Source organism: Streptomyces sp. NPDC005722, assembly GCF_040630935.1.
In the GTDB taxonomy this organism is placed as follows: domain Bacteria; phylum Actinomycetota; class Actinomycetes; order Streptomycetales; family Streptomycetaceae; genus Actinacidiphila.
The window spans coordinates 1-57,671 of record NZ_JBEXYN010000003.1; the positions used below are offsets into that span (position 1 = coordinate 1).

Here is a 57,671-nt window from a genome sequence, read left to right on the forward strand (position 1 = left end):
CCGGCCGCACGCAGGTACGGCACCACATCGTCCCACGCCCACGATCCGAGTCGCGCACCTGCGATGAGTACGAAGTTCGCCATGGCTGCACCGTAGCCGAGCGGCCCGACGACCGCTCCGGAGATACTTTCGATTCGCGCCCTAGGGAGCCAGACTCTCCCGGACGAGACGGAATGCGGCCGCCGGGTCAGCGGCACGAGTGACCGTCCGGCCGACGACGACGTGCGATGCCCCAGCGGTGATCGCCGCACGTGGTGTCCCGGGACGGGCGTGTCCGGCCGCGGATTCACCAGGCAGCGCGACTCCCGGAGTGACGATCAGGGCATCAGGACCCAGGGTGCTGCGCAAGGCCGCAACGTCCTGCGGCGAGGCGATCACGCCGTGACATCCAGCCGTCCGCGCCAGGCGGGCCAACCGGAGCACCTGCTCGTCCACCGTTTCGCCGACACCGATGTCGGTGAGGTCCGCGTCGGTCATGCTGGTGACCACGGTCAGAGCGAGGATGCGCAGCCCGGGGAAGTCGCGGGCGGCATCGACCGCTGCCGACATGATGCTGCTGCCGCCCATGCCGTGCACGGTGACCATGGACACGCCCAATGTCCCCGCAGCGCGAACCGCCCCGGCGACCGAGTTCGGGATCTCGAGGAGTTTGAGGTCCAGGAAGACGCCCTTGCCCTGTGCGACGAGGTCCTTGATGACGTCCGGCCCCGCGGCGGTGAGCAGTTCCAGACCGACCTTGTAGAAACGGCACCCGCCGCCCAGTTGCTCGACGACAGCGTCGGCGGTGACACGGTTGTCGCAGTCCAAGGCGACGATGATCTGGCTGCTCGGATCCATGGGCATATTGTGCCGCCCCCTTCAGCGCGGTCAGACGGGGCTGAATTGTGCATGGGACACGCCGATTACCGCACCTACGACGTGGAGCTGTACGACGACGGACACGAACCCCCGTACTACGTCAACCTACGCAGCGTCGCGCAATCGCTTCGAGGCGTTCGAGTTCCCGTCGCGCTGCTCTCGGGTGGGCGAGATCGAGGGCCATCCCGGCGCGGGCCGAGATGTAGAGGATCTCCTGGTGGGTGGCGGCGTCAAGGCCGGGGACGGTCCGGAGGCGGCGGCCCGTTACTCTCAGGTGGAGCGCGATGCTGTCGAGATCCTCGCGCAGGTCCACTGGAAGCACCTGCCGCAGTTCGTCCTTGGCGTAGTCGCGAGCCTGCTGGTCCGCTGCGCAGGAGTCAGGCCGTACGGGAGCCCAGGGCAGGCCTGCTTCTCGGGCGTCGTCGTACATCTCCGCCACCAAGGCGCGCGCAGACCCGGGCTCGCCCTCGGCGGCTGCCGCGCGGGCCGACTGCAACGTGGAGCGCAGTCGTGCACGAACCTGGGGATCCTCGCCAGTTCGGGCGTTCAGATAGCCGGACCACACGTCGAACGCCTTGCTCAACTCGGCATCCAGCATGATCTTGTACACGTCCGGCACTCCGCCGCCCCTTCGTCGGGTCCGTCCCGGTACGGACGGCAGCGGTCAGGATAAGACAGGCGCTGCGCGGGATGCCTGTGAATTCCCTTGTGCAGCGGGCAGGAGCCCCCGTGTCAACTGAGCTGCTCGGTCACTCTCGGCCCACCCGTGCCCAACACTTACGGGACAGCCCTCTCGGCTGACCTACGAGGCCGCGCCGGGCAACGTGTGGGGCGGGACATGTGACGTTGGCTGTGACCGTTTCAAAGAGAGTCGTTTCGGCGTGACTTCGGGAGTCGTTGTGCGGCGGGCAGGGGCGTGATCAATGTCAGTGACTTTTTGATGTCACTCGGGTGTCGTGAGATCGCCCGATTGGCCGCGATGGAGCGGGAACGTCCGTTGGGGTGCCCGTAAGCAGTGCTGGCCGTGGACCTCCGACTGCGAGAGACTCCCGGGGTGCGTGATCGTTTAGCAGTGAATTCGAGGTTGTGGTTGCGCCGCTGGACAGCCGGCGACGTGCGGTCGGTGTTGACCGCCTTCGCGGACCCCGTGATGAGGCGGCAGGTCAGCGAGCCGATCGAGTCGCTGGACGCTGCTGAAAGATGGGTGGCGGTTCAGTCTGATCAGTGGGCCGGCGGTGCCGCCTTCGCGTTCGCGGTGGTCGATGGCGAGGACACCGTGCTGGGCAACGTTGCGGTGAGCGCCGTGAATCGGAGCCATGCGACGGGCTGGGTGTCGTACTGGACGACGCAGAGCGCGCGAGGCCGGGGCGTCGCATCGGGGGCTTGCCAGGCGCTGGCCCGCTGGGCCTTCGACGATGCAGGAGTTTTCCGGTTGGAGCTGGGGCATCGGGTCAACAACCCGGCTTCATGCCGGGTGGCTCTGGCTGCGGGCTTTGCGTCGGAGGGAATCGAGCGCCAGAAACTGGAGTACGACGGCATGCGTTATGACGTCGAGCGTCACGCCCGTCTGGCCACTGACGAGGAGCCCGCGCTGCCCTGATCAGAGTGCGCTGTGGAAAACGACTCGTTGGAGGCGATGGCGACACTGTCCTTCTCCTCGCGCTCGGTCAGGACCTGAAACAGCGCTCAGCGCCCCTGCGTCAAGCTCCATGTAGCCGAGTTCGTCAAGGATCGACGCGGCCGTAGCGGGCGATGGTCTTGGACAGCTGCTTCTCGTCGGCGGCTTCGACGAGCTCGTTGACGAGCCTGGTGGCCGGCACGTAGCGGACGCGGAAGCCGCGGGGACTTGACGGTGCTGAAATGATCAGTAAGAGGCGGTCTGGCGGCAGCCGCACGCGTGGCGCACGACCGGCGCCCGGATCACCGCAGCGCGGGCGACCGGGTCGTCGAGGGCGCTGCCCGCGTGATCCTCCCCACGACAGTTCCGGACAGGAGCCGGGCACTTCGGGCCGCGTGGCTCCGGAGGGCCGGAAGGCGTGGAGCGGAGACGTAACTTCGATGTCAGCAGTCCCGCCGTCCCGGGCACGGGGCCCGTGGCCGCGGAGCATCCGACTGCAGTCGTCGCCGCCGTCGTCCCTGGAGGAGCAGCGCCCATGAAGACCGTCACGCACTGGATCGGAGGCAGGCCCTTCGGGGACGCCGAGGGAGGCACCGGCAGCTGGGGCGCCGTGACCGACCCGGCGACCGGAGAGGTCACCACCCGGGTCGCGCTGGCCGGAACCGACGAGGTCGACACCGCGGTCGCCGCGGCGAAGGTCGCCTACGTCGGCTGGCGCAGGACCTCGCTCGCGCAGCGTACGGCGATCCTCTTCCGCTACCGCGAACTGCTGGACGCACGCCGGGACGACATCGCCGCGCTGATCACCGCCGAGCAGGGCAAGGTCCACGCGGACGCGCTGGGCGAGGTGGCCCGGGGCCTGGAGATCGTCGAGCTGGCCTGCGGCCTCGGCACGGCCCTCAAGGGCGAGACGTCCACCGAGGTGTCGGGCATGACCGACGTGGCGTCGGTCCGCCAGCCGCTCGGTGTGGTCGTCGGTGTCTCGCCGTTCAACTTCCCCGCGATGATCGGCATGTGGATGTTCCCCATGGCGATCGCCTGCGGCAACACCTTCGTCCACAAGCCCAGCAGCAAGGCCCCTTCCGCCTCCGTGCTCCTCGCGGAACTGGCGGCGGAGGCCGGTGTGCCCGCCGGCGTGCTCAACATCGTGCACGGCGACGAGACCGCGGTGAACGTGCTGCTCGACCACCCCGACGTGGCGGCCGTCTCCTTCGTGGGCTCCACGCCGGTCGCCCGGCACGTGTACCGCAGGGCGGCCGCGAACGGCAAGCGTGTGCAGGCGCTCGGCGGCGCGAAGAACCACATGCTGGTCCTGCCCGACGCCGACCTCGACGCCGCCGCCGAGGCCGCCGTGACCGCTGCCTACGGCTCCGCGGGTCAGCGCTGCATGGCGGTCTCCGTGGTGGTCGCGGTCGGTTCGGCGGGCGACGCGCTGGTGCCCCGGATCGTCGAGCGGGCCGCGAGGGTCAGGATCGGCCCGGGTGACGACCCGGCGTCCGAGATGGGTCCGCTCGTCACCAGGGCGCACCGCGACGAGGTCGCCGGCTACGTCGCGGGCGCGGCCGCCCAGGGGGCCGAAGTGGTGCTCGACGGGCGGGACTTCACCGTCGAGGGCCTGGAGAACGGGCACTGGATGGGCATCTCGCTCCTCGACCACGTGGACACCGGTTCCGACGTCTACCGGAACGAGGTCTTCGGCCCCGTCCTGTGCGTCGTCCGCGCCGGGACGTACGAGGAGGCCCTGCGCATCGTCAACGGTTCCCCGTTCGGCAACGCGAGCTCGATCTTCACCCGTGACGGCGGCGCGGCCCGCCGGTTCCAACTCGAGGTCGAGACCGGCATGGTGGGCGTGAACGTGCCGATGCCGGTGCCGGTGGGCCACCACTCCTTCGGCGGCTGGAAGGACTCGGCCTTCGGCGACCACCGGATGTACGGCGGCGAAGCCGTGCACTTCTACACGCGTGGCAAGGTCATCACGAGTCGCTGGCCGGACCCGGCCTAGACGACAGCGGGTTGAGCCGACGGGCTGAGGGGCGCGGGTGCCCCCTCGGCCCCGGCCTCGTACGTACGGCCCGGGCCCGAACCGGTCACGGGACGAGGTGCCGGCGCAGCCGTTCCCGTGCCGTCCGCTCCGCGTCGGCGAACCGGGCGCAGCCCGCCTCGGTGAGGGTCACCTCGACCTTCCTGCGGTCCCTGTCACGGCGATGGCGTTCGATCAGCCCGGCCGCCTCCAGGCCCTTCAGGACCAGGGCCATCCGGGGTGCGGGTTCTCCGAGGAACGCCGCCAGCCGGACCACCGGTAGCGTGCGGTCCTCGGCTCCGGCGAGGGCGCCGAGCACGAGGTGGTCGTGGAGCGACAGTCGGTGCCGCGCACGCAGTTCGCCGTGCAGGAGTCCCAGGCTGTACAGGACGGGTGGTGGCCGGCGTGCGGCGTCCTCCGGATCGCGGTCCTCGGTCATGTCTCTTCCCTGGGTGGGGCCGGCGGCCGCGGGCGCGCGGCCGTACCCACTTCAGCGGAATCGCCGCCGGGGACGATGGCGGGCCGTCGGCCAGGAACCCCTCGGATCGGGACACCCGGCCGCCCGCGGGCGCCGCGCCCTGATCCGGGGGCGGGGGTTCGCGGACGGCCGGCCGGCCCGCCCGAGGTCCTGATGTGAGGCCGGCGTGGCACGGCGGGCCGTCGGCCCCCGGCCCCTCCCGGACCTACGGTCGTCAACGCGACGCGCACGCACGGGGTTCGGTCCGCGCGCACGGGCGACGGATCCGGGGACGCGGACGGCCCGTGCACCGCGCGCCGGACGCCCCTTGCGCGTCCGCCGACGGCACAGCGGCATCGAGGAGGAGCAGCGGCATGAGCCTGCTGGGACGGATCAAGCAGCCCGCGGACCTGAGGGGTCTGAGCCATCCGGAGCTGGCCCGGCTCGCCGGGGAGATCCGCGAGTTCCTGATCCGGCACGTCGCGGCCACGGGTGGTCATCTGGGGCCCAACCTCGGCGTCGTCGAACTGACCCTGGCGCTGCACCGGGTCTTCGACTCCCCGCGGGACAGGCTGCTGTGGGACGTGGGCCACCAGGCGTACGTCCACAAGATCGTGACCGGGCGGGCCGGGGAGTTCACCGGACTGCGGCAGCGCGGCGGCCTCTCCGGCTACCCCAGCCGGGAGGAGTCCGCGCACGACCACATCGAGCACTCGCACGCCTCGGCGGCCCTGTCGTACGCCGACGGCATGGCCAAGGCGCGACGGCTCGCGGGGGAGGGGGACCGGCACATCGTCGCCGTCGTCGGCGACGGCGCCCTCACCGGAGGCCTGGCCTGGGAGGCCCTGAACAACATCGCGGAGGCACCCGAACGGCCCGTGGTGATCGTCCTCAACGACAACGGCCGTTCGTACGCACCGACCGTGGGCGGACTCGCGCGGCACCTGGCCGCCCTGCGCGGCCACGCCGGCTACGAGCGGCTGGCCGGCTGGGGCAAACAGGCCCTCGACGGCGCCGGGACACCGGGCCGGGCGCTGCACCGCACCCTGCACGCGGCCAAGGAAGGCCTCAAGGAGGGGCTGAGGGCGGGTCTCGGGGAGGGCTCCGCCGATGCGGCCGTCGCGCCGCACTCGCTCTTCCGCGAGCTGGGACTGCACTACATCGGGCCCGTCGACGGCCACGACATCGGCGCCCTGGAGGCAGCCCTGGAGCGGGCCAGGACCCATGGCGCACCCGTCGTCGTCCACTGCACGACCCGCAAGGGGCTCGGATACCCGCCCGCCGAACAGGACGAGGAGGACCATCTGCACGGCGTCGGCACCATCGACCCGCGGACGGGCCGCCCCCTGCGGCCCGCGGGTCTGACCTGGTCGGCGGCGTTCGGCCGGGAACTGGTGGAGCTGGCCGGCACGCACCCGGACGTCGTGGCGATCACCGCGGCCATGCCCGGTTCCGTCGGTCTGAACGAGTTCGCCGCACGCCACCCGGAACGGTTCTTCGACGTCGGGATCGCCGAGCAGCACGCGGTCGCCTCGGCCGCCGGGATGGCCATGGCGGGACTGCACCCGGTGATCGCCCTGTACGGCACCTTCCTCAACCGCGCGCTCGACCAGGTGCTGATGGACCTCGCGCTGCACCGTCTCGGCGCGACCCTCGTCCTCGACCGGTCCGGGGTCACCGGCGACGACGGGCCCAGTCACAACGGGCTGTGGGACCTGGCGATGCTCCAGGCCGTGCCCGGGCTGCGGATCGCCGCTCCCCGCGACGCGCGCACGCTGCGGGAGCGGTTGCGGGAGGCCGTGGCGATCGCGGACGCGCCGACGGTCCTGCGCTACCCGCGGGGCGCGGTCGGTCCGGAGATCCCGGCGGCGGCTCGCGCGGGTGCGGTCGACGTCCTGCGTGAGGCGGGGCCCGGCACCGGCGGCGTGCTGCTGATCGCCGTCGGGACGACGGCGCCGGTCGCCCTGGAGGCGGCGGCGCTCTGCGCCGGGCACGGCATGCGGGTCACCGTGGTGGACCCGCTGTGGGTGAAGCCGCTCCCCGGCGAACTGCCCGCCCTCGCCGCGGGGCACGACCTGGTCGTCACGGTCGAGGACGGCCTGCGGACCGGGGGAGTGGGCACCGCGGTGGTCCAGGCCCTGCAGGAGGCCGGCATCCGCACCCCGGTGCGGGTCCTGGGCGTGGCCGACGGGTTCCCCCGGCAGGCCAGCCGTGCCGAGATCCTCGCGGAGGCGGGTCTGACCGCGCGGGGCGTCGCGGACGCCGTCACCCAGGTACTGGCGCAGGCCGCCGCCTCGGCGTCGCCCGGCGATTCCCGGACCGCCTCCGTGCCCGAAAGGTGATGAAGTGCGCACATCAGTAAAATGCTGCTACCGCGAGAGCGGCCGGAGGGCGTGTCATGTCGAAGATCATCCGCCGCGGAACCGGTGAGCGGACGTCCGGCCCCGATCCCCGGCCGCCCGGACTCCGCGCCACCCTCTCCGCCGCGGTGGCGGACCTCAACCCCGGTGCGCTCGCGTTCGTCATGGGCACCGGCATCGTCTCCACGGCCCTGTACGTAGGCGGCGCCCGCACGGCCTCCGCAGCGCTGCTGTGGGTGGCCCTGGCCGGGTTCGCGGTACTCGTGCCCGCGTACGGCCTGCGGCTGCTGCGGAGACGTGAACGGTTCGTCGCGGACTTCCTCGGGCCGCGCGCCTTCGCCTTCCTCACCCTCGCGATTTCTTCCAACGTCCTGGCGTCGCGCCTCGCGCCGGACGGCCACACGGCAGCCGCCGCGGCCTTCCTGGCGTTCGGGGCACTGGGGTGGGTGGTGCTGGGCTACGGCATTCCGCTCGCGCTCATCACCACCCTGAAGCGGGGCCCCTCGTTCGACCAGGTGAACGGCACCTGGTTCCTGTGGGCGGTGGGCTCGGAGTCGGTGGCACTCGCGGCGGCCTCGCTGGCCCGGGTGACCACAGGAGACGTGCTGCCCGTGCTGGCGGTGGTGTGCTGGGCCGTCGGCCTGATGCAGTACCTGCTGACCTCCGCGATCGTCCTGGCCAGACTGCTGGCCCGGCCCGTCCGGCCGGAAGGCCTCATGACGTCCGTCTGGATCTTCATGGGGGCGGCGGCGATCGTCGTGCTCGTCGCGGTGCGGCTGATCGCCCTCCCCCCGGGCAGCACCATCCTGTCGAGGGAGGTCCTCGTCGGGACGTCCGTCGTCCTGTGGTCGTTCTCCAGCTGGCTCGTCCCGCTCCTGCTGGCCCTCGGCGTATGGCGGCACGCGCTGCGCCGCATTCCGTTGCGCTACGACCTCGGCTGGTGGAACCTCGTCTTCCCGGTCGGCATGTACGCCGTCACCACGCACGAGCTGGGACGCGCGACGGGCACCTCGTGGATGACGAGCACGGGCCGCTGGGAGATCTGGGTCGCCGCGGTGTTCTGGGCCGTCGTGTTCGCCGCGATGGTGGCCTCCCGTTTCCTGCGGCGTCGCCCGGCCGCGGCGTGATCCGCTCCCGGTACGGGACAGGTACGCCCGTGGGGTACGTCGTCGGCCCGGGGCGCCCGCCGTACCGCCGCCGGAGCCCTCACCGCGCAAGGAGGCCGATGAGCAGGAGCGGGCCGTAGACGGCCACGAGGGCGCAGAGGAGCCGTCGCCATTCGAAGGACGTCGTCAGCCGGACGGGGCCGGCCGGGCCGGCCGGGCCTCGGCCCTTGCCCCTGCTCCTGCTATTGCTCCTGCCCGGGCCCTGGTCCGTGCCTCTGTGGGCCCGTAGTGCCGCACCGTGGGCCTGCTGGAGCTTCCGGAGCGCCTTCCGATGGGTCGGGTACCCGGTGAACGCCCCCAGCAGCGAACTGCCGAAGGCGATCGACTCGATCGTGCGTCCGTCGCGCAGGACGACGGTCAGGCCGTCGTGAATCGCCACCTCGCCCACATCGGTCCAGGCAACGGTCGAGGTCACCAGGAAGTTCGTGACGGACAAGCGGTCCGGCCCGCTGCGGATCGCCGAGTCCCACCCGAGAGCCCAGAAGAAGAGGGCCACGCCCCCGAGCAGGACCGCCCCTCCCGGGGCCTCGTGCACCGGACCGATGAACAGGGCGGCCAGGGCGTAGGTCCCCACACCCCCGGCCACGGGCAGCCATACGTACACGGGCCGCCTGATCGCCCTCGTCCGCACCGGGACCACCTCCGCGTACCGATCCTCCGTTCCATCCCGTCACGCACGGCTCCTGCTCTCGCCCTGGGCGGGTCCGGCCCCTGGTGCGACACCGCCGGCCCCTCGCCCCGCGTCAGTCGGCGATCTCGACCCTCCCGTTGGACGCGTCGGCGTGGGCCGGCGCCGTGGTGCCGCGCTGGGTGATGCCCTTGAGCAGTTCGGCGAGGTCGACTCCCGTGGTGGAGCTGAGCAGTTCCATGCCCTGCGCCACGTTGTCCGCCACCGTGCGGGACAGTCGGCTCGCTCCGTCCGTCGAGATCACGGTCATCCTGTCCACGGCGGCGAGCGGCTCGGAGGCCTTCGCGACGACCTGCGGCAGCACCTCGACCAGCATCTGCAGCACGGCGGCGTCGCCGTACCGGGCGAACGCGTCCGCCTTCTTCTGCATGGCCTCGGCCTCGGCCGACCCCTTCGCCGCGATGGCCGCGGCCTGCGCCTCGCCCTCGAGGCGTACGGCCTCGGCCAGCGCCGCCCGGTGCGCCTTCTCGCCCTCACCGGTGAGCCGGGAGCGCTGGGCGTCCGCCTCGGCCTCCTTGACCAGCGCGATCCGTCGGGCCTCGGCCTCCTGCTCGGCCCGGTAGCGCGCGGCGTCGGCCGGCTTGCGGACCATGGTGTCGAGTTCGCGGTCGGTCAGCGCGGCCTGCCGGGCGGCGACCTTCTCCTGCTCCGTGAGGACCTCCTGGTTGCGGGCGGCCTCCGCGAGCGGACCGGCGGCGGCCGCGCGGGCGGCGGCCTCGTCCGTCTCGGCCTTGATCTCGGCCTGCTTGAGCGCGAACGTCCGCTGGGCGACGGCGATCTCCTCCTCGGCCTTGAGCCGGGCCTGCTCCGACGCCTGCCGTGCCAGGGCCTCGGCGATGTCCGCCTCCTGCCGGGCCCGGGCGGCCTCGGGCCGTCCGAGGTCCTCCAGGTAGGAGCCCTCGGTGGTGATGTCCTGGATCTGGAAGGCGTCCAGGACCAGGCCCTGCCCGGACAGGCTGGCCTCCGCCTCCTCGGCCACCTGGCCGGCGAACGCCGCGCGGTCGCGGATGACGTCCTCCACCGACATCCGCCCGACGATGGAGCGCAGCGCGCCCGACAGGACCTCCTGGGTGAAGCCGACGATGCCGTCCTGCTGCATCAGGAACCGCTGGGCGGCCGCGCGGATGGAGTCCTCGGTCCCCCCGACCTTGACGATCGCGACGCCCTCGAGGTGCGCCTTGACCCCGCGCAGCGTGACCGCGCCCCGTACGGCGACGGGGATGTGCCGGCTCGACAGGTCCAGGGTGAACTTCTGCTGGACGAAGGGCACGACGAACACGCCCCCGCCGACCACGACCTTCTGGCCGCTGTTGTCGGTGAAGACGCGTCCGGTCTCCGGGTCGGTGGACTTCTTGCCACGCCGCCCGGTGACGATGAACGCCTCGCTGGGACCGGCGACCTTGTAGCGGGTGACGACGACGAGGGCGAGCAGGACGACGAGGACGACGATGCCCACCGCGGCGGTGAGGACAGGGTTCATGCCGGATTCCCTTGGTCGGAGCAGAACTGACGAGGAAGAAGTCGCGGCGCCGCACGCGCGGTGCCGGGGGCCCGGCCGCGCGCACGCGTACGGGGTGCGGGGGTGCGAGGTGCGAGCCGCCGGGGCGTTCAGGCGCGGGGGTTCAGGCGCGCGGGTTCAGCGGTCGACGGGGCGTACGGCCACCGACGTGGCCGACAACGCCGCCTCCACCCACACCCTCGAGCCCCGAGGCAGCGGGACGGTACTCCTGGCCGCGAGTTTCACGGGCTGACCGGCCAGGTACGCGAGCACCTCGCCGTAGCCGTCCGCGGGGATCGCGGTGACCACCGTGCCGGAACCGCCGACGAGGTCGTCGCCGCGCGGTGCTGCCGAATCCCCGCCGCGCATCAGCGACCGGCCGAACCGCCACGTCAGCCATCCCGCCACACCCCCGGCCGCGACCCCCACGGCGGCGGCGGACGCCGTCCCGAGATCCGTCGTGCCGAGGACGATCGCGCCGGAGAAGCCGAGCATCGACACGAACCCGGCGACCACCGGCAGGGACAGCAGGCCGTCCAGGCCTCCGAGCCCGTCGAGGAGTCCGTCGAGGACACCGTCGAAGACGAGGGCCATCGCCAGCACCACCAGACCGGCGATGCCGAGCCCGAGGAACCACTCCATCCCGCCCCCGCCCCCTGCCCGTTCGCCGATCCGGCCTTCCGAAGACACGGCGATGCTGTCACGGGCCGCGGCAGCCGGTCATTGCCGGATCCCGGCAGTCTTTACGCGTTCTTTACGACCGTCCGGCGCTCTGTCCGCCCCCGGGTTTCACCGTCGCCGGCACTCCTGACAACCCGCTGAAACGGCGATGAACGCGGGCCCGGTCACGATCTGCGCATGACGACGACGGCCCCGCGGGGGCCGGTGAACCGGGAGGGGACCCCCATGGACGGCCTGCGATTGATGCGCCCTCACGTGGCGGCCTTCGTGCGCTTCGCGGGGCTGGGCGGCGGAGTCACCCTGGTGTCCTCGGCGGCCCTGGTCCTGCTCGCGCAGTGGATCCCGTGGATGGCGGCGAACGTGCTGACCACCGTCGCCTCCTCGGTGGCCGCCACGGAGTTGCACGCCCGCGTCACGTTCGGCTGCGGACGGCCCGGTCTGGCCGGCCACGTGAAGGGCGCGGCCACCGTCGCCGCCGGCTGGCTGGTCACCTCGGCCGCGGTCGGCGCGCTGTCCGTGCTCCGCCCCGGCGCCGGGGTCGTCCTGCAGCAGTCGGTGTACCTGTCGGCCACCGCGCTCGTCGGGATCGGCCGCTATCTCGTGCTGCGGCTGTCGGTGTTCGCGGAGCGCGCCCCTCGGACGCGGGGGGCGCGCTCCGTCCGCGCGCGTGCGGCGTACGACGCGGCGGCGTGAACCCCGGCAGCGCCTGGGGCCGGGACGACGTCCCGGCCCCAGGCGCTGCCGACCACTGCCGCTGGTCGCGGTGGGTCAGTGGTGGTCGTGGCCGTGGCCGTTGCCGCCGTCACTGCGACGGCGCTGCAGCGTGAACTTCTCGAACACCGACAGCTCACCGGTGGGCGTGATGATGTTGTAGTAGGTGACGTGGATGCGGGTCATGTCACCGGCGTGACGGCCCGGGTCGACGGAGAACTCGGCGAAGCCGTACGGGTGCTCGGCGTCACGGACGCCGATCCAGACCGCCGTCTCCTTCTCCTTGACGGAGTTGTACTTGCCGACGTGCTCCATCTGGACGTACGCCGAGTGGTGCCCGTGGCCGTCGGCGTCGTCGGTGGTGAAGGTGTTGTTGGTGATGCCGGACACACCGCCGCCGCCGAGGACCATGTGCGTCGTGCCGTGCTCGCTCTCGATCACGTCGAGCGCGGCCTGACTCGGGTTGGGCGTGAGGGTGACGCTGCCGGGGACGACGCCGCGCACCGCCAACGAGCGCTCGTAGTCGTGCTCGTGGCCGCAGACCACCAGGTCGACGCCGTACCGGTCGAACAGCGGGCCGTACGCCGCGCGCAGCGCGACGTCGGCGCCGTTCGCGCCGGTCGCCGAGCTGATCATCACCTGGTGCATGCAGACGACGATCCAGTCGATGTCCTTCGAACCCCGTGCGGCCTTGAGCTCCTTCTCCAGCCAGGCGAGCTGCCGGCCGCCGGAGTAGCCCTTGATGTAGATGTCGCCGCCCTCCTGCAGCGCGATGTCGTCGTTCTGCAGGACGATCACCTTCACCGCGCCGACCGTGAAGGAGTACCAGAGGTTGTCGAGCTCGGGCTGGTTCTCGGTCGAGGGCAGCTCGAAGTAGGTCTGGTACGCGTCGAGACCGAGCTTGCCGTTGGCCAGCTCGATCTCGTGGTTGCCCGCGGCCGGCATCCACGGACGGAACCGCGCCGAGCGGCTGTTGTTGGCGAGGAAGTCCTTCCAGACGCGGAGGCGGTCCGGCCCGGTGTTGGCGTAGCAGAGGTCGCCGTTGAGGAGGTTGAACAGCGGGCCGACCTTCTCGATGCCGGTGACGATGTCGGCGGCGGCGGGCGTGGCGTTGGGCTCGAAGTCGCGGCCCGAGGCGTCCGCCGGGTTCGCACCGGTCTTCCACGTCACGCTGGGCGCACCCTGGTCACCGAAGCTGGTGAAGGTGAACGGCGCCCTGCCCGACGGGGCCGTGTGGAAGGTGCCGGCGTCGGGGGTGGCACCGTCGTGCTGGGCCGCGTACAGGTAGTCGGTGTCGGCCCTGAGCTTGCCGAGCAGCGCGTGATGGGCCCAGACGGTCCGCCCGGAGGTGCCGTCCACGTAGGTCTTCGTCTTCGCGTGCACGGTGGAGCCGAAGCCGCCGCTCAGCGTGCCGTAGACGACCCGCGGGTTCTTGACGGCCGCGTCGGTGATCCACGACACGACCATCTGGCTGCGCGGGTCGGCGCCGAAGGTCAGGTGCAGGCCCTGGACGGGGGTGGTGGGCGAGCCGGTGGTGAGACCGGTGACCTCCGAGTGCGCCGGGGCCGCCTCGGCGGTTCCGGCGCCGAGGACCAGCGGCCCGGCGGCGGCGCCGGACACGGTCGCGCCGAACAGGCCGAGTGCGTTGCGGCGAGAGATGCGGGTTTGCTTGCGTTCTTCCGGCATTCCGGGGGCCTTTCGCGTCGTCGGTTGCAGTCGCACACCGACCGGACTGCAGCGCTCCGAACCTGACAGCGGGCTGCGGCAGGTCAGCGGTGCGCGCACTCACGGACGCTAGGAAGCACGGTCGACCGGAGCGGTGAGACGGGTGTGAACGACAGATGGCGGTCACCGCAACGGACTCCCATTCCGGACGACATGACCCTTTCTTGACCAATTCTTGGAAAGATCGGGGTGTTCGGGCGCGCTCCCGTCACTCGTGACGAAGCCGACACCGCGCGGCCCGGAGCGCGGTGCCTTCGGTGACCGGTCGCAACAGGCGTTGCCCGCGGTGTCGTACGGCGGCGATGTCGCAGGAGCCCGCCGGGCTACAGGCGGACGAGCATCACGACTCCGGAGATCGCGAGGGCGGGGCCGATGATCGCGAACACCCAGCCGAGGGTCCTCGCGAGGGTGCGCCGGGTCTTGCGGGTGCGGTCGTCCGGAGGACCACCCCGTTTGCTGGCGTCGTGGAAGTCCTGCTGCATCTGGTCGTGGTGGGCGGCCACGGCGTCGGCGTTCGCAGCGGTGAGCAGACCCGTGAACGTCGCGCCCAAGCCGAAGAGCAGCAGGAAGACGGCCTCACCTCGCGGTGACATCCGTGCACCTGCAAGGAAGGTGAACTCGTCCACAGCAACTCCATGCCGGATCCGTCCGCCGTACCCGTCGTCATCACCCGTGGCCCGTCGCGGCGGTTCGGGGAACCTGCGCGTGCGGCCACCCTTTCACGCGGTACCCGCCGGCGGCGTGGCGGTGTGCCGCGACCGAGTCGGGGATCGAGCCGCAACCGGCCGCGGAGCGCGCGAGCGGGCGGCGGACGTGCCGTCGCCGCGCCGACCAGGGCGTTTCACCGGGTGGGCGGTGGACGGTGGTGGGTGAAACCGCGCTGAAAGGTCGTTGAGCGCGGCCCCGCGCAGACTCCAGGGCATGACAACGACCCACGCATCCGCCATCGCGGCCACGGGGCTGCGGAAGTCCTTCGGGGACAAGCCGGTCCTCCAGGGCATCGACCTGCACGTGCCCACGGGCACGGTCTTCGCCCTCCTGGGCCCCAACGGCGCGGGCAAGACCACCGCCGTCAAGATCCTCTCCACGCTCGTCACCGCCGACGCGGGTGACATCCGCGTCGGCGGCCACGACCTCGCCGTCGAGCCGCAGGCGGTGCGTGCCGCGATCGGCGTCACCGGTCAGTTCTCCGCCGTGGACGGGCTGATCACCGGGGAGGAGAACATGCTGCTGATGGCCGACCTGCACCACCTGTCCAAGAGCGAGGGCAGGAAGGTGACCGCCGCACTGCTGGAGCGGTTCGACCTCACGGAGGCGGCCAAGAAGCCGGCGTCGACCTACTCCGGCGGCATGAAGCGCCGCCTCGACATCGCCATGACGCTGGTCGGCAGCCCCCGCATCATCTTCCTCGACGAGCCCACCACTGGCCTGGACCCGCGCAGCCGCCACACCATGTGGCAGATCATCCGCGAGCTGGTCTCCGACGGCGTCACCGTCTTCCTCACCACCCAGTACCTGGAGGAGGCCGACGAACTCGCCGACCGCATCGCGGTGCTGAACAACGGCACCATCGCCGCCGAGGGCACCGCGGAGGAACTCAAGCGGCTCATCCCCGGCGGCCACGTACGGCTCCGCTTCACCGACCCCGCCGCCTACCGTTCCGCCACCGACGAACTGCGCGGGGCCACCCGGGACGACGAGGCGCTGACCCTGCAGATCCCCAGCGGCGGCAGCCAGCGCGAGCTGCGCTCGATCCTCGACTGGCTGGACACGGCCGGCATCGAGGCGGACGAGCTGACCGTGCACACCCCCGACCTCGACGACGTCTTCTTCGCCCTCACCAGCCCCGTCAGCGTCCCCGACCAGCCCAAGGAGAACGTCCGATGAGCACCCTGTCCCTCGCGGTCCGCGACTCCGGCACCATGCTGCGCCGCAATCTGCTGCACGCGCGGCGCTACCCGTCCACCACCCTGAACCTGCTGCTCGCGCCGATCATGCTGCTGCTGCTGTTCGTCTACATCTTCGGTGACGTGATGAGCGCGGGCATCGGCGGCGGTGGCGCCGACCGCTCCGAGTACATCGCCTACATCGTCCCCGGCATCCTGATGATGACCGTCGGCAGCACCGTGATCGGGGCCGCCGTGTACATCTCCATGGACATGAGCGAGGGCCTCATCGCCCGCTTCCGCACCATGGCCATCCACCGCGGCTCCGTGATCATCGGGCACGTCGTCGGCAGCGTCCTGCAGTGCGTGGCCAGCGTCGTCCTCGTCGGGGCCGTCGCCGTCGCCATCGGCTTCCGGTCCACGGACGCGACGGCCCTGGAGTGGCTGGCGGCGTTCGGGCTGCTCGTGATGTTCTCCCTGGCGTTCACCTGGATCGCGGTCGGCATCGGCATGGCCAGTCCGAACGCCGAGGCGGCCGCCAACAGCGCCCAGCCGCTGATCCTGCTCCCGCTCATCTCGAGCGCCTTCATCCCGGCCGACACGATGCCGGGCTGGTTCCAGCCGATCGCCGAGTACCAGCCGTTCACCCCGGCCATCGAGACGCTGCGCGGCCTGCTGCTCGGCACGGAGATCGGCGTCAACGGGTGGATCACGGTCGCCTGGTGCGCGGGCCTGACCGTGCTCGGCTACCTCTGGTCGACCGCGCAGTTCAACCGCGACCCGAAATGAGCGCGCGGGCTGCCTCCCGCAGCCCCTCCCGCCCGAGGGCGGCGTACTCCGACACCGCGTCGGCGTACGCCGCCCCGTCCGTCTCCTCGGCGGCCCGCCGGGCACGGTCGAGGGACATCGTGGGCTGGAACACCTGGGACACGTGCAGTCGTCCCGCCAGCGCCAGCAGGCGCACCGCCGACGCGTCGCCCGCCGCCAGCCGCGCGAGGCCCAGGGCCAGTACGCCGGTGCCGTGCCGCAGCACCTCCCCGGCCGGGCCGGAGCCGTCGGCGAGCGCGGTGCGCAGCCGGCCGTCCAGTTCGGCCACCAGGCCGGCGACCGGCTCCAGCCGCCCGGCGTACGCGTGCGCGGCCACCGCGTGGGCCTCGATCACCCGCGCCCACGCGTCCATGGTGGGATCGGCGGGCGGCCGGTCGCCCGCGCGCTGCTGCTCCACGGCCATCCGCCAGCGGCCCAGGCCCAGTTCGGTGAGCCCGCGGGCCAGTGCGATCTCCGCCGAGGCCGCCAGGTCGGGCGTGTGGGCGGCGGCCTGCTCCCCGGACCCGCTCCGTTCCACCCGCCGCAGCCATTCCTCGGCCTCGTCCGGCTCACCGCGCTGCAGGCAGGCCAGGACGAGGCCCCGGCGCAGGCCCGTCGTGGGCGACTGGTCGCTCAGGTGCGTCAGGGTGTCCAGCGCCGCCAGCAGGTGCCCGTACGCCTCCTCGCCGAGGCCGGCGTCCGCGCACAACTCGCTGCAACGGGAGTGGCCGAGGAGCCGCAGCGACGGGTTGGGCACGGCGTCGACCATGGCCAGCATCCGCCGGGCGGAGGACAGCGCGCGTTCCGGCTCGTGCTCGTACTCCCAGAGGTAGCTGGCCACGCATTCGGCGATGCCCGCCAGCAGCGGTGCGTCGCTCCCGCTCAGCTTGCGCAGCGCCTCGTAGCCGGGCGGGCGCATGTCCGGAACGGCGCACAGCACCGTGGCGAGCGCGCGCAGGAGGGTGTCGGGCTCCGCGGACGGCAGCCGGCGCAGGGTCACGAGGTGGCGCGGCCGGACGGGCCCGAACCCGATGAACGGGCCCGCGGTGCAGACGGCGCTGAGGGTGCGGGTGACCTCGATGTGCGGGGCGTCGGGGCGGTAGTGCGACAGCGGCGCCGCGGTGTCGGCGGCCAGGGTCAGCACGCGGTGGAAGCTCGCCGAGTCGGTCAGCCACACGCAGGCCAGCACCGCACCGGCCGCGGCGGTGGTGGCGTGGTCCGCGCGGGCCAGGGCGATCCGCAGGGCGAGGACGAGGTTGTCCTGCTCCGCGCGCAGCCGGGCCCAGTGCCGGAGCGGCTCGGCGCTGAACAGCACATCGTGGTTGGCGAGTCCGAACCGCCGTGCCCAGCCCAGGAACCGGTCCGTGACACCGTCCTCCTCGCCGGCGGCCGCCCGCCGGGCGGCGCTGAACTCCCGCACCGTCTCCAGCATGTGGAAACGGATCCCGGCCGCCGTGTCGGCGGCCTTCAGCAGCGACTGGTCCACCAACTGCTCCAGCACATACGGCGCGTCGCCCCCGTCGCCCTGCAGCTGTTCGGCGGCCTCGCCGGAGAAGCCACCGGGGAAGACCGACAGCGCACGCAGCGCGGCCCGCGCGTCGTCCTCCAGCAGGTTCCAGCTCCACTCCACGACCGCGAGGAGCGTCCGGTGCCGCTCGGGGGCGTCCCGGCTCCCGCCGCGCAGCAGCGTGAAGCGGTCGCCGAGACGCCGGGCGATCTCGGGAACGGACAGCACCCGCACCCGCGCCGCCGCCAACTCCACCGCGAGCGGCAGCCCGTCCAGGTGCCGGCACAGCTCGGCGACCGCGTCGGGCGGCAGCTCGACGTGATGCCGCGCGGCCCGGGCCCGCTGCTCGAAGAGCGCGACCGAGGTCGCCAGGCTCAGCTGCGGCAGCTGGTACACCGCCTCCGAACTCAGCCCCAGCGGTGCCCTGCTGGTGACCAGCACCCGCAGGTCACGGGAGAGCGCCACGAGTTCCCGCACCAGGCCGGCGGCGCCCCGGACGACCTGCTCGCAGTTGTCCAGCACCAGCAGCGCGGGGCCGGTGCCGAGGGATGCGACGATCCCGGCGGCCACGTCCGCCCCGCCGCCGTACGCCGCGACGCCACCGCGGGGCGCGTCCCCGCCGCCGAGCGCGGACGCCACCTCGCCGGCCACGTCCTCGTCCGCACCGACGCCGGCCAGCGAGACGAAGTGCACCACCCGCTGTTCCGCCCGGCGGCTGACGGCGTGCGCGAGCCGTGTCTTGCCGAGCCCGCCGGGACCGACGATCGAGACCAGTCGCGAGGAGTGCAGCAGCCCGTCCACCGCCGCCAGGTCCTCGTCCCGTCCCAGCAGCGGGTTCGGGTCGTGCGGCACCCCGTACCGGACCGCGGGGGCCTCGGTCTGCAGCAGTTCCCGGTGCACGGCCCTGAGCGCGGTGCCCGGATCGGTGCCGAGGTCGTCGCGGAGCTCACGCCGGTACGCGTCGTAGCGGGCGAGGGCCGCCGAGGGACCGGCCGTCGCGGCCTCGGCGCGCAGCAGTTCGGCCAGCACCTCCTCGTCGCGCGGCGCCCCGGCGAAGACCTCGGTCAGCGGCGTCAGTGCCTCGGCCCGCCGTCCCAGCCGGGCGAGCGCGAGGGCGCGGGAGCGTGCGAGGGCGGCGTACAGCGGTGCCCGCTCGGCGCGCAGTTCCGCCACGGGGTCGCCCGGGGCGGCGTCGGCGTCCGGGGCCGTGTCCCAGAAGGCGAGGCCCTCCTGCGCGCCGGCCAGGGCGGCCGCGTGATCCCCGGCCCGGGAGTGCCGGGCGCTCGCCTCGGCGCGGCGCAGCACCGCCGAACTGTCGACCTGCTCCTCGTCCAGGGCCAGCCGGTAGCCGGTCGGGGTGCTGACGACGACGTCGGGCCCGAGCTGCGAGCGGGCCCGGGAGACCAGGATCCGCAGCGCGTTCGCCGGGTTGGCCGGCAGCTCGTCCCGCCACAGCCCGTCCACCAGGCGCGAGGTGCTGCAACCGGCGCGCAGTTCGCCGGCGAGGAGCGCGAGCAGCCCGCGCAGCCGGGGCGCGGTGATCTCCCGTCCGCGGTAGGCCACGCGGGACAGGAGGGTCAGGTCGGTCGTCACCCGGTCAGGCTATCGACAGCGGTGTGCGGGGCGGCCGTTGAGGGCGACCGCGGAGGGTGCGGAGGGGGCGGCCGGCCCGGAACCGCAGCGGGCCGGGGCTAGGGCGTGTCGTCACATGAGCTCCCCCAGCTGGCGCTGGGAGGTGCCCCCACCGCCCGGAGGGCGGGCCGCACGGTGTCTGGTGCGGTGCATCGCAAGGCGGAGAGTCGTCCTCGTAGTGGGCTACTCGGACGATTCGACAACGCAGCGTGGGGGCACCTCCCAGCGGAGCTGGGGGAGTGCCGTGCCTGGGGGCACCTCCCAGCGCAGCTGGGGGAGCCGTGGGGTGGGGGCACCCCCGGCCGAAGGTTGGGGGAGGGCATGTGACGACACGGCCTAGGGGCCTTCCGTCGTGGCGCCGCGCCGTCGGCGTGCGATCCGTTCCAGCAGAAGGACATTGGTGAGCGCGGCGCAGACCAGCAGCGTCACGTTCAGTGTCGCGCTGCCGAGGCCCAGCCAGCCGGCCTCCGTTCCGTCCGGCCGGGCGACGGGCGCCCAGATCGAGCCGATCGCCGAGATCGCCGCATACCCGGCGTACATCGCCGGAAGGGCGACGGCGCCCGAGGGGAGGGTCAACGCGACGGCGGACAGGTAGAAGACGGCTCGTTCCTCGACGGCTCCCGCTACGGCCAGACCCGCGACCAGCGCAACGTAGGCCGCTGCCGTGACTTTTCCGTACGTACGCCTCAGCATCGGCCCCCACCCCGCGACTCCGCCCTGGGGTCAGGGTAGAGCGGGTTCCGCCGGCGACCCACCGCCGGCGCCCCGAAGGTCAACCGCGGGCTGTGCGCCCCGGCCTCCGGCGGGAGTCATCCGGGGGTGGGTGCCTCCAGCGTGTCCTGGCCTATCGCAAGCGAGACCAGCGGGGCGTCCTTCTTGGGAAGCGCGACCTCATGGCTTCCGTCAGCCGTGGTCAGCTCGTAGAACGCGAGCCTGCCGTTCAGCGGGACCTTCTTGTCGAGTCGCCTGAGCGCGAAGGGGCCGCCCAGCACCGTCTCCTGGCGCGTGCGGCGCTCACGCCACACCAGCGGCTGTCCCTGGGCGACGAACAGTGACCCGATCTTGAGGTGCTGTATCTGCCTGCCCTTGCCGACGTTCAGCATGACAACCCGGCCCACGGTCCGGCTGAGCGCGGCGACCTCGAAGACCTGGCCCTCAAGCAGATCGGCGGCGTCCCGTTCGGGAGTACGACGCCTGATGAAGGTCAGGGACAGGAGCAGGTCGACGGCGTTCGGCGTGCCGGCGGCGCGCCGGGCGGCTCTCGGGGAGGTCACGCGGTGATCTTGGCAGCCCGGCGCGGGGCCCGCAAGGGCCATGGCGACCGGGGCACCGAGCGGGACGATCACCGGGTCTCGTCGTCGCTCACCGCGGTTCCGTATGCCGCGCACCCTCGTCACCGGAAGTTCTCCCGGACAGCGGTGGGCGTGCCACCCGGCATGCGCACCGGTCCGGTGAGCGGCATCCTGTGGCTGTGTCCGCTTCCTTCCGGAGGGGCGATGCCATGCAGATGCGCTGGGAGATCAAGCCCGTCGCCCACGCGGGCCAGCAGGTCCACGACGTCGAGGCCGCTCTGCGGACCCTCTACCTGTGTGCCGACCGGGCCCGGGAGCGGGCGCCGGACGAGACCCCGGACCTGGACGAGGCGGTCACCGCCATGGCCGCCCGCCTCCTGACCGACGGTGCCCGCACGGTGCACCAGGGCTTCACGTGGTCCGCGACCGAGGGATCCGTCTACGTCGCGCTCACCCCGTAGGCGCCGGGGGCGGGGCCCCACCGGGGCTCGGGCAAGGAGCGTCGGTGGGGCCGTGTGGTGGCCCGTCCGGCCGCGTGTGCCGTCATCGCACGTGACCGGGCGGGCGTCCGGGACGCGTCAGGGGCTGCGTTCCGCGTGGGCGGGGGTCAGCAGACGCCAGTGGACGCCGGGACAGCCCGCCGGAACGGGTGGGAAGGTGTGTCCCTGCACGTCCGTGCTGGTGAAGCGGTGGCTTTTGCCGCAGGTGCACTCGTAGATGCCGCTGACCGGGACTTCCTCCCCGGGTCGGTGCATCCGGGTCTTCAGATCCACAATGTCCTCCTCGCCGGCCGGGGCCCCCGGGGGCCCGGCCTGCAAGGGCGCCGATCGCCGAGAGCACGGGCTCTCGGAGAGCCGCCCAGGGGTGCGTCAGGGGGCGGGCGGGCTCCGGAAGGGCGCCTTGCCTCCCGCCCGGCGCCGAAACCCCGAGGGGAGGAAATTCTGCGACCTGGCGGTGCGCATGCCGGCGCGCGATCACGTGCTCCCGCTCACGATCCCCTGCGGCGCCGGATCGCCCTCCGGGGTTTCGGCGGCGGGTCCGGGGTAAGGCGACCGGGCGGAGCCGCCCGCCCCCGGCGGTCGGCGCCCTTGAGGACCGGGGCCCCGCCCACTCAGGGCCTCAGGTCGGCGAGGAGGCCCGGGACGGACGAGCAGACCCGCACCCGCCGCCCCGGACGACTGCTCCGGCGGCGGCCGGAGCCTCCGCGCCGCCCGGACGGAGCGGGGCCCGTTGCCGTCCGATCCCCCGATCGCCCGCCCGGTCACACAACGGCTCGGGGCCGGCCGGGCGGGCCCACGCGCGGCCCCGCCGGAGTCCACCGACCCGGCCACGGCGGGGCCGCCCCCTGATCACCGTTCGTCCGCTCCGGAGCCCGGCGTGGGCAGCGCCCCGCACCGGTCACGCAGGTCACGCACCGGATCACGCGCCGGGCCCCGGCAGGTCGTAGCCGGCCGCGCGGACCCCGGTGAGCCGGCCGAACGCGTTCTCCAGAGGTCCGCCGCCCGGCCGCAGCACCTCCGCGGCGACGCCGAACAGACCCGCGAGCACCGCCTCGGTGACCGCGACCGCGGCCACGCTCTCCCGGTTGGAGACACCGCGTTCCGCCACCCGGTAACCGCCGTCGGCGGTCACCTCCATGGCCTGCCCCCACAGGGCCCCGGACGTCGCGCGGTGCGCCCGGCGCAGGACGCCGGCGGCGAGGTCCGGGCGGCCCAGGCGGCACAGGCCGTACGCGGTCGCGCCCGGCCAGGCGGCGAAGGCACCGGCCGCACCGTGGTCGGGGCGGTCGGAGAACGGGGCGACGGGATCGTCCGGGTCCAGGGCGCGCATCCAGTCGCCGTCGAGCAGCCGCCGGGAGACGAAGCCGACCATCTCCTCGCGGTGCGCCGGAGTGAGGTCCGCGGTCATGTCGGCGGCGACCAGCACGAAGTCCAGGCAGTGCCCGATGACGTCGTCCGTCCCCTGCGGGTGGCTGATGCGCCAGCGTCCGCCGCCCGCGTACCGGCCGAGCACCGCGCGGGCCAGCTCCGCGCCCTCCGCCTCGGCCTCCGCCGCCTCCGCGTCGCTGCCCAGCGACCGCAGCAGCGTGCCGAGGGAGCGCAGCATGCCGGCGTACCCGGCGTTGAAGGAGACGACGGCGTCCCGGTAGTTCGGCACGCACTCCAGCAACTCCCAGGCGTCGGAGCCCAGGTCGGCGAGGACGCCGCCCGCGTAGCGGGCACGTATCCCGCGCGGCCGGAAGGCCATCGCGCGCAGGTGGTCCAGCACGCCGCGGTCCCCGGCCCGTTCCGCGAGGAGGCCGGTGTCCCCGGTGACGGTGACGTACGCCGTGACCGTCCGGAAGAGGGCGTGGTCGTTGGCGGCGTAGTGGTTCCCCACCGGGAGCAGGTTGCGCGTGTCGAAGGAGTGGCAGTGCTCGTAGGGCTGGGCGAGGGCGGCCAGCAACCAGGCGCGCAGGCCGCGGGGCTCCAGCATCGCGGCGGTGCGGGCGAACTCGGACTGGTCCCAGAAGAAGGTCGTCGTGGGTCCCAGCCGCGGCCCTCCGGTGAGGAAGACCGGGCCGGTGCGCGACACCCGGGTGTTGCGCATGTACACCGCGAGGAGGGCGCCCAGGTAGTAGGTGCGGGCGAGGTCCGCGTCGTCGGTGTGCAGGGTGGGCAGGTGGCCGGAGAACTCCGGGTTGCCGGGGGTGAAGGCGTGCCGCCAGGTCGTCCGCCACCGCTCGGCGACCCCCGCGAACCCGGCCCCGAAGCCGTGTGCCGCCGCGAGGGCGGCGTTCCGGGTCCCGTCCCGCGACGAACCGATGTCGAGGACGAACTCCAGCACACGGGACCGGCCGGGCGCGAGCCGGACGTCCCAGTGCGCCAGGCCGCGGGCGCCGCTCGCGGTCAGGGCGTCGGGCGGCTCGGCGAAGGCGTACGCGGACCGCGCCGGGCTGCGTGAGTCGGCCACGCACAGAGCGCCGTCCTCCACGTGGGCGGTCCACCGCCGGCCCTCCCACCACGGCCGGGTACGGGCGCGCTCCGTGCCGTCGACGTCCAGGCGGGCGCCGTCGTCACCGAGGCGGAGCTCGACCCGGTGCCACCGCCCGGTGGCCAACGGCTCGGCGGTGACGACCCGTTCGCCGCCGATGCGCAGGAAGAGGCGGCCGTCGTCGAGTCCGATCGTCGCGGAGTCGGGGTGGTTGCCGTGGGTGATCACGGCGCCGTGGGCGGCGGCCCGGTCGACGCGCAGACGCAGGGCCAGGACGTCCCCTGAGCCGAGGGCCGCGGTACCGGCGCGCAGGTCGGTTCCCGGGCGTACGGTCCAGGCCGCTCCCTCCTGGCCGACCGCGGTGACCGTGCCGTCCGGCCGCCGGACCTCCAGCCGGTCCACCAGGCACGGGGCCCCGGGTTCGCGCACGCGGTCCGCGTCCGGGGCGGAGTGGTCGGGCAGTTCGGACTCCAGGAGCATGGGTGCCGCGTCCTCGTCGCGCTGGATGCCGGGGACGCGCGGCGAGCCGAGGCGCAGCCGGCGCTCGCCGTGGGGGAGGGTCTGCACCTGCCGCGGCCGGTCGGCCAGGACCTCGGCGCGCAGGCGTTCCGTGGCGTGGAAGTCGTGGTGGTGGCCGTGGTTCCACGGGGTGCCGTACAGCCAGCCCCAGTCCGTCTCGTGGTGCGCGAACATCGCGAGGAGTTCCTGCTCGACGCGGGCGTGCACGGGCTCGTCCGAGGTGTTGCGCAGCGTGATCCGCCACAGGAGCCGGCTGCGCTCGTAGCCCATCCGCACCTCGGTGTGCACCGTCAACGCGCCCCGGGTGGCAGCGCGTTCGACGCCCCAGGGGGACCAGCGCAGCCGGTCGGCGGCGAGCGGGCGGCCGTCGATCCGCAGCACGCCCGTGTGGTAGCCGCCGCTGTACGGCGGGAAGGCCAGCCAGGACAGCGACGTCAGGTCGGCGTTCACATGCCCTTGCCCCCACTGGTTGCGGAGGCTGGGCAGGTGCGCGAGGCGGCCGGCGGGCATCCAGTCGCCGGCGAGTTCGTCCAGCGGGGGCGGCCCCGCCGTGGCCGGGGCGGCCGCGGACGTCCGCGGCGTGGCGCTCACTTGGCCGATCCCGCCGTGAGACCGGCCGCGAACTGCTTCTGCATCAGCAGGTACCCGGCCACCGGGATGATCCCGGCGAGGAACATGGTGCCGAACAGCTGTCCGTAGTCCATCTGGTACTGCCCGACGGAGAGGTAGAGCCCGGTGGTGATGGTCTGGCCCTGCAGCGGGCCGAGGATGAACTGCGGGTTGAGGAAGTCGTTCCAGATCCACAGCGACAGGAAGATGGCGACGGTGGCGGTCGCCGGCCGCACCAGCGGCATGACGATCGTCCACCAGATCCGCAGTCCTCCGGCGCCGTCCAGCCGCGCGGCCTCCACGACCTCGGCGGGCACCGCCCGCAGGAAGCCGACGTAGACGAAGACCGCGAAGGAGAAGTACCCGCCGCCGAGGTTGGACAGGATGAGCCCGGGATACGAGTGGTCCAGGCCGAGGAAGGTCAGGATCCGGATGGTGGGCAGCAGCACGACCTGCGGCGGGATCATCAGCCCGGCCGCGAGGACCGCCAGGATCGCCGCCCGCGGCCGGGTGCGCCGGCGCGAGATCCAGAAGCTGAACGCCGAGCCGAGCGGGATCAGCAGCAGCACCGAGCAGAGCACGACGATCAGCGAGTTGCGCAGTCCGAGCTGGATGAGTTGGTCGGGGCGGCCGAGCGCCGTGGTGAGGTTGCCGAGCGTCGGAGGGACCGGGGGCGCCGCGGGGTTGGCGACGATGGCGTCCTCGGTCTTGAACGCGTTGACGACGGTCAGGTAGAGGGGGCTGACGAAGAGCAGCACCACGACGACCGCGGCGGTCAGCCGGACCGGGGAACGCAGTGCGCGGTACCGCCCGGACCGGCCGGGCGCGGTCGCCGGCCGCTCCGGCCGCGTCGGGCGTCCGGTGGCGGGGCGGGCGGGGGCGTGCTGGACGGTCACAGGTCGATCTCCCTGCGGCGGAGGAGGCTCGTGACGGACAGGGCGATGACCGCGGACAGCGCCAGCAGGAACATGGCGACGGCCGAGGCGTAGCCGAACCGGTCGGTGGTGAACGCCGTCTTCACGATGTACTGCGCGGTGGACTGGGTGGCGTTGGCGGGCCCGCCGGAGGTGAGGACCTGGATGATGTCGTAGAGCTTGAGCACGGTGATCAGCGAGATGGTCACGCCGATGGTGGTGGCCGGGGCCACCATCCGCAGCGTGATCATCCGGAACCGCTGGTACGCGCCGGCACCGTCGATGGACGCCGCGTCGTACAGCTCGCGCGGGATGTTCTGCAGGGCCGCGAGGTGGACGACGGTGGTGAAGCCGGAGAGCACCCAGGCGACCACGACACCCACCGACAGCTGGGCGAGGTGCGGCCGGCCGAGCCAGTCCACCGGCTGGTCCAGCAGGTGGAGCTTCATGAGCGTGTCGTTGAGCAGCCCGTCCTGGGTGAAGATCGCCTTCCAGACGAAGCCGACGATCACCCCGGAGACCACCTGCGGCAGGAACGCGACGGTGCGCAGCACCCGGTAGGTGAGCCGGGTCCGGTCGAGCAGCATGGCGAGCAGCAGCCCGGCGACGTTCGCCACGGCCGTCACCCCGACGGCCAGCGCCAGGGTGAACAGGACGCTGGCGCGCAGCTGGGGGTCGTGCAGCATCTCCGAGTAGTTCTCGAACCCGATCCACTCGCTCCCGGACCTCAGGGGGTTCTCGTCGGTGAAACTGCTGCGCAGGCTCATGAGGACCGGGAGGACGATGAACACCGTGTAGAGCAGCAGGCCGAACGCGGCGATCAGACGGAGCCCGAGGTCCCGCGAGGCGTCGCGGAACCACGTCGACAGCGGTCTCACCCGCCTTCTCCTTTCCTGAGGTGTGGTTGTGTTGCTGATGACCTGTCAGGTCACTTCATGGCGGAGTCCCACGCCTGGTCGAGCTTGGCCATCTCGCCCTTGACGTCGTCGGTGTTGAACAGGGCCTGGGCGGCGGCGTAGAACTCGTTGTTCAGCGAGCCAGGCAGCGCGTCGTCGTTGGTGGCCCAGGCCATGGCGCTGACCTTGCCGTTGTCCTCGGTCACGAAGGCGTAGGAGTCGGTGAAGGCGGGGCTGACGTCGACGCCGTAGTCGTCGAGGGTCTTGTCCTTGAGCATGGGGAAGGCGCCGTCGCCCTCGATGAGGGCCTTGAGGTTGCCCGGGTCCAGCGACCACGCCTTGGCGAAGGCCATGGCGCCCTCCGGGTCCTTCGCCTTGGTGCTGATCGCCATCGAGCCGCCCACCGCGAAGGGCACGACGGTCGACCCGTCGTCGGTCGGCCAGGGGAAGACGCCGATGGTGTCCCACTGGTCCTTCGGGATCGAGCCGAGGTACCAGCTGCCCATGGGGTACATGGCGGCCTTGCCCGCGTTGAAGTCCTTGATGGAGTCTGCGTAGCTGACGTTGAGCGCGCCCTTCTCGAAGTAGCCCTTCTCCACCAGCGTGCGCATCTTGGTCGCGGCGGCCACCACGTCGGGGTCGGTGAACTTCACCGTGCCCTCGTGGCGTTGCCGGATCCACTGCGGGTTCCGGCCCAGCACGTCGGCGCTGAGCGCGCCGGTCAGCGGCATCCCGGCGGCGAACGGGTCGTTGCCGCCCAGTTCGATGGGGGTGACACCGGACGACTTCAGCTTCTCCGACACCCCGAGGAACTGCTTCCAGGTCGCCGGCGGGGTCACCCCGGCCTTCCGGAAGAGCTCCTTGTTGTAGAAGACCAGCGGGATGATCTGCGAGTTGGTCGGCGGGATGTAGACCTTGCCCTTGATGGCGTTGCCCTGCGGCAGGAGGAAGTTGCGGTCGATCCAGGTCTGCTCGTACGGGGTGAGCAGGCCGGCCTCGGTGTACTGCGCGGGGGTGATGGACTGCAGCAGGTCCGGGAACTGGCCCGAGGCCCGCAGCTGCTTGGCGTACGAGTCGCGGTCGGTGCTGGGCGCGACCACCTGCTTGATGGTCACCCCCGGTGCCGCCTTCCGCGCCCTGGCGATCGAGTCCTCCCAGAACACCGGGGTCAGGGTGGGGGTGTTGAACGTCAGATAGGTGAGGGCGCTCCCGTCGGCCCCGCCGGAGGCGGTGGAGGAGCAGGCGGCGAGCAGGGAGAGTGCGGTGGCTGCGAGGAGAGCGGTGCTGCGCCTGCCGACGGCCGTTCTTCTGGGCATGGCGGGTCCCTTTCCGGGTGTGGAGTCGCCGGGAGACAGGTGTCCGGTCCTCCGGGAGGCACGGCGTACGGCCCGGGCGGCGCCCCGCGGCACCCGGCGAACGACCGCATCCCGACTGTGGGATAACGTTGTCTCGCCCAGTACAGTAGGGTCCCCTGACAGCAAGTCAAGTCCTCCGAGGACCACGGGCCGGTTCCGGAACGCACCCGGGGGCGCGCGAGGTCCCGGCAGGGGGGACCGGCAGACTCCCGGGGACACTGCGGACGCAGGGGAACGGGAGAACCGCGAGAGGGGAAGCCACGTGCCCGGTACCGACGCCGTCGGAAAGAGCGGTCCGCACCGGCCGCGCCGTCCCACGATGGTGGACGTGGCCCGCGAGGCCGGCGTGGCGCTGCGCACGGTGTCGCGCGTGGTGAACGGCGACACCACGGTGGGCGAGGACTTCGCCGGGCGCGTCAGGGCGGCCGTCGACCGGCTCGGCTACCAACCCGACGAACGCGCACGCCAGTTGCGCAGCGGCCACAGCGGGGCGATAGGCGCGGCGGTCCGTCACATCGCCGACGCGCACCCCGTGCTGCGGGCGATCGACGAGACCGCCAGGGCCGCCGGCCTCACCGTGGTGGCCATGTCGACCGAGGACGACGAGGAACGCGAACGCGAGGCGGTGACGTCCATGTGCCGCCGCCGCATGGACGGCATCATCATCGAGCCGATCGCCCAGGACCACCACTACCTCCAGCCCGAGATCGACTCGGGCCTGCCCGTGGTCGCCTTCGACCGCCCGGCGGCCGGCCTGGACGTGGACACCGTGCTGACCGACAACCGGGGCGGCATAGGGCAGGCGTTCGCGCACCTCACGGCCCAGGGCCACCGCCGGATCGGCTACATCGGCGACGACGAGCGCATCCACACCGGGCGCGAGCGCGCGACCGCGTTCCGCGACGCGCTGTCCGGGATCGGCGGGCCGCTCGACGGCATGGTGCACCCCGGTCCCGTCGAACCGGCCCGCGTGGCCGCCGCGCTGGCCGCCCTGCGCGACCGTCCGGACCCGGCCACGGCCCTGGTCACCGGGAACTTCAGCACCACCGTCGCGGTCATCCGCGCGCTCGGCGCCGACTTCGGCGGCATCGCCCTGGTCGGCTTCGACGACTTCGGCCTCGCCGACCTGCTGCGCCCCGGCGTCACGGTCGTCGCCCAGGGCGACGAGGAGATCGGCCGCACCGCGATCGAACTCCTCACGGCACGCCGTGCGAACCGGTCGCGGCCGACCCGCAGGGTCATCGTCTCCACGCGGCTGATCCCCCGCGGATCCGGCGAGCTGGCGCCCTGACGGCGGCGCGGGACCGTTGTGCTCCCGCGGACCACCGAAACATCGGAAGACAACGTTCTCCCAGCCGGCCCTCGCTCCCGGAAGGCATCCGGGTGTCCCGCACGGAGGCCGGACACCCGCGGCACCGTGCGGTGGGCCGCACGCCTGAGTGCCCCGTTCGCCGCGGCCCCTCGCCGTCGCGCGTGTGCCGTACAACGACCGGCGCGGCAACCCGCAGCCCCGGTGCGGCCGACCGGGACGTTTTGCGCTGAGTGTTGACCGGCCAAGACATCCGATGTTCACTTCCTTTGACGCGGCCATGTCGACGTCACGTCGTACCCCCGTGCGTCGTACCTCGGCTTGTCGTGCGCGCTTTGGGCGCCTGATCTGCGCATCGCTTCCGCGTGCCCGCGCACGGTGCGGGGGAGGGAGTGCGCTGACGAAGCGTTCCGGGCGAGTCATCCGATCAATCGGGTTCCACCTCCACCGGTCGCGCTCCAGCCGCGCGCTGTCCCGCACCGGTCCTCACCCCCATGACCCGTAGGGAGGGCATTCGATGAGACTGCGCAGACTCGTGCGAGCCGCGCTCGCAGCCGTCTGCATCATGACCGCGACCGCCGTCGGCCTCTCGGCCCCGGCCGTGGCGGCACCGACGGACGCCGCGTTCGACTCCGCCACCGGCGCCCTGAACGTGGACCGCGGCGCCTACATGTCCAAGCACGACGTCGTCTACAACCGGCCCACCACCAACCCCCTGCACGGGCTGACCGTCGGCAACGGCCGTACGGGCGCGATGGCCTGGCAGAACAACGGGCTGACCATGCAGGTGTCCGGCGTGGACACCTCGCAGCAGACGGCGTTCGGCGCGGGACTGCTCAACCTGTCCACGACCCCGGCGCTCGAGAGCGGCTACAGCACCTACAAGCAGCGCCTGTCGCTCTACGACGGCACCCTCACCACCTCCTACGACGCCAACCGCACCGTGACCGTGATGGGCGTGCCGAACTCCGAGGTCATGGGCGTGCACGTGGAGGACTCGCGCTCCGGGGTCTCCGCGGTCAACCTCGACCTGGGCCTGTGGGACGTCTCCCAGCTGGGCAACAGCGGTGACGTGCCCAACCTCAACACCTGGAAGACGGTCTCGACGTACGCCGACTCCACCGGAGCCGGCATCAGCCGCGGCCAGTCCGACCCGCAGAACTTCGGCTACACCCTGGCCGCCACGGTGGAGGGGGCGGCCTACAGCACACGGGTCGTCGACGGCCGGACCGTCCGCCTGTCGATCACCCCGTCCCGCAGCTACACCATCTGGTTCACCGCCAGCACCCGGCTCAACGCGCCCTCGCACGACTCGGTGGCCGAGGCCAAGCGCGCCCTGGCGGCGGCCAAGAGCCGCGGCTACAGCGCGACGCTCGGCGACTACACGTCCTGGTGGCACAACTTCTGGGGCAAGTCGTTCGTGCAGTACTCGGGGCTGTCCGGGGACGCGGACTACCTGGAGAACATCTACTACCTGAGCACGTACATGATCGCCGCCGGCGGGTACGGGACCAATCCTTTCCACTTCATCAACGGCGTCTTCCGGGCCACCGGTGACCAGACCAAGTGGAGCAACGCGTACTGGTTCTGGAACCAGCGCGACGTCTACAACTCCTTCCTCGCCTCCAACCACGTCGACCTGATGGCCGGCTTCAACCGCCTCTACAGCGGCAACGCGGCGGCGCTGAAGGCGTACACCAGGACCCGCTACAACGTCGACGGGCTGTGGGTGCCGGAGACCATGGGCTGGGACGGCAACGCCCGCGGCACCGTCAACAGCGACTTCACCAACAACATCTGGTCGACGGGCACCGAGGCCGCGTACAACATGTACCTCCAGTACGCGTACAGCAACGACTCCGCCTACCTGCGCAACACCGCCTACCCGTTCATGCGGGACGTGGTGAAGTTCTACGCCGCGAAGCTGTCCTTCGACGCCGCCTCCGGTAAGTACTTCGTCGCGAGTTCGCACGCGCACGAGACGTACTGGAACGTGCCGAACGCGATCACCGACCTCGCGGCGGTGCGCACCTTGTTCCCCCTCGCGATCCGCGCGTCCCAGTCCCTGGGCCTGGACGCCGACCTGCGGCCGCAGTGGCAGCGGATCGTGGACAACCTGATCGCCTACCCGTCCACCGCGGACGTCTACCTGCCGCACACCCCGCCGCTCGCGCAGACCCGCAACGGGGAGAACGTGGCGGCCGAGATCATCTGGCCCTACGACCGCACCGGCATCGGCTTCCCGGACCAGCAGAAGGCCGTGAACACCTTCAACGCCCGGCCCTTCCCGTACGGCAACGTCTGGGCCAACGATGCCGTCCAGGCGGCCCGGCTGGGCCTCGGCGACCAGGCGTACCAGGGCATGAAGACGATGCTGCGCAAGTACCAGACCTATCCCAACGGCATGACCGACAACACCAACGGCGTCTTCGAGTACCTCGGGGTACACCTCGCGGCCCTCAACGAGTCGCTGCTCCAGTCCTACAACGACAAGATCCGGGTCTTCCCGGCGGTGCCGGGCGACTCCTCGTTCACCGGACGCTTCACCCTGCTGGCCAAGGGCGGCTTCACCGTCAGTTCGGAGCGCGAGGCCGGCGAGGTGAAGTACGTCGGCATCAAGAGCCTGTACGGCAACACGACCCGGGTCGTGAACCCGTGGGGGACCCAGCAGGTGAGGGTCCGCGACGTCACCGGCGGCACGACCGTGCTCACCACGACCGCGGCCGAGTTCGACCTGCCCACGGCCGCCGGAAGGGTCTACGTGGTGGAGCGCACCGCCAAGCCGCTCTCCTCCTACACGCCCGTACGGCTCACCGGCACCGCGAACCAGGGGGAGAAGACCCTGAGCGGCACCACCTCCACCCTGGGCATGGCCCAGACGCCCAACCCCATGGTCAACAACACCCAGTTGACCTACGACAGCAACTGGCACCCCACCAGTGGGCGGGGCTACGGCGACTACAACGACGACACCCACCACAGCACCACGGTGAACGCCGTCGCCCAGTACACCTTCACCGGCACCGGAGTCGCCTACATCTCCGAGCGCAACGGCGACATGGGGCCGGTCGACGTCTACCTCGACGGCGCCCTCCAGGCGACGGTGGACCTGCGGGTCTCCGGCGCGCGGCAGGTGCAGCAGACCGTCTGGCAGCGCAGCGGCCTGACCAGGGGAACGCACACCATCCGCATCGTCAACCGCAGCACGTCGGTGGGGATGGTGGACGCCCTGCGCATCACACCGTAGGGCCTCCGCGGACCGGGGGAGGGACGTGCCCCCGGTCCGTGCCCCAGGTCGCGGGCGGAGCGTCAGGTCAGGGTGTGCGACCCGCTCCGCGCTCGTCACCCGGCAGCCGCAGGGTGAACAGCGACCCCTCGCCGTAGGTGCTCTCGGCGGTCACCGAGCCGCCGTGGGCCTGCGCGAGGTTGCGGACGATGGCGAGACCGAGGCCGCTGCCGCCCGTGCCCCGGTTGCGGGACTTCTCCGCGCGCCAGAAGCGGTCGAAGACCCGGGGCAGGTCCTCGGGCCGGATGCCGCCGCCCGTGTCGGCGACGGCGACGGCGACCGTGCCGCCCTCCCGGCGCGCCGTGACCGTGACGGTGCCGCCGGGCGGGGTGTGCCGGAGGGCGTTGGAGACGAGGTTCGCGACGGCCTGGCGAAGCCGTACGGGGTCGGCGACGACGGTGCCGATGCCGCCGGCGTCCGCCGCGCCTGCGTCGACGGAGAGGAGGACGCCCGCGTGGTCGGCGCGTCCGCGGTGCGCGGTGGCGACCTGCTGGAGGAGTTCACCGACGTCGCACGGCACCTTGTGCAGGCGCAGCGCGCCGGCGTCGGCGGCGGCCAGGTCCTGGAGGTCGTCGACGATGTGCTGCAGGAGGAGCGCCTCTTCGAGCAGCGAGCCGACGAGGGCGCGGTCGGCCGGGACGACCCCGTCGTCGGCGGCCTCCAGCCAGCCGCGGATGTTGCTCAGCGGGGTGCGGAGTTCGTGGGCGATGTCGCCCACCATCTCGGTGCGCAGCCGCTCCAGTTCGGTCCGCTGCCGCGACATGTCGTTGAACACCTCGGCGAGGCGGCCGATCTCGTCCTTGCCGGTCACCTGCACGCGTGCGGCGACGTCCCCCTCCTTCACGCGCTGGGCGGCCGCGGTGAGCGCGCGCAGCGGTCTGACCAGCTGCAGGCCCAGGCCGGCGGTGACGACGACGGTGAGCAGGAGCACGCCGGCGACGACCCCGGCCATGCGGAGGCGGTTCGGCGCGGACAGGTCGAACGGGGACGCGGCGGCCGCGTCCCGCGGTGAGCCGATGAAGAGCAGCGCGGGCGGCGCGACGTAGGGGGCGAGCTGCTCCCGGCGGGCGCTGTCCAGGCACGAGGAGACCAGCCCCTGGTCCACGGGTCCGCGGCTTCGCGTGGGCGTCCACGTGAGGTCGGGCGCGAGCTCCACGGGGCCGCTGCCCCGGCGGCCCAGGCAGGCGTCGACCAGGCCGTCGAGCCGGCCGAGCGCACGTGCCTCGGTGCGGGTGGGCCGGTCCAGGACGTCGGCGGCGCAGCGATCGCCGCTGTAGCCCGGCGTGCTCACCCGGGGCCGTCCGCTCGCCGCCGTGACGGTGGTCGCGGGCAGGCCCAGGTCCCGCAGGCACGCGACGCGGCGCTGTGCGAGGCCGGTCAGCCGCGTCCGTTCCGCCTGCGTCAGCCGGAAGGGACCGACGGCACGGGAGTCGATGCGGTCGCCGCCCGCGGACCCCGCGATGGCGGTGTCGACGGCGAGCGGGTCCACGGTCGCCGACGCCCGGTCCGGCAGCGGGGTCCGGTGGGCGGCGCCGGCGGAGTCGGCGATCGGCCGGCGGTCCTGGGTGGTGAGGACGACCCGGTGCCCGGTCTCGCGGGCGAGGCGGTCCACCAGCGGCTGCACGCCCCGCCAGTCGGTGTGCCCGGCGGCCCGGCCCAGGAGGGCCTCGTAGATCCGGGCGTCGTCGGAGATGACCTGGCCCTGCTCCTGCCGGATCGCCCGGGTGGTCGTACGGACCGCGAGCCAGGCGGTGGCCGCGATCGAGCACACGGAGACCAGCACCGACAGCGCGAGCAGCCGCACCACCAGGCTGCTGTGGAAGCGGCCGCTCACGGGGCGTCGGACAGCACGTAGCCGACCCCGTAGACGGTGAGCAGCCGCACCGGACGGGCGGGATCGGGTTCGATCTTCCGGCGCAGGTTCATCACGTGGGTGTCCACCGTCCGGACGGTGAAGTAGCGCCCCGTGCCGTGCAGCTGCCCGAGGATCTGCTCGCGGGTGAAGACCCGGCCCGGCTGGGCGGCCAGCGTCTCCAGCAGCCGGAACTCCCCGGGGGTGCACTCGACGCCGTTGCCGTCGCAGGTGACCTCATGCCGGGTGGGGTCGATGCGCAGGCCGCCGACGGTCAGCGTCGGGTCGGGTTCCGGGGCGGGCGGGCCGGAGGGCCGGGCGCGGCGCAGCAGGGTGCGCACCCGGGCGGTCAGCTCGCGCGGGCTGTACGGCTTCGACATGTAGTCGTCGGCGCCCAGGTCCAGGCCGAGCAGCAGGTCGTCCTCGGTGCAGCGGGCGGTCAGCATCAGCACCGGCAGGTCGGACTCGCGGCGCAGGATGCGGCAGACGTCGAGCCCGTCGACCTTCGGCATCATCACGTCCAGCACGAGCAGGTGCGGCGGGTCGCGGCGCAGCTCCTCCAGGGCGGCGCGGCCGTCGTGGACGACGGTGACCGCGTGCCCTTCGTGCTCGAGGTACACGCGCAGCAGCTGCGCCTGCTTCTCGTCGTCCTCGGCGACCAGTATGTGTGCGCTCATGGCCGGGAGTATAAGTACGGCAAGTGTCGTATTTGCGGCGTCGGGGTCCCGTCCTGGAGGGACCACGGGATGCCGATCGCTTCCTGACAGGTTCCCCACATTCACCGGCCACGATCGGTCGGCATGACCCACCCACACTTCCCGCACCGCGTGGCCGGCGCGGCAGCCGCCGTCGTCTGCGCCGTCCTGCTCACCGCCTGCGGCGGCTCCGGCGGCGCCGGCGAGGGCTCCGGAACGGCCACCGGCGACCGGTCCGGGGAACACGACGTCGCCTCCCTGGCGACCGGCCCCGCCGCGCCGGGGCCGCGGTCGTCGACGGCGGCGACGCCCGCCGGCGGCGAGCAGGGCCGCCCGCAGCTCCGCCTGGACAGCTCCGACGCCGAGCGCGACCGCTACTGGAACGCCTACGCCTCCTGCCTGAAGGAGCACGGGCACAAGATGCTCCTGTCCCGCGGTCCCTACTCGATCGACCAGAACGACAACAGCCCCACCGCCAAGGCCGCCGAGAAGACGTGCGCCGGCAAGCTGCCCCTCCAGCCGCCCGAGCTGGACCGCGACAGGAACCCGCACTTCGACGACGACTGGCGCGCCTACATCAAGTGCCTGAACTCCCACGGGCTCAAGGTCGTCTCGCTCTCCGACAACTCCGGCTGGACCTACGACGGCCAGAACACACTGAGTGAGGAAGAGGGGCTCAAGGTCGACAAGAGCTGCACGATGGAGGCCTTCGGTGGCAAGCACAGCTGAGCACCGCCTCCCCAAGCGGCGCCGGCGCCGGCTCACCGTGGCCCTGGCGGTCCTGCTCACCGCGGGCGGCGCGGGCGGCGCCACCGCCGCCTGGAGCGCCCGGCAGGGCAGTCCGCGGACGGCGCCGGACCACCCGGTACGGCTCGACACCGTCAAGGTCACCAGGACCGACCTGGGCAGCGACAGGACCCTGCCCGGCACCCTCGGCCACGGCCCGCTGCGGACGCTCAAGGGCACCGGCACCGGAGTGCTCACCGAACTGCCGTCGCCCGGCGCCACGGCCGTCCGCGGCAAGCCCCTGTACCGGGTGGACGACCGGCCCGTCGTCGTCTTCCTCGGCGACACCCCGTTCTTCCGCGCGCTGGACAAGCCGGGCCTGCGCGGCAACGACGTCACGGTGCTCGCGGACAACCTGCGGGCCCTCGGCTACGACGTCGGCGACACCGGCGGCGGCAGCGGCACGGGCGGAACCCGCGGCGGCGCGCCCTCGCGCTTCGCGAGCCCCGGCTCGGAGTTCACCCCCTCCCTGAGTGCCGCCCTGAAGCGCTGGCAGCGCGACACCGGCCAGGAGGCGACCGGCACCCTCCTGCCGGGTCGCGCGCTGGTGCTGCCGGGGCCGGTGCGGGTCAACACCGTCACCGCCGTCCCGGGCGACCCGGCCGAGGGCGAGGTGCTGACGTACACCACCACCGCGAAGTCGGTGGCGGTCAGTGTGGACGCGGCCGAGGTCGGTGCGCTCCGCACCGGGCAGAGCGTCATGATCACCCTGCCCGACAGCCGGGAGGTCCCCGGCACGGTCACCGCCGTGTCGCACGCCGTCCAGGGCGGCTCCGCCGACGACCCGACCGCGCAGACAGGAGCCCCCACGGTCGACGTCACCGTCACGCCGCGGCACAGCGCCGACGTGAAGGCGCTGGACTCCGCCTCCGTCCAGGTCCGCTTCAGCACCACCGACCGCAAGGGCGTCCTGGCCGTCCCGGTCACCGCGCTCCTCGCGCTCAGCGAGGGCGGCTACGCGCTGCAGCGCCCCGACTCCTCGCTGGTCCCCGTGGAGACGGGGATGTTCGCCGACGGCCTGGTGGAAGTGAGCGGCGCCGGGGTCGGCGAGGGCATGACGGTGGTGACCGCCTCGTGAGCACGGCACCACCGGCACCCGCCCTCGTCGTCCACGAGGTGACCAAGACCTACGCGGGCGACGTCACCGCCCTGGACCGGGTCTCGCTCAGCGTCGGGCAGGGGGAACTCCTCGCCATCCTGGGGCCCTCCGGCTCGGGGAAGTCCACGCTGCTGCACATCATGGGCACCCTCGACCGGCCGACCAGCGGAACGGTCGAGATCGCCGGCCACGCCGCCGCCGGACTGTCCGACCGGCGGCTGTCCGCACTGCGCGCCCGGCTGCTGGGCTTCGTCTTCCAGCACTTCCACCTCACCGACGGCCTCGACGCCACGGAGAACGTCGCGACCGGCCTGCTCTACGCAGGCGTGCCACGACGGCTGCGGCGCCCCCGCGCCGAAGAGGCGCTGGCCCGGGTCGGCCTGGCCCACCGCACCCGCCACCTGCCCCAGCAGTTGTCCGGCGGCGAACGGCAACGGGTCGCCATCGCCCGCGCGCTGGTCAACGAACCCGCGCTCGTCCTCGCCGACGAACCGACCGGCGCCCTCGACAGCGCCAACGGCCGCGCCGTACTCGACCTGCTCACCGGACTGAACCAGGAAGGCACCACCATCGCGGTCATCACCCACGACCGGGACATCGCCGACCGGCTCCCGCGCCGCGTCAGGCTGCGCGACGGCCGGATCGCCTCGGACACCGCCGTTCCCGGCACCCCCGCCCCCGCCCCAGCGGACGCCTGGAGCCCGGCATGAACCGGCCGATCAGACTGTCCCCCCTCGACGTCCTGCGCCTGGGCCTGCTGGGCCTGCGCACCCGCAGGACCCGCGCCGCGCTGTCCGCCCTGGGCATCGCGATCGGCATCGCCACCCTGGTCGTCGTCACCGGCATCCCCGCCTCCAGCCAGCGGGCCCTGATGGACGAACTCTCCGCGCTCGGCACCAACATGCTGCGCGCCCAGCCGCAGCCCGACGCCGGCGACAAGGCGCTGCTCCCCGAGGCCGCCGACGCCATGGCGGCCCGGATCGGCCCCGTCACCAGCGCCACCGCGGTGGCCAACACCCACACCACCGTACGGCGTTCCGACCTGGCCGACCCCAACGACTCGATCGGGCTCAGCGTGCTCGCCGCCAGGACCGACCTGCTGGCCACGGTCGGCGGCACGGTACGTTCCGGCCGGTTCCTCGACCGCGCCACCGAACGCTTCCCGACCGCCGTCCTCGGCCGGCGCTCCGCGGAGCGCCTGGGCATCGACCGCGTCACCCCGGGCCGGGAGCCGCTGGTGACCATCGGCACGCACCGGTTCACCGTGATCGGTGTCCTCGGGCCGATGCCGCTCACGCCCGACCTGGAGAGTTCCGTACTGGTCGGCTGGGACGCCGCACGCGACCGGCTCGCCTTCGACGGCCACCCCACGGTCGTCTACGTGAAGGCACGCGAACCGCAGATCGAGGCCGTACGCGCCGTGCTGGCCGCCACCGTCAACCCCGAACTGCCCGGACTGGTCCAGGTCAGCCGCCCCTCCGACGCCCTGGCCGCCAAGCGCGCCACCGAGCACACCTTCTCCGCCCTGTTCCTGGGCCTTGCCGGGGTCGCCCTGCTGGTCGGCGGCATCGGCGTGGCCAACACCATGTTCGTCTCCGTACTGGAACGACGCCGCGAGATCGGCCTGCGCCGCGCCCTCGGCGCGAACCGCCCCCAGATCCGGGGGCAGTTCCTGACGGAATCCGTCATGCTCTCCGTCCTCGGCGGGCTGAGCGGCACCGTGCTGGGCGCGGCCGGCACGGCCGGCTACGCGCTCTCCCAGGCGTGGCCGCCCGTCCTGCCGCCCCTCGCACTCGGAACGGGACTGGCCGGCGCGGTCGTCGTGGGCGCCGTCGCAGGCGTCTACCCGGCACTGCGCGCCTCGCGCCTGCCCCCGACACAGGCCCTCTCGGCGGTCTGAGCGGGCTGCCCCGGTCACCCGCGCTGGAGGACGGTGCGGTCCCGCAGCCGGCGCGGCTGGGGGACCGCGCGGTCCTGGGCGGCGGCCCGGGTCTGCGCCGGCGGGGGGTGACACCGGGGAGGAAAAGCCGATTGCCCCGGAGGGACCGGGCTGCCATCATCGCGGCATGATCAAGAGAATCGAGTCCTTCGTCCGCCGGTGAGCGCGACGACCGACCGGCGTTCGTCCGGGTCCGGGACGACGCTGTTCGAGCACGCACTGCGTCTGCACCGGCAGGATCCCGACGGGGTCCTGCATCGCGACGGCGCGCCCTATCCGGACGAGGAGTCCCACCGTTCCCGGCAACGGCCTGAAACGCCGGAGGACCCGCGGCTCAGGGGTGCCGAGGCCGCCGTCATTCTCGACGCGTACTTCGCCACGGCCGATGCGCCGCCCAGCCGACTTGCCGAGGCGTTCCACGATGTCGACGTCCCGATCCACCGCAACGACCACATCTCCGCCGCGGCGCTGCGTGCGGACAGGCAGAAGGTGCGGCAGACCGGGCGGTGGCTCGTCCGGCACAGCACGGACCGATGCGCCGCCACCGTCGGTCTCGCCCTGCTCGCCACCGACTGGGCGGAGGAGGACATCCCGCTGATCCAGACCATGGGTCTGCTGTCCAACCACTTCGGCGCGTTGGCCGCTGACGCGTTGCGACGCCGCCGTGGTGGCGAGCCGGCATTGCTGTGGCTTGCCCAGCGGGTTGCCGGCTGGGGCCGGGTCTACGTCGTCGAGGCCCTCTGCCGGCACCCGGCGTCCGAGTCCCGCCGGTGGCTGCTGCGCCATGCCTGCGACGGCGACTTCCTCAACGGATACTTCGCCTTCGAGGTCGCCACCGCCGCACACCTGCACGAAGCGATCGTCGGCACCGATGTCGACGACGACCTCGTCGACCACACAGGCCGGCTACTGGATTCCATGGCCGATTGCGGCGGCATGGGCATGACCCTGGAGCACTATCCGCCGGCGCCCATCGTGCTCGCCGCGCATGCCGCTCGTCTCGGCCTGCAGGCGCCGACCGCGTCCAGATACCTCCACGCCGCGGGAATCGCCGACCACCTGATGGACAAGGCCCCGGAACGAAGCGGGTGCACCGCCGGACAACGTGACGGCATCGTGCAGGAGTACCTGGCGGTCCTCAACCGGCGGGAATGGTGCGACAAGGTCCGCGAGGACCTCGACGCGGACAGCGACTTCTTCAGCTGGTTCACCGGCAACGTGGCGACGCGGCTGCGCCTGAGGGCATTCGCCGACCTGACGGGTGATGACGACCGGTGAGCCCAGGCGGGGCGAGGTGGAAGATCCGTGCCCGGGGACGGAAGGGGGGTGCCACGGGGTGGCGGTTTCGGGCGGCGGTCCTGGATTGTTGGGCGTCCGGACGCCGGCGAGGCGTGCGGCGTACTCCGTTCCTTCCCGCCGCCTTCCTACCGTCCGGAGCCATGAGTAGATCAACCATCCACAAGCTCGCGGGAGTTGCCGCCGCGCTGGCCGTGGTCGCCGGCTTCACCGGGTTCTCCGGCGACCGCCCGTCGTCCGGTGTCGCCCTCGCCTCGGACCGGAGCGCGGGCGGCACGTCGTACATCTTCGGGGGTCCGGGCAGACCGGGCGGTACGGCCGCCGTCCGCGCCCATCGGGACCTGCTCGACCACGGCTCGAACGCGAAGATCCTCACCGTGGCGCACCGGGGCCAGTGGCGCGACGCCCCCGAGAACTCGCTGGCGGCCTTCACGGCCGCCTTCGACGACGGCGCCGAGATCATCGAGACCGACATCCAGCTGACGCAGGACGGCGTTCCCGTCCTGATGCACGACACCACCGTGGACCGCACCACCAACGGCACCGGCCCCGTCGCGGGCATGACGCTCGCCCAGATCAGGCAGCTCCGTCTGAAGGCCGGACTCGGCGGCGGCCAGGCGGCGGTCACCGACGCCCGGGTGCCGACGCTGGAAGAAGCGATGGAACTCGCCAGGAACCGGGGCCTGGTCAACCTGGACAAGGGCTGGCCGTACCGGGAGCAGGTCTGGGACGTCCTGACCCGGACGGGCACGGTGCGCAACGGGGTCTACAAGAGCGACGCGCCGGTGCCGGAAGTCGAGGCCTTCCGCTCGGCCCACCACGGCGCCCTCTACATGCACATGATCACCGACGCCAACCTCTCGGCCGTGGCCGAGTTCGGCGACGACCAGCCGGTGGCCTACGAGGTCAACTACGACAGCGTCCAGGACGCCGTCGCCCGCAGGCCCTTCCTCGACGCCCTGGCCGCCCGCAGCCGCGTCTGGAACAACACCATGTGGAACGGCCTGGCCGACCACATGACCGACGAGGCGTCGCTGACCGACCCAATGCGCGGCTGGGAGGCCCTGGCGCGCAGCTACCGCACCACGGTCTTCCAGACGGACGACGTCGAGAAGTTCGAGTCCTGGCTGCGCACCGGAGAGGGCGACCCCCTGCCCCGCGGCGCCGTACGCGTGCAGGCGGAGGACTTCCTGCCCGGCCGGGACAAGGGGTACCACGACAACGACGCCGGCAACACGGGCGGACTGAAGATGCGACCCGGTGAGGACGTCGACATCGACGACGCCGACGGCAACGTCCGCGTCGGCTGGATGCGCGGCGGCGAGTGGCTGACCTACGACGTGGACGTCCCGCGCTCCGGCACCTACGCGCTCTCCGCCCGCGTGTCCTCGCCGTACACGCCCGCCGGCACGTACACCGTCTCCTTCGACGGCGGCGCCGAGAGCGGCCGGGTCGAGGTGCGGAACACCACGAGCCACAACAAGGAGGTCCTCCAGACCAGCGGCGTGCGGCAGTTCCTCGCCGCGGGCCGGCACACCCTCCGCGTCAGCCTCCCGCAGGACGCGTACCAGAACTGGAACCTCGACTACCTCCAGCTGGACCCGGTCCGCCACTGACGCGCCCCGGCCGGTCCCCGTCGCGGGGGCCGGCCGGGACCCGGCGCCTGACGGGGCGAAGCGGACTACCGGGCGGCCAGGGCCTGGCTGCGCAGGCGGGTGAGGATCCGCGACAGGAGCCGGGACACCTGCATCTGGGATATCCCCAGCCGGGCGCCGATCTCCGCCTGGGTCAGCTCGTCCCCGAACCGCAGGGACAGGATGAGCCGCTCCCGCTCGGTCAGCTCCCGGATGAGGGGCTTGACCGCCTCGATGTCCTCGATCCTGCCGAACGCGCCGTCGTCGTAGCCCAGGCGTTCCGCCCACGCGGTCCCGCCGTCCTCGTCCTCCGTCGCCGGCGCGTCGAGGGACGAGGCGGAGTAGGCGTTGGCGGCCACCATCGCCTCCAGCACCTCCTCCTCGCCGATCCCCATCCGGGCCGCGAGCTCGGCGACGGTCGGCGCCCGCCCGAGGTCGAGTTCCAGCGCGTCGGTGACCTTGGCCACCTCCAGCCGCAGCTCCTGCAGGCGCCGCGGCACGCGGACGGACCAGCTCGTGTCGCGGAAGAACCGCTTCATCTCGCCCACGATCGTGGGGACGGCGAAGGTCACGAACTCCACGCCGAAATCGGGGTCGAACCGGTCCACGGCCTTGATCAGGCCGATCGTCCCCACCTGCAGGATGTCCTCCATCTGGTCCGCGCGCCGGGAGAACCGGCGGGCCACGAAACGGACCAGGGAGGTGTTCATCTCGATCAGGGTGTTGCGCACGTACTGGTACTCGGGCGTGCCCTCCTCGAGCGTGTGCAGGCGGGCGAACATCGCCTTGGAGACGTGGCGGATCTCGAGCGGCGTCATGTCGCCCGCCGCCCCGGTCGGCATCCGCGCGGAGCCCGTCTCCCGCGTCGCCGTCACATCCTCGCCGGCGGCCACTGCGATCCCCATCCCGGCAACCCTCCTCGTCCGTACGTGCACCCGCGCCCTCGGCGCAGGGCGCGCCTACCCGCCCGGGAGCCGGTCACTCCACATCGTCACAAGAGCACGTCGCGAGCGGCTCGGACCGCCGTGTTTACGACCGGGCACAGCGGTCAGACGAGGTCACAGCACATGATCCCGATGCCAGGAAGGTGAGCAGCATGGCCGCGGACGAGAAGGCGAAGGCGAAGACCGAGCAGGCCGTCGGCAAGGCCAAGGAGACCGCCGGAGAGGCCGTGGGCAACGAGCGGCTGACGGCCGAGGGCCGCATGCAGCAGGCCAAGGGCGACGCCCGCCAGGCCAAGGAGAAGATCAAGGACATCGGCCGGCACTGAGCGGCGGCATCCGGACGGTCCGGCGGGTGGGGCAGCCGCTCGGGGGCTGCCCCACCCGCGTGCGCGCACGCCGGGTACGCACGGCGGGTGTGCGGACGGCGGTGTTTGCCCCCGGTCCTCCCGGGCAGGCGCGGGCCACGAGAGAAACAGACGCCGCATCCCGAAGCGGATGCCGACCCGAAAGGTGGGCACATGTCGACGGTTGAGGAGTCGGTCGAGGTCGCGGTGCCGGTCACGACGGCGTACAACCAGTGGACGCAGTTCGAGGAGTTCCCCCGGTTCATGGACGGGGTGGAACGGATCGAGCAGCGTACGCCGACCCTGACGCACTGGGTCGCCAAGGTCGACGGCGTCAAGCGGGAGTTCGACGCCCAGATCAGTGAGCAGATCCCCGACGAGAGGGTCGCCTGGACCACGGTGGGCGGGGACGTCCACCAGGCGGGGGTGGTCACCTTCCACCGCCTGGACGACCGGCACACCAGGGTCATGCTGCAGCTCGACCACGAGCCGCACGGCGTGGCCGACACGGTGGCCGACAAGCTCGGCGTCGTCAGGCGCCAGGCCAAGGGCGATCTCAAGCGGTTCAAGGAGTACATCGAGTCGCGCGGCATGGAGAGCGGTTCCTGGCGCGGCGCGGTGTAGGCACCCTTCCCGACAGGCAGGTCCCGGACGCCCGGCGGCGTCCGGGACCTGCGCCGTGCACGGCGTCCGGCGGGGCCGTCGTACGCCGGGCATCGCCACTCACCGTCAGCCGGCCGGCGGCGCGGTGGTGTGCCGGGGGACGAGGGTGGGGGAGAACTTGATCTGGGCGGTGGGGCGGGTACGGTCCCCGATGCGTTCGACGAGCAGCTGGGCCGCGTTGGCGCCGATGTGCCGGCCGGCCTGGTCGACGCTGGTCAGCGAGATGGGGCCGAGGGCGGCGAAGGTGGTGTTGTCGTACCCGGCGATGGAGATGTCGTCGGGAACCCTGAGCCCCGCCTCGGAGACGGCCTGGAGCACGCCCATGGCGACGATGTCCGCGCCGGCGAACACGGCGGTGGGCCGCGGCGTCCGGGCGAGCAGTTGCCGCGCGCCGAGGTAACCGCCCTGCTGGGTATAGGTGGTGGAGACGATGTCGATCTCGTCCTCGAGGCCGCGGGCCCGCATGGCACGCCGGTAGCCGTCGGCCCGGATGGCGTTGGGCATCTCCTCCATGCGGCGGGGGTCGGTCTCGTCGTGCTCGATGTGCGCGATGCGGCGGTGCCCGAGGCCGGCGAGGTGGTCGACGATGAGGGCGGCGCCGGCCAAGTCGTCGTCGGAGACGGTGTCGTAGGCGGCCGACTGGCCGTGCCGGCCGACGACCACGGTCGGCACCGTGCCGGCGACGCGTTCGAGGTGGGCCCGTGACGAGACGGGCGCGACGAGGATCACGCCGTCCATCCCGCGGTCGATCATGGCCTCGGTGACCTTGGCCTCCGCCGCCTCGCCGTTGCGTCCCGGGGCCATGAGGACCTGGTAGTCGGTCTCCCACAGGGCGTCGGTGATCCCGTCGAGGATCTCGGGGAAGAACGGGTTGCGGATGTCCGGCAGCATGACCCCGACCGTGTACGTCTGGCCGCGCATGCCCCGGGCCGCGGCGTACGGGCGGTATCCCAGGTCGTCGATCGCCTGACGGACCTTCGCGCGCATCTGCGGGCTGGTCCCGTACGCGTTGCGCAGCACCTTGGACACCGCGGTCGTGGACACCTGGGCATGCCGCGCGACGTCGACGATCGTGACGCGCTTGGACTGCGCGGGCGGTTCCATCTGGCTCCCTCCAGGGCACGTTCGGGAAACGTTGCCCGGCACACGCATCCTGCACGGGCGTACGTCCCCATCCGCGAACCGTACCGTCCGGCAGGGCTTTCCCGCAGCTCATGGGGAAGTTGATGATCCCTCTTCCCGGAAACACCGGCGCATCACGTCCGACATCTTGACGTTGCGTCGGGCCCCTCCCTAGGGTCGGTCGCACGTTTTGGGAAACGTTACCCATCCAATTGAAACGTTTAAGAATGGGGGTGCCGCGTGCCGTCAATGCCCGCAGCCTCGCGCGATCCGCTGCCGCCACCGGCCGCCGTCGTCCCCAGCCGTCCCCGCGACGGGCGCCCCCGCGACGGCCGGCGCAGGGCCGGCTCCCCGTGGTGGTTCGCCGTCCCGGCCATGGTGCTGTTCGCCTTCGTCGTCCTGGTGCCCAGCGCCCGGGGTGTGTACTACGCCTTCACCGACTGGGACGGCCTCGCCCCGGACTTCTCCTTCATCGGCTTCGACAACTTCACCGGTCTGCTGGACGACCCGGACGCGGTGCGGGCCATCTGGCACACGCTGCTGATCGCGGTATCGATCACCGTCATCCAGAACGTGTTCGGGCTCCTGCTGGCGCTCGGGGTCAACAGCCTCATCAAGACCCGGAACGTGCTCCGGGTCGCGCTGTTCGCGCCCGCCGTGATCACCCCGATCGTGACCGCCTACCTGTGGCGGAACCTGCTCGGCCCGGACGGCGCCGTCAACAGCCTCCTCGGCGCGGTCGGCCTGGGCTCCCTCGGGCAGGACTGGCTCGGTGACCCGCAACTGGCCCTCTGGTCGATCGTCGGGGTCGTCGTGTGGCAGTTCGGCGGCTACTCCATGGTCATCTTCCTGGCCGGCCTGCAGTCGGTGCCGAAGGAGATCCACGAGGCGGCCGACATCGACGGCGCCGGCCCGGTCCGCCGGTTCTGGTCGATCACCCGCCCGCTGCTGACCCCGGCCCTCACCATCAACCTGATGCTGTCGATCATCGGCGGGATCAAGCTCTTCGACCAGGTCTACGCCCTGACCGGCGGCGGCCCGGGCCACGCCACCGACACGCTGTCCACCCTGATCTACAAAGACGCCTTCACCCTGGGCGAGTTCGGATACAGCGTCGCTCTCGCGGTCGTCCTCACGATCATCGTGGCTGTGGCGTCGACCGGGCAGTACCTGGCGCTGGCCCGCGGAGAGAGGGCCGCCTCGTGAAGCGCTACCGCAAGGGCACCTTCGTGCTGGAGCTGGTCATGATCGCCGTGTCCCTGGTGGTCGCCTTCCCGGTCTACGTCCTGGTCAACCTGGCTGTGCGGCCGACGTCGGACACCTCCTCGCCGATCCGTCCGACGACCTCGCCCACCTTCGACAACTTCACCCAGGCCTGGCAGCAGGGCGGACTGGGCGGCGCGCTGCTGAACAGCGTGCTGGTCACCGTCGGCAGCGTGGCCGTCATCCTGGCCGTGTCCTCGTTCGCCGCGTATCCGCTGGCCCGGTCGACCGCACGCTGGTCGCGCGGACTGTTCCTGCTGGTCATGCTGGGACTGATCCTGCCCTTCCAGCTCGCCGCGCTGCCGCTCTACCAGACGATGCGCGACCTGCACCTGCTCGGCACCCCCTGGGCGCTGATCCTGTTCCACTCCGGCCTGCAGGTGCCCTTCACCACCTTCCTCTACACCGGATTCCTGCGCGCCCTGCCCCGCGACTTCGAGGACGCCGCACTCATCGACGGCTGCACACCGGCACAGAGCTTCCGCCACGTGGTGCTGCCCATGCTCAGACCGATCACCGTGACCGCGCTCGTCCTCAACACCGTCGCGGTGTGGAACGACTTCTTCACCCCGCTGCTGTACCTCAGCGGAAGCACCCAGCAGACCCTGCCCGTGGCGATCGCCGGCTTCGTCGGCCAGTACGTCACCGACTGGAACCTCGTCTTCGCCGCCCTGGCGATCAGCATCGTGCCCGTCCTGGCCGTCTACTTCGCGCTGCAGCGCAGCATCATCAGCGGCTTCGCCGGAGGGCTGAAGGGATGACCGACGCAGTGGACCCGCAACTCCTCACCCCCTACGCACTGCAGACAGAACAGCGCACCGAACCCCTCGGCACGGGGGAGCGGCACCCGAGACTGTCCTGGAAACTCCACAGCCGCCGCCGCGCGGCCGCCCAGGGTGCGTACCGCATCACCGTCGCGGAACGCCCCTCGGACCTGCACATCCCGAGCCGCCTGCTGTGGGACACCGGCCGCCGCGCATCGGCCGACACCCTGCTCATCGGCTGGAACGGGCCCGCCCTGACCTCTGCCACGCGCTACCACTGGCGCGTCGAGGTCTGGGACGAGACCGGCGCCCCCGGAGGCAGCGCGCAGTCCTGGTTCGAGACCGGACTGCTGCACCCGGACGACTGGAGCGCCGCCTGGGTGGGCCGGGACCTGATCAACCTTCCCCACTTCGACCCACCCGAGGACGACGACCCCGAAGGCTCGGCACTGCAGTCACCGCCCCTGCAACTGCGCCGCGCCTTCCGGACGCGCAGCCGGCCGGTGCGGGCCCGGCTCTACGCGACCGCGCGCGGAGTGTACGAACCCCGCCTGAACGGTTCCCGCATCGGCGACACCGAACTGTCACCGGGCTGGACCGAGTACCACCGCCGGCTGCAGTACCAGACCTACGACGTCACCGACCTGGTCGGCGAGGGCCCCAACGTCCTGGCCGCCGTCGTCGCCGACGGCTGGTGGAGCGGATACGTCGGCTTCGACCCGCGCCGCGCCGCACAGCACTACGGCGACGGCCCCGCCTTTCTCGCCCAACTGGTCCTGGACTTCGCCGACGGCTCCCGCCAGGTGATCGCCACCGGATCCGAATGGACCGAAGCGCCCGGGGCGATCCGTTCCGCCGACCTGCTCATGGGCCAGACCGTCGACGCCCGCCGCCACACACCCGGCTGGGACGCACCCGGCCCCGAGCCCACGTCGTTCCGCCCGGCCGCGGTCCTCGGCACCGGACCCGGAACGCTGGTCGCCGAGCCCGACCACCCGATCCGCGTCACCCGGCGGTTGCCCGCGGTCACCGTGGAGCGCCGCGGCCCCGGCCGGTACATCGTGGACTTCGGGCAGAACCTCGTCGGCCGCGTCCAGTTGACCATCCGGAACGCCCGACCAGGGCTGCGGATCGTCGTGCGCCACGCCGAAGTCCTCGACGCCGGCGAGCTGTACCCGGACAACCTCCGCCGCGCCCGGGCCACCGACATCTACACCACCGGCGGAACCGGTACCGAGGTGTTCGAGCCGCGGTTCACCGTCCACGGCTTTCGATACGCCGAGATCGACCACTACCCCGGCGACCTCGCCCCCGCCGACGTGAGCGCCCGCGTCCTGCACAACGACACGCCCTGGACCGGCACATTCGAGTGCTCCGACCCCACGGTCAACCAGTTGCAGTCCAACATCGCCTGGGGACAGCGCGGCAACTTCCTCGCCGTGCCCACCGACTGCCCGCAGCGCGACGAACGCCTCGGCTGGCTCGCCGACGCCCAGATCTTCGCCCCCACCGCGAGCCGCAACGCCGACGTCTCCGCCTTCTTCGCCCGCTGGATGCGCGACGTGCTCGACGGGCAGGACGAGGACGGTGCCTTCCGGGACGTCGCCCCCGTCATGACGCTCGACCGTGAGGCGGCGCCGGCCTGGGGCGACGCCGGGGTGATCATCCCCTGGCACCTGTGGCGCACGTACGGCGACCTGCGCACGCTGGAGGACTCCTTCGCGGCGATGGCCGCGTGGGTGGAACACATCCGGCGCCACAACCCCGACCTCAGGTGGCGGCACCGGACCGGGAACTCCTACGGCGACTGGCTGCAGGTCGGAGTCACCACCCCACGCGACGTCCTCTCCACCGCGTACTTCGCCCGCAGTACCCAGATCGTGGCCGACGCCGCCGAAGTCCTGGGCCGCACGCAGGAAGCGGCGCGTCACCGCAAGCTCCACGCCGCCATCCGCACGGCCTTCATCGAGTCCTACGTCCACGACGACGGCAGCGTCGAAGGAGGCACCCAGACCGCATACCTGCTCGCCCTGGCCTTCGGCCTGCTGCCCGGACCTCTCGTCGAAGCCGCCGTCGGCCACCTGGCCGCCGACATCGACAAGCGGAACACCACCCTGACCACCGGCTTCGTCGGCACCGCCCTGCTCTGCCCGGTCCTGGCCGACCACGGCAGGTCCGACCTCGCCTACGCCCTGCTCCACCAGGACGCGTACCCCTCGTGGGGACACTCGATCCGCCACGGCGCCACCACCGTCTGGGAGCGCTGGGACGGGTGGACGGACCACAGCGGCTTCCAGTCCGCCGCGATGAACTCCTTCAACCACTACAGCCTGGGCAGCATCGGCGACTGGCTCTTCGGCCGCGTGGCCGGCATCGACCAGACGGCCTCCTCGGTCGCCTACAGCGAACTGCTCCTGCGCCCCCGGCCCGGAGGCCGGCTCACCTGGGCCCGCGCCGAACAGGACACCGTACGCGGACACGTCACCTGCGGATGGAACCTCGCCGACGGTCTGCTCACGGTGACCTGCACCGTGCCTCCCGGCGCCACCGCCACGCTGCACGTGCCCACGCCCGACCCCGGCAGCGTCCAGGAAGGCGGAGTGCCCGCGGCCGGCCGGGCCGGCGTACTCGCCGTCGAGCCCCACCCGGCCGGAGCCGCTGTACGGCTGGCCTCCGGCCACTTCGTCATCAGCGCCGCTGCCCCGGAGCCGACCTCGCCGGCTTCTTCGTGATCGCCGCCCCTTCCCCGCGGGAGACACCATGATCAGAACCAGACCGTCCGCCCTGATCGCGGCAGCGACGGCTGCCGGCCTGCTGGCCGCCTGCAGCGGCGGGACCAACGCCGCCGGCGGGAACTCCTCCTCCACCACCCTGACCCTCGCCTCGGTCGACCAGGGATCCATCGAAGACGTCGTCAAGGCCTTCGAGAAGGCCAACCCCGGCGTGGACGTGCGCTTCACCACCAGCGGCGCCGACCAGTACCAGCAGCAGATCCGCACCAAACTCGCCTCCGGCACTGCACCGGACGTGATGTCGGTCTGGCCGGGCAACGGCAACCCCGCGGCCACCTACGTGCTGGCCGAGCCCGGTTACCTCCTCGACCTGTCGGACCGGCCCTGGGCCGCCAAGCTGCCCGACGCGGTCAAGACCGTCTCCCAGTACGAAGGGAAGACCTACAACGGGGTCTTCGGGCTCAACGGCATCGGCGCCGTCTACAACCAGGACGCCCTGGACAAGGCCGGCCTCACCGCGCCCGGTACCTGGACCGAACTCCTGGACTTCTGCGAGGACGCGAACGCCAAGGGCACCCCCGCCTTCGCCCTGGGCATCCAGGACAACTGGGTCACCCAGCTCGTCCTCTACGCCCTGGTCGCCACCACCGTCTACGGCCCCGACCCCGACTTCGACACAAGAATGCAGGCGGGCCAGGCCACCTTCGCGGACTCGCCGTGGACCACCGCGATGGCCAAGTACCAGCAGATGGACAAGGCGGGCTGCTTCCAGAAGAACCCGCTGGGCACCAGCTACGAGGCCAGCCAGGAACTCGCCGCCACCGGCAGGACCCTCGGCATCGTCCAGGGCAACTGGGTCATCGCCCTGCTCAAGGGCAAGAACCCCAACGGGAAGTTCACCCTCAAGGCGCTGCCGGCCACCGACACCCCCTCGGAGTTCCTCATGCCGGCCGCGGCGGGCGCCGGCTACGGAGTCAACGCGAAGGCCAAGAACAAGGAACTCGCGCTGAAGTTCGTCGACTTCGTCATGTCGCCCGAGGGCATGACCCTCTTCGTCAAGAAGCAAGGCGGCCTTCCGGCCCTGTCGGACACCGGCTTCACCCCTGACGCTTCGCTGACCGAGCTCTCCACCTTCCTCGGCGACGACCGCACCGTCCCCTTCATGGACCAGCTCTGGCCCAACCCCAAGGTGCAGCAGTCCATGCTCAGCGGCCTTCAGGAGGTCTTCAGCGACCAGTCCACACCGGACGAGGTCCTCCAGGCCATGGACACCGACTACACGTCGGGCTCCTGACACAGACCCCGGCCGGGGCGACGGCTCCGCCCCGGCCGGTGGGCGCACCTTTCTGAAAACCTCTTCCAAGGGAGATCACACCCTTATGTTGAAACGATTCACTTCGGAGTTCGGCGGCACGTCCCGCGGCCTGAGGCGCTCTCGCCTCGTCGTGGCGGTGGCAGTGCTCGCGACCGTGGGATCGGTCGGGGTCCAGGCCGAGGCGTCGACGCCGAAGCACCCCGACTGGCACTCCTACGTCCTGGCCCCGTCCACCCCCCAGGTGAAGCCGGTCGACGTGGAGACCCGGGGCGACGTCACCCATGCCAAGACCCTGGTGAACGGCAAGGACAAGGGCAAGCCGAAGGCGACGACCTTGACGACGGTCGCCGGCGGTGCGCCGGCGTCGGTCCTGCTGGACTTCGGCAAGGACATCGCGGGCACCCCCTACTTCGACGTCACCGCCCTCGACGGCAGTCCGACCCTGTCGCTGGCCACCTCGGAAGCACGCCGCTACATCCGTACGCCTGCGTCGACCACCGTCGCGGCCGCCGCGGCGGCGGGCGCCACGCAGGTCACCGTCGCCTCGACGGCGAACCTCGAGGTCGGCAACACGCTCACCTTCGGCACCGGCACGACCGCCCAGACCCGCACGATCACCGCGTTCGACACCGCTGCCAAGACCGTCTCCTTCCAGCCCGCCCTGGCCGGCGACGTCCCGGCCCAGACCGCGGCGGTCAGCGCTCCGGGCGCGCCGAGCTCGGACGAGTCCCGCGGCCTGGCGGGCGTCGGTGGCATCGACACCCTGCAGCCCACCGCCACGGGCCGGATCTCCGCCGCGTACCACCCCGGGTTCCGCTTCGCCCTGCTCACCCTGACCACACCCGGCAGCATCTCCATCTCCGCCGCCGGTGTGGACTTCCAGGGCGTCCGGGCCACCCCAGCCGACTACAAGGGCTGGTTCCTGTCCGACGACGACCAGCTCAACAAGATGTGGTACTCGGGTGCCTACACGCTGCAGCTGAACCTGAAGCCGGCCGGGCTGAACGGCCTGGCGGACAAGCGGATCTACGACGGCGCCAAGCGCGACCGCAGCATCTGGACCGGCGACCTGCTCGTCCAGGGGCCCACCGCCATCAGCACCCTCGGCGACGAGGGCGCCGACTACGTCAAGTCCTCGATCGACGTGCTGCTCGCCACCCAGCGCGCGGACGGAGCCATCCCCGGCTCGCCGGACTTCCGCAAGGGCAGCAACCCCGCCGGCTCTCCGCTGTTCTACTCCAACAACTACTCCGGCTACGGCGCCCGCGCCGCCGTCGACTACTACCGGTACACCGGCGACAGGGACTACATCACCAAGATCCTGCCCGCCCTGCGCGCGGAACTCGCCTACAACGACAAGTCCCTGACCGCCAACCACCTCGTCGCGTCCAACGACCGCGACTACTGGCAGGCGAGCCAGACCGGCGAGGTCACCAAGTACAGCATCGACTACTACATCCTCCTCAAGGAGATGGCCTGGCTGGAGCGGCAGGTCGGCTCGGCCGCCGTCGCCGACGAGCACGACGCCAAGGCCGACCAGATCAAGGAAGCCGTCAACGCCACGCTGTGGAACCCGCAACTGGGTGCCTACGGCCAGAGCAGCGTCCACCCCGACGTGCTCGTCGAGGACGCCAACGCCCTCGCCCTGCAGTACGGCTTCGTCCCGGCCGAACGGCGCGACAGCGTGCTGAAGGCCCTCAAGACGCTGTGGACCCCGTACGGCGCGATCATGGGCCCGGGCCTGGTCGACCCCACCGGCCACACCATCGAGCCCTTCGGCAACGGCATGGAGACCGCCGGACGCTTCACCGTGGGCGACGCGGGCGGCGCCTTCGACCTGATGCGACGCACCTGGGGACCCATGGTCGACAAGGACAACCCGCTCTACACCGGCGCGTTCTGGGAGTTCAAGAACACCGACGGCGGTGTCAACCGCGCCACCGCCAGCCTCGCCCACGGCTGGGCCGCCTCCCCGACCGTCCAGCTCACCGAGCAGGTCCTCGGCATCACCCCGGTCGACGCCGGCTACGCCACCTGGAGCATCAAGCCCCACACCGGCAACCTCAAGTGGGCCCAGGGCTCCGTCCCGACCCAGTACGGCGACATCGCGGTGAACTGGCAGTCGAAGGCCAACGCCTCGAAGTTCACCCTCCACGCCGACACACCCCGCAACACCACCGGCACCATCGCCGTCCCGGTCACCGGCAAGTCCACCGTCAAGATCAACGGACGCACCGTGTACACCCGCGGCGGCTGCACCGCCTACCAGGGCACCGTCACCGACGGCTACGCCCGGTTCACCGTTCCCGGCGGCACCTACGACATCACCGTCAGCCGCGGCTGACACCCCACAGCCCGGTCTCCGCACGCTCCTCCCCATGTGCGGAGACCAGGCCCCGCCGGCACCACTCGATCAGCGCTGACAGTCCCCACGGCCGGGGCCGACCGCCCCGGCCGCTCAGCCCCCGCGTTCCCCGAACGCCTCTTCGAGGGAGATCACACGTGCTGAACCGCTTCCACCACAGACACGGGAACTCCTCCCGCAGCCGCAGGCGCACTCGCGTCGTCGTCGCCTTGACGCTCCTCGCCACGACAGCCTCCGCCTTCGTACAGGCCGAGGCCGCGCCCCCGCAGAACCCGAACTGGCAGTCCTACGTCCTGGGCCCGGCCACCGCACAGGTCCCCCCGGTCACCGTGGAAACCCGGGGCAGCGTGACCAACCCGAACACGCTGGTGACGGGCCAGGGGTCCGCGACGACCCTGACCACGGTCGCCGGCGGCGCCCCGGCATCGGTCCTCCTGGACTTCGGCAAGGACGTCGCCGGCACTCCCTCCATCGACGTCACGGCCCGCACCGGGAGCCCCACCCTGTCGCTGGCCACCGCAGAGGCCCGCCAGTACATCCGTACGCCTGCCTCGACCACCGTCTCGGCCGCCGCGGCGTCGGGCGCCACGCAGGTCACCCTCGCCTCGACGGCGAACCTCGAGGTCGGCAACACGCTCACCTTCGGCACCGGCACGACCGCGCAGACCCGCACGATCACCGCGTTCGACACCTCCACCAGGCGGGCCACGATCACGCCCGCCCTGACCCGGAGCCTGACGACGCAGACCAGGGCGGTCAGCGCCCCGGGGGCGCCGAGCTCGGACGAGTCCCGCGGCCTGGCCGGTGTCGGCGGCATCGACACCCTGCGGCCCACGGGAACGGGCCGGATCTCCGGCAGTTACCACGGCGGCTTCCGCTTCGCGCTGCTCACCCTGACCTCGCCGGGCAGCATCTCCCTCTCCGCGGCCGGGGTCACCTTCCAGGGCGTCCGGGCCACCGCCGCGGACTACAAGGGCTGGTTCCTGTCCAGCGACGACCAGCTCAACAAGATGTGGTACTCCGGCGCGTACACGCTGCAGCTGAACCTCAAGCCTGCTGGGCTGAACGGCCTGGTGGACAAGCGGATCTACGACGGCGCCAAGCGCGACCGCAGCATCTGGACCGGCGACCTCCTGGTCCAGGGACCGACCGCGATCTCCACCCTCGGCGACGAGGGCGCCGGCTACGTCAAGTCGTCCCTGAACGTACTGCTGGCCGCCCAGCGCTCCGACGGGGCGATCCCCGGCTCGCCGGACTTCAGCAAGGGCAGCAACCCCGCCGGGTCCCCGCTGTTCTACTCCAACAACTACTCGGGCTACGGCGCCCGCGCCGCCATCGACTACTACCGCTACACCGGTGACCGCGCCTACATCACGAGCGTCCTGTCCGACCTGCGCGCGGAGCTCGCCTACAACGACCGGTTCCTGACCGCCAACCGTCTGGTCGCGTCGAACGACCGCGACTACTGGCAGGCGAGCCAGAGCGGCGAGGTCACCAAGTACAGCATCGACTACTACGTCCTGCTCAAGGAGATGGCCTGGCTGGAGCGGCAGGTCGGCTCCGCGAGCAACGCCACCGCGAATGACGCCAAGGCGGAGTCGATCAAGCAGGCCGTCAACACACGGCTCTGGAGCCTGCAGTTGGGCGCCTACGGCCAGAGCAGCGCCAAGCCCGACGTGCTCGTCGAGGACGCCAACGCCCTCGCCCTCCAGTACGGCTTCGTCCCGGCCGACCGGCGCACCAGTGTGCTGAACGCGCTGAAGACGCTGTGGACGCCTTACGGCGCGATCATGGGCCCGGGCCTGGTCGACCCCACGGGTCACACCATCGAGCCCTTCGGCAACGGGATGGAGACCGCAGGCCGCTTCGCCGTGGGCGACGCGACCGGTGCCTTCGACCTGATGCGCCGTACCTGGGGTCCGATGGTCGACAGGAACAACCCGCTCTACACGGGCGCGTTCTGGGAGTTCAAGAACAGCACCGGCGGTGTCAACCGCGCCACCGCCAGCCTCGCCCACGGGTGGGCCGCCTCCCCGACCGTCCAGCTCACCGAGCAGGTCCTCGGTGTGACCCCCGTGAACCCCGGCTACGCCACCTGGAGCATCAAGCCCCACACCGGCGACCTCGAGTGGGCCCAGGGCTCCGTCCCGACCGGCGCGGGCAACATCGCCGTGCAGTGGCAGTCCGACGCGTCGGCCTTCACCCTGCACGCCCAGACCCCGGCCGGCACCAGCGGCACGATCGCCGTGCCGGTCACCGCGCAGGCCACCGTCACCGTCAACGGCCGCACCGTGTGCGCCGCGGGAAGCTGCAACGCGTACCAGGGCACCGTCGCCGACGGCTACGCCCAGCTCACCGTTCCCGGTGGCACGTACGACATCACCGTCAGCCGCGGCTGACCACAGACATGACCCGACCGACAGGAGAACGTTGATGTCCGAAACCCCGCGCGGTCTGAGCCGCCGGCACGTCGTAGGGATCATGGTGGCCGGGGCGGGAGGACTGGCCCTCCCGATCGAGGCGGCCGGCCCCGCGGCCGCGACCACCTCGTACCCGCACGGCGGCAAGGTGACCGTCGGACACCTCAGCATCGACGGCCGCACCGACGAGCCCCTCGGCGTCGACGACCCATCTCCCCGTCTGGGCTGGCAGGTCACCGGTGCCCCGGCGGGCTGGACCCAGAAGGCCTACCAGGTGCGCGCGGCAGCCAGTGCCACGGACCTGGCCCGCGGGCGTCACCTGTGGGACTCGGGCAAGGTCCACTCCGACCGGCAGACCGACGTTCCCTGGCGCGGAAGGGCCCTCGGGTCCCGCCAGAGCGTGGTCTGGCAGGTGCGCCTGTGGGACACCCGGGGCGGGGTGACGCCGTGGAGCAGCCCCGCCACCTGGGAGATGGGGTTGCTCAAGCGCACCGACTGGGAACCGGCCCAGTGGATCGAGTACCCCGGCCGGCAGGTCGCCGACCCCCTGCCGGTCTTCGCCCGGGCCTTCGACGTGGACAACCGGCACAGCGGCAAGGTCGTCCGGGCACGGCTGTACATCGCCGGGGTCGGTGTCCACCAGGCCAGCCTCAACGGACGGGCCGTCACCGACGAGGTCCTCGCACCGGGAAGCTCCAACTACCAGCTGTCCGTCGAATACCGCGCGTACGACGTCACCCACCTCATCCGCGCCGGGGCCAACACCCTCGGCGTCGAAGTGGGCCACGGCCAGGCCCTGGTCACCCGCTCCGTCACCAACCCGGCCACCGGGCGCACCGCGCCCTACGACTGGTGGCAGAGCCAGTTCAAGGGCAACGGCACCCTGGCCGCCCCGGCCGCGGCCGGGGACACCGCGGTCAAGCTGAGCAGCGTGAGCGGTTACCACCTGGGCGGCACGATCAACATCGACACCGGCGACGGGGGCGACCGCCTGGAGTCGCGCACGATCACCGCCATCGGCACGGCCGGTGCGGACGGGACCGGCATCACCTTCACCCCGGCGCTGAACGGACCGCACGCGGCCGGTGCCTCCGTCACCGGCTCGGGGAACTCCCTGGCCGGCACCGACCCCAGTGCCGGGGCCGCCGTCTCACCCCGGCTGATCGCCCGACTGGAGCTGACCAGGGCCGACGGCTCGGTCCGGACGATCGTCACCGACCACTCCTGGAGGACCTCACTCGGCCCCACGACCACCGACAACTGGTACTCCGGGTCCGACTACGACGCGCGCCGCGAACAGCCCGGGTGGAACACCCCCGGCGCCGACCTGTCGCCCACGGCCGAGCGCCGCGACGGCAGCGCCGCCGGATGGACGCCCGCGGGCATCGCGCCGCCCCCGAACCTGACCACCGAACTCGTGTGGCGCGTCGGCGAGCCGGTGAAGATCGCCGACCGGATCCACCCCGTGAGCATCACCCAGCCGGCCCCCGGCGTGTGGGTCTTCGACCTCGGGCAGAACATCGCGGGCTGGCCGGAGCTCACCGTGGACGGGACGGTCCCGGCCGGCACGACCATCACCATGAGGCCGGCCGAGTCACTGGCCGCGGACGGCACCGTGAACCAGGCCTCCATCATGGGCGGCGGCAGCAGCCGCGGCACCGACGTGTTCGC

General features: G+C 72.1%; 45 protein-coding genes and 2 pseudogenes (1 of these 47 running past the window's edge). 25 read left to right on the forward strand and 22 right to left on the reverse strand.

Annotation, left to right across the window (positions count from 1 at the left end; genetic code table 11):
• The 3 genes and pseudogenes from ABZ479_RS04060 to ABZ479_RS04070 all read right to left on the reverse strand — a co-directional run.
• Window positions 1-83, reverse strand: a pseudogene (locus ABZ479_RS04060) (alpha/beta hydrolase); the annotation flags it as partial.
• 58 nt (window positions 84-141) lie between these two features.
• Complete coding sequence (gene pyrF / locus ABZ479_RS04065) at window positions 142-837, reverse strand: orotidine-5'-phosphate decarboxylase (protein ID WP_500459748.1); 696 nt, start codon at window positions 835-837, stop codon at window positions 142-144.
• A gap of 121 nt (window positions 838-958) precedes the next feature.
• On the reverse strand, window positions 959-1,468 hold the full coding sequence (locus tag ABZ479_RS04070) for a hypothetical protein (protein ID WP_500459749.1): 510 nt from the start codon (window positions 1,466-1,468) through the stop codon (window positions 959-961).
• Window positions 1,469-1,930: 462 nt separating this feature from the next.
• On the opposite strand from ABZ479_RS04070, the gene ABZ479_RS04075 reads away from it, so the two are divergent.
• Entirely contained in the window at window positions 1,931-2,458 is a 528-nt protein-coding gene (locus tag ABZ479_RS04075; RefSeq protein WP_500459750.1) for a GNAT family N-acetyltransferase, read from the forward strand.
• Window positions 2,459-2,472: 14 nt separating this feature from the next.
• Here ABZ479_RS04075 and ABZ479_RS04080 read toward each other — a convergent pair.
• Window positions 2,473-2,696 (reverse strand): annotated as a pseudogene (locus ABZ479_RS04080) (ATP-binding protein); the annotation flags it as partial.
• A 315-nt stretch (window positions 2,697-3,011) separates the two neighbouring features.
• Here ABZ479_RS04080 and ABZ479_RS04085 point away from each other — a divergent pair.
• Complete coding sequence (locus ABZ479_RS04085) at window positions 3,012-4,478, forward strand: CoA-acylating methylmalonate-semialdehyde dehydrogenase (RefSeq protein WP_500459751.1); 1,467 nt, start codon at window positions 3,012-3,014, stop codon at window positions 4,476-4,478.
• 85 nt (window positions 4,479-4,563) lie between these two features.
• Here ABZ479_RS04085 and ABZ479_RS04090 read toward each other — a convergent pair whose 3' ends face one another.
• Window positions 4,564-4,935 (reverse strand): MarR family transcriptional regulator, encoded by a 372-nt coding sequence (locus ABZ479_RS04090; protein WP_500459752.1) that lies wholly within the window; start codon window positions 4,933-4,935, stop codon window positions 4,564-4,566.
• A gap of 392 nt (window positions 4,936-5,327) precedes the next feature.
• Between ABZ479_RS04090 and dxs the strand changes: the two genes are divergently transcribed.
• Window positions 5,328-7,295, forward strand: coding sequence for a 1-deoxy-D-xylulose-5-phosphate synthase (gene dxs / locus ABZ479_RS04095; protein WP_500459754.1), 1,968 nt, complete (start codon window positions 5,328-5,330; stop codon window positions 7,293-7,295).
• Between the two features lie 56 nt (window positions 7,296-7,351).
• On the forward strand, window positions 7,352-8,440 hold the full coding sequence (locus ABZ479_RS04100) for a tellurite resistance/C4-dicarboxylate transporter family protein (RefSeq protein ID WP_500459755.1): 1,089 nt from the start codon (window positions 7,352-7,354) through the stop codon (window positions 8,438-8,440).
• 79 nt (window positions 8,441-8,519) lie between these two features.
• Here the strand turns inward: ABZ479_RS04100 and ABZ479_RS04105 are convergent, their stop codons facing one another.
• The 3 genes from ABZ479_RS04105 to ABZ479_RS04115 form a co-directional block, all read right to left on the reverse strand.
• Entirely contained in the window at window positions 8,520-9,110 is a 591-nt protein-coding gene (locus ABZ479_RS04105) for a hypothetical protein (RefSeq protein ID WP_500459756.1), read from the reverse strand.
• A gap of 112 nt (window positions 9,111-9,222) precedes the next feature.
• Window positions 9,223-10,647, reverse strand: coding sequence for a flotillin family protein (locus ABZ479_RS04110; protein WP_500459757.1), 1,425 nt, complete (start codon window positions 10,645-10,647; stop codon window positions 9,223-9,225).
• Between the two features lie 156 nt (window positions 10,648-10,803).
• Window positions 10,804-11,307 carry an NfeD C-terminal domain-containing protein gene (locus ABZ479_RS04115; protein WP_500459758.1) on the reverse strand — a complete coding sequence of 168 codons (504 nt, stop codon included), beginning with the start codon at window positions 11,305-11,307 and terminating at the stop codon, window positions 10,804-10,806.
• 264 nt (window positions 11,308-11,571) lie between these two features.
• Between ABZ479_RS04115 and ABZ479_RS04120 the strand changes: the two genes are divergently transcribed.
• Window positions 11,572-12,039: a GtrA domain-containing protein gene (locus ABZ479_RS04120; RefSeq protein ID WP_500460201.1), complete on the forward strand. Its 468-nt coding sequence runs from the start codon at window positions 11,572-11,574 to the stop codon at window positions 12,037-12,039.
• Between the two features lie 75 nt (window positions 12,040-12,114).
• On the opposite strand, the gene ABZ479_RS04125 is transcribed toward ABZ479_RS04120, so the two are convergent.
• Together ABZ479_RS04125 and ABZ479_RS04130 are read right to left on the reverse strand one after the other, a co-directional pair.
• The gene (locus ABZ479_RS04125; RefSeq protein WP_500459759.1) at window positions 12,115-13,743 is read right to left on the reverse strand and encodes a purple acid phosphatase family protein; all 1,629 of its coding nucleotides are present in this window, start codon (window positions 13,741-13,743) and stop codon (window positions 12,115-12,117) included.
• A 362-nt stretch (window positions 13,744-14,105) separates the two neighbouring features.
• Complete coding sequence (locus tag ABZ479_RS04130; RefSeq protein ID WP_500459760.1) at window positions 14,106-14,375, reverse strand: hypothetical protein; 270 nt, start codon at window positions 14,373-14,375, stop codon at window positions 14,106-14,108.
• Window positions 14,376-14,703: 328 nt separating this feature from the next.
• Between ABZ479_RS04130 and ABZ479_RS04135 the strand changes: the two genes are divergently transcribed.
• Window positions 14,704-15,669: an ATP-binding cassette domain-containing protein gene (locus ABZ479_RS04135; RefSeq protein WP_500459762.1), complete on the forward strand. Its 966-nt coding sequence runs from the start codon at window positions 14,704-14,706 to the stop codon at window positions 15,667-15,669.
• The gene (locus tag ABZ479_RS04140) at window positions 15,666-16,457 is read left to right on the forward strand and encodes an ABC transporter permease (protein ID WP_500459763.1); all 792 of its coding nucleotides are present in this window, start codon (window positions 15,666-15,668) and stop codon (window positions 16,455-16,457) included. Before ABZ479_RS04135 ends, ABZ479_RS04140 begins: the two co-directional genes overlap by 4 nt.
• Here ABZ479_RS04140 and ABZ479_RS04145 read toward each other — a convergent pair.
• The 3 genes from ABZ479_RS04145 to ABZ479_RS04155 form a co-directional block, all read right to left on the reverse strand.
• Complete coding sequence (locus ABZ479_RS04145; RefSeq protein ID WP_500459765.1) at window positions 16,438-19,575, reverse strand: ATP-binding protein; 3,138 nt, start codon at window positions 19,573-19,575, stop codon at window positions 16,438-16,440. The genes ABZ479_RS04140 and ABZ479_RS04145 overlap by 20 nt on opposite strands.
• A gap of 375 nt (window positions 19,576-19,950) precedes the next feature.
• Window positions 19,951-20,307 carry a hypothetical protein gene (locus tag ABZ479_RS04150; protein WP_500459767.1) on the reverse strand — a complete coding sequence of 119 codons (357 nt, stop codon included), beginning with the start codon at window positions 20,305-20,307 and terminating at the stop codon, window positions 19,951-19,953.
• A 116-nt stretch (window positions 20,308-20,423) separates the two neighbouring features.
• Complete coding sequence (locus tag ABZ479_RS04155; protein WP_500459768.1) at window positions 20,424-20,888, reverse strand: hypothetical protein; 465 nt, start codon at window positions 20,886-20,888, stop codon at window positions 20,424-20,426.
• Window positions 20,889-21,085: 197 nt separating this feature from the next.
• Here ABZ479_RS04155 and ABZ479_RS04160 point away from each other — a divergent pair, with 197 nt between their 5' ends.
• The gene (locus tag ABZ479_RS04160; protein ID WP_499600432.1) at window positions 21,086-21,367 is read left to right on the forward strand and encodes a hypothetical protein; all 282 of its coding nucleotides are present in this window, start codon (window positions 21,086-21,088) and stop codon (window positions 21,365-21,367) included.
• Between the two features lie 117 nt (window positions 21,368-21,484).
• On the opposite strand, the gene ABZ479_RS04165 is transcribed toward ABZ479_RS04160, so the two are convergent.
• From ABZ479_RS04165 to ABZ479_RS04185, 5 genes are all read right to left on the reverse strand, one after another.
• Window positions 21,485-21,679 (reverse strand): hypothetical protein, encoded by a 195-nt coding sequence (locus ABZ479_RS04165; protein ID WP_500459769.1) that lies wholly within the window; start codon window positions 21,677-21,679, stop codon window positions 21,485-21,487.
• 646 nt (window positions 21,680-22,325) lie between these two features.
• Entirely contained in the window at window positions 22,326-24,989 is a 2,664-nt protein-coding gene (locus ABZ479_RS04170; RefSeq protein ID WP_500459770.1) for a hypothetical protein, read from the reverse strand.
• Entirely contained in the window at window positions 24,986-25,903 is a 918-nt protein-coding gene (locus ABZ479_RS04175; RefSeq protein WP_500459772.1) for a carbohydrate ABC transporter permease, read from the reverse strand. The genes ABZ479_RS04170 and ABZ479_RS04175 overlap by 4 nt, the downstream gene beginning before the upstream one ends.
• The gene (locus ABZ479_RS04180) at window positions 25,900-26,799 is read right to left on the reverse strand and encodes a carbohydrate ABC transporter permease (protein ID WP_499600428.1); all 900 of its coding nucleotides are present in this window, start codon (window positions 26,797-26,799) and stop codon (window positions 25,900-25,902) included. The genes ABZ479_RS04175 and ABZ479_RS04180 overlap by 4 nt, the downstream gene beginning before the upstream one ends.
• A gap of 50 nt (window positions 26,800-26,849) precedes the next feature.
• Window positions 26,850-28,133 (reverse strand): ABC transporter substrate-binding protein, encoded by a 1,284-nt coding sequence (locus ABZ479_RS04185; RefSeq protein ID WP_500459773.1) that lies wholly within the window; start codon window positions 28,131-28,133, stop codon window positions 26,850-26,852.
• A gap of 301 nt (window positions 28,134-28,434) precedes the next feature.
• On the opposite strand from ABZ479_RS04185, the gene ABZ479_RS04190 reads away from it, so the two are divergent.
• Window positions 28,435-29,463 (forward strand): LacI family DNA-binding transcriptional regulator, encoded by a 1,029-nt coding sequence (locus ABZ479_RS04190; protein ID WP_500459774.1) that lies wholly within the window; start codon window positions 28,435-28,437, stop codon window positions 29,461-29,463.
• A gap of 535 nt (window positions 29,464-29,998) precedes the next feature.
• On the forward strand, window positions 29,999-32,728 hold the full coding sequence (locus tag ABZ479_RS04195) for a glycosyl hydrolase family 95 catalytic domain-containing protein (protein WP_500459775.1): 2,730 nt from the start codon (window positions 29,999-30,001) through the stop codon (window positions 32,726-32,728).
• A gap of 67 nt (window positions 32,729-32,795) precedes the next feature.
• On the opposite strand, the gene ABZ479_RS04200 is transcribed toward ABZ479_RS04195, so the two are convergent.
• Window positions 32,796-34,601 carry a sensor histidine kinase gene (locus ABZ479_RS04200; protein WP_500459776.1) on the reverse strand — a complete coding sequence of 602 codons (1,806 nt, stop codon included), beginning with the start codon at window positions 34,599-34,601 and terminating at the stop codon, window positions 32,796-32,798.
• Window positions 34,598-35,296, reverse strand: a complete 699-nt coding sequence (locus tag ABZ479_RS04205; RefSeq protein WP_499600423.1) for a response regulator transcription factor — start codon at window positions 35,294-35,296, stop codon at window positions 34,598-34,600. Before ABZ479_RS04205 ends, ABZ479_RS04200 begins: the two co-directional genes overlap by 4 nt.
• A gap of 123 nt (window positions 35,297-35,419) precedes the next feature.
• On the opposite strand from ABZ479_RS04205, the gene ABZ479_RS04210 reads away from it, so the two are divergent.
• The 6 genes from ABZ479_RS04210 (at window position 35,420) to ABZ479_RS04235 (ending at window position 42,050) form a co-directional block, all read left to right on the forward strand.
• Complete coding sequence (locus tag ABZ479_RS04210; RefSeq protein ID WP_500459777.1) at window positions 35,420-36,043, forward strand: hypothetical protein; 624 nt, start codon at window positions 35,420-35,422, stop codon at window positions 36,041-36,043.
• Window positions 36,027-37,178 (forward strand): efflux RND transporter periplasmic adaptor subunit, encoded by a 1,152-nt coding sequence (locus ABZ479_RS04215; protein ID WP_500459778.1) that lies wholly within the window; start codon window positions 36,027-36,029, stop codon window positions 37,176-37,178. The genes ABZ479_RS04210 and ABZ479_RS04215 overlap by 17 nt, the downstream gene beginning before the upstream one ends.
• A 38-nt stretch (window positions 37,179-37,216) precedes the next feature.
• Complete coding sequence (locus ABZ479_RS04220) at window positions 37,217-37,909, forward strand: ABC transporter ATP-binding protein (RefSeq protein ID WP_500460202.1); 693 nt, start codon at window positions 37,217-37,219, stop codon at window positions 37,907-37,909.
• Window positions 37,906-39,099, forward strand: a complete 1,194-nt coding sequence (locus ABZ479_RS04225) for an ABC transporter permease (RefSeq protein WP_500459780.1) — start codon at window positions 37,906-37,908, stop codon at window positions 39,097-39,099. Before ABZ479_RS04220 ends, ABZ479_RS04225 begins: the two co-directional genes overlap by 4 nt.
• Window positions 39,100-39,297: 198 nt before the next feature.
• Window positions 39,298-40,416: a hypothetical protein gene (locus ABZ479_RS04230; RefSeq protein WP_500459781.1), complete on the forward strand. Its 1,119-nt coding sequence runs from the start codon at window positions 39,298-39,300 to the stop codon at window positions 40,414-40,416.
• 161 nt (window positions 40,417-40,577) lie between these two features.
• The gene (locus tag ABZ479_RS04235) at window positions 40,578-42,050 is read left to right on the forward strand and encodes a glycerophosphodiester phosphodiesterase family protein (RefSeq protein WP_500459782.1); all 1,473 of its coding nucleotides are present in this window, start codon (window positions 40,578-40,580) and stop codon (window positions 42,048-42,050) included.
• A gap of 65 nt (window positions 42,051-42,115) precedes the next feature.
• On the opposite strand, the gene ABZ479_RS04240 is transcribed toward ABZ479_RS04235, so the two are convergent.
• Complete coding sequence (locus tag ABZ479_RS04240; RefSeq protein WP_500459783.1) at window positions 42,116-42,973, reverse strand: RNA polymerase sigma factor SigF; 858 nt, start codon at window positions 42,971-42,973, stop codon at window positions 42,116-42,118.
• A 191-nt stretch (window positions 42,974-43,164) separates the two neighbouring features.
• Here ABZ479_RS04240 and ABZ479_RS04245 point away from each other — a divergent pair, with 191 nt between their 5' ends.
• Both ABZ479_RS04245 and ABZ479_RS04250 read left to right on the forward strand, forming a co-directional pair.
• On the forward strand, window positions 43,165-43,338 hold the full coding sequence (locus ABZ479_RS04245) for a CsbD family protein (RefSeq protein ID WP_499600417.1): 174 nt from the start codon (window positions 43,165-43,167) through the stop codon (window positions 43,336-43,338).
• 192 nt (window positions 43,339-43,530) lie between these two features.
• Window positions 43,531-43,980 carry an SRPBCC family protein gene (locus ABZ479_RS04250; RefSeq protein WP_500459785.1) on the forward strand — a complete coding sequence of 150 codons (450 nt, stop codon included), beginning with the start codon at window positions 43,531-43,533 and terminating at the stop codon, window positions 43,978-43,980.
• Window positions 43,981-44,085: 105 nt separating this feature from the next.
• On the opposite strand, the gene ABZ479_RS04255 is transcribed toward ABZ479_RS04250, so the two are convergent.
• Window positions 44,086-45,123, reverse strand: coding sequence for a LacI family DNA-binding transcriptional regulator (locus ABZ479_RS04255; RefSeq protein ID WP_500459787.1), 1,038 nt, complete (start codon window positions 45,121-45,123; stop codon window positions 44,086-44,088).
• A gap of 267 nt (window positions 45,124-45,390) precedes the next feature.
• On the opposite strand from ABZ479_RS04255, the gene ABZ479_RS04260 reads away from it, so the two are divergent.
• From ABZ479_RS04260 to ABZ479_RS04290, 7 genes are all read left to right on the forward strand, one after another.
• Window positions 45,391-46,347, forward strand: coding sequence for a carbohydrate ABC transporter permease (locus ABZ479_RS04260; RefSeq protein ID WP_500459788.1), 957 nt, complete (start codon window positions 45,391-45,393; stop codon window positions 46,345-46,347).
• Window positions 46,344-47,165, forward strand: coding sequence for a carbohydrate ABC transporter permease (locus tag ABZ479_RS04265; protein ID WP_500459789.1), 822 nt, complete (start codon window positions 46,344-46,346; stop codon window positions 47,163-47,165). Before ABZ479_RS04260 ends, ABZ479_RS04265 begins: the two co-directional genes overlap by 4 nt.
• Window positions 47,162-49,900 carry an alpha-L-rhamnosidase gene (locus ABZ479_RS04270; RefSeq protein ID WP_500459790.1) on the forward strand — a complete coding sequence of 913 codons (2,739 nt, stop codon included), beginning with the start codon at window positions 47,162-47,164 and terminating at the stop codon, window positions 49,898-49,900. The genes ABZ479_RS04265 and ABZ479_RS04270 overlap by 4 nt, the downstream gene beginning before the upstream one ends.
• A 28-nt stretch (window positions 49,901-49,928) precedes the next feature.
• Complete coding sequence (locus ABZ479_RS04275) at window positions 49,929-51,194, forward strand: ABC transporter substrate-binding protein (protein WP_500459791.1); 1,266 nt, start codon at window positions 49,929-49,931, stop codon at window positions 51,192-51,194.
• Between the two features lie 157 nt (window positions 51,195-51,351).
• Window positions 51,352-53,559, forward strand: coding sequence for an alpha-L-rhamnosidase C-terminal domain-containing protein (locus ABZ479_RS04280; RefSeq protein WP_500459792.1), 2,208 nt, complete (start codon window positions 51,352-51,354; stop codon window positions 53,557-53,559).
• A 158-nt stretch (window positions 53,560-53,717) separates the two neighbouring features.
• A complete protein-coding gene (locus ABZ479_RS04285; protein WP_500459793.1) occupies window positions 53,718-55,979 on the forward strand; it encodes an alpha-L-rhamnosidase C-terminal domain-containing protein in 2,262 nt (753 codons plus the stop codon).
• Window positions 55,980-56,013: 34 nt separating this feature from the next.
• Window positions 56,014-57,671, forward strand: the 5' portion of a protein-coding gene (locus tag ABZ479_RS04290; RefSeq protein WP_500459794.1) for a family 78 glycoside hydrolase catalytic domain. It continues 1,549 nt past the right edge of the window; only the first 1,658 of its 3,207 coding nucleotides appear in the window; it begins with the start codon at window positions 56,014-56,016; the stop codon falls past the right edge of the window.

Bases quoted from the DNA above. Each gene is read 5' to 3' on its own strand.
- ABZ479_RS04100 (WP_500459755.1), top strand. From the start codon at position 7,352: ATGTCGAAGATCATCCGCCGCGGAACCGGTGAGCGGACGTCCGGCCCC.
- ABZ479_RS04115 (WP_500459758.1), bottom strand. From the start codon at position 11,307: ATGGAGTGGTTCCTCGGGCTCGGCATCGCCGGTCTGGTGGTGCTGGCG.
- ABZ479_RS04250 (WP_500459785.1), top strand. From the start codon at position 43,531: ATGTCGACGGTTGAGGAGTCGGTCGAGGTCGCGGTGCCGGTCACGACG.
- pyrF (WP_500459748.1), bottom strand. From the start codon at position 837: ATGGATCCGAGCAGCCAGATCATCGTCGCCTTGGACTGCGACAACCGT.
- ABZ479_RS04135 (WP_500459762.1), top strand. From the start codon at position 14,704: ATGACAACGACCCACGCATCCGCCATCGCGGCCACGGGGCTGCGGAAG.
- ABZ479_RS04150 (WP_500459767.1), bottom strand. From the start codon at position 20,307: ATGCTGAGGCGTACGTACGGAAAAGTCACGGCAGCGGCCTACGTTGCG.
- ABZ479_RS04260 (WP_500459788.1), top strand. From the start codon at position 45,391: ATGCCCGCAGCCTCGCGCGATCCGCTGCCGCCACCGGCCGCCGTCGTC.
- ABZ479_RS04140 (WP_500459763.1), top strand. From the start codon at position 15,666: ATGAGCACCCTGTCCCTCGCGGTCCGCGACTCCGGCACCATGCTGCGC.
- ABZ479_RS04110 (WP_500459757.1), bottom strand. From the start codon at position 10,647: ATGAACCCTGTCCTCACCGCCGCGGTGGGCATCGTCGTCCTCGTCGTC.
- ABZ479_RS04225 (WP_500459780.1), top strand. From the start codon at position 37,906: ATGAACCGGCCGATCAGACTGTCCCCCCTCGACGTCCTGCGCCTGGGC.
- ABZ479_RS04270 (WP_500459790.1), top strand. From the start codon at position 47,162: ATGACCGACGCAGTGGACCCGCAACTCCTCACCCCCTACGCACTGCAG.
- ABZ479_RS04205 (WP_499600423.1), bottom strand. From the start codon at position 35,296: ATGAGCGCACACATACTGGTCGCCGAGGACGACGAGAAGCAGGCGCAG.
- ABZ479_RS04240 (WP_500459783.1), bottom strand. From the start codon at position 42,973: ATGGGGATCGCAGTGGCCGCCGGCGAGGATGTGACGGCGACGCGGGAG.
- ABZ479_RS04210 (WP_500459777.1), top strand. From the start codon at position 35,420: ATGACCCACCCACACTTCCCGCACCGCGTGGCCGGCGCGGCAGCCGCC.
- ABZ479_RS04275 (WP_500459791.1), top strand. From the start codon at position 49,929: ATGATCAGAACCAGACCGTCCGCCCTGATCGCGGCAGCGACGGCTGCC.
- ABZ479_RS04125 (WP_500459759.1), bottom strand. From the start codon at position 13,743: ATGCCGGAAGAACGCAAGCAAACCCGCATCTCTCGCCGCAACGCACTC.
- ABZ479_RS04130 (WP_500459760.1), bottom strand. From the start codon at position 14,375: ATGTCACCGCGAGGTGAGGCCGTCTTCCTGCTGCTCTTCGGCTTGGGC.
- ABZ479_RS04085 (WP_500459751.1), top strand. From the start codon at position 3,012: ATGAAGACCGTCACGCACTGGATCGGAGGCAGGCCCTTCGGGGACGCC.
- ABZ479_RS04245 (WP_499600417.1), top strand. From the start codon at position 43,165: ATGGCCGCGGACGAGAAGGCGAAGGCGAAGACCGAGCAGGCCGTCGGC.
- ABZ479_RS04195 (WP_500459775.1), top strand. From the start codon at position 29,999: ATGAGACTGCGCAGACTCGTGCGAGCCGCGCTCGCAGCCGTCTGCATC.
- ABZ479_RS04120 (WP_500460201.1), top strand. From the start codon at position 11,572: ATGGACGGCCTGCGATTGATGCGCCCTCACGTGGCGGCCTTCGTGCGC.
- ABZ479_RS04090 (WP_500459752.1), bottom strand. From the start codon at position 4,935: ATGACCGAGGACCGCGATCCGGAGGACGCCGCACGCCGGCCACCACCC.
- ABZ479_RS04255 (WP_500459787.1), bottom strand. From the start codon at position 45,123: ATGGAACCGCCCGCGCAGTCCAAGCGCGTCACGATCGTCGACGTCGCG.
- dxs (WP_500459754.1), top strand. From the start codon at position 5,328: ATGAGCCTGCTGGGACGGATCAAGCAGCCCGCGGACCTGAGGGGTCTG.
- ABZ479_RS04185 (WP_500459773.1), bottom strand. From the start codon at position 28,133: ATGCCCAGAAGAACGGCCGTCGGCAGGCGCAGCACCGCTCTCCTCGCA.
- ABZ479_RS04235 (WP_500459782.1), top strand. From the start codon at position 40,578: ATGAGTAGATCAACCATCCACAAGCTCGCGGGAGTTGCCGCCGCGCTG.